This is a genomic window from Paenibacillus glycinis (assembly GCF_009909185.1).
Lineage (GTDB): Bacteria > Bacillota > Bacilli > Paenibacillales > Paenibacillaceae > Paenibacillus_Z > Paenibacillus_Z glycinis.
Genome location: NZ_JAAAMV010000021.1, coordinates 1 through 57,671, shown reverse-complemented (window position 1 = coordinate 57,671; position 57,671 = coordinate 1). Strand labels below are relative to the sequence as shown.

Annotated in this window: 51 protein-coding genes (1 of these 51 running past the window's edge); 40 read left to right on the top strand and 11 right to left on the bottom strand. The window is 59.2% G+C overall.

The window, feature by feature from the left end:
* The 14 genes from GT019_RS21850 to GT019_RS21785 form a co-directional block, all read left to right on the top strand.
* Nucleotides 1–275, top strand: the 3' portion of a protein-coding gene (locus tag GT019_RS21850) for a copper amine oxidase N-terminal domain-containing protein (protein ID WP_161745394.1). The gene continues 652 nt to the left of window position 1, outside the view; the window shows 275 of its 927 coding nt (coding positions 653–927); its start codon lies off the left edge, out of view; its stop codon occupies nucleotides 273–275.
* Nucleotides 276–1,049: 774 nt separating this feature from the next.
* A complete protein-coding gene (locus GT019_RS21845; RefSeq protein WP_161745393.1) occupies nucleotides 1,050–7,181 on the top strand; it encodes a hypothetical protein in 6,132 nt (2,043 codons plus the stop codon).
* 216 nt (nucleotides 7,182–7,397) lie between these two features.
* A complete protein-coding gene (locus GT019_RS21840) occupies nucleotides 7,398–13,079 on the top strand; it encodes a WIAG-tail domain (protein WP_161745390.1) in 5,682 nt (1,893 codons plus the stop codon).
* A 133-nt stretch (nucleotides 13,080–13,212) separates the two neighbouring features.
* Entirely contained in the window at nucleotides 13,213–14,463 is a 1,251-nt protein-coding gene (locus tag GT019_RS21835) for a hypothetical protein (RefSeq protein WP_161745388.1), read from the top strand.
* A gap of 392 nt (nucleotides 14,464–14,855) precedes the next feature.
* Complete coding sequence (locus GT019_RS32520; protein ID WP_328804018.1) at nucleotides 14,856–16,133, top strand: glycosyltransferase family 2 protein; 1,278 nt, start codon at nucleotides 14,856–14,858, stop codon at nucleotides 16,131–16,133.
* Between the two features lie 73 nt (nucleotides 16,134–16,206).
* On the top strand, nucleotides 16,207–17,250 hold the full coding sequence (locus GT019_RS21825) for a glycosyltransferase family 2 protein (RefSeq protein ID WP_161745386.1): 1,044 nt from the start codon (nucleotides 16,207–16,209) through the stop codon (nucleotides 17,248–17,250).
* Entirely contained in the window at nucleotides 17,247–17,996 is a 750-nt protein-coding gene (locus tag GT019_RS21820; RefSeq protein ID WP_161745384.1) for a glycosyltransferase family 2 protein, read from the top strand. Before GT019_RS21825 ends, GT019_RS21820 begins: the two co-directional genes overlap by 4 nt.
* Nucleotides 17,997–18,015: 19 nt before the next feature.
* Nucleotides 18,016–18,738: a sugar phosphate nucleotidyltransferase gene (locus tag GT019_RS21815; RefSeq protein ID WP_161745382.1), complete on the top strand. Its 723-nt coding sequence runs from the start codon at nucleotides 18,016–18,018 to the stop codon at nucleotides 18,736–18,738.
* Entirely contained in the window at nucleotides 18,735–19,916 is a 1,182-nt protein-coding gene (locus tag GT019_RS32050) for a GT-D fold domain-containing protein (protein WP_235948929.1), read from the top strand. The genes GT019_RS21815 and GT019_RS32050 overlap by 4 nt, the downstream gene beginning before the upstream one ends.
* Nucleotides 19,917–19,960: 44 nt before the next feature.
* Nucleotides 19,961–21,283 (top strand): glycosyltransferase family 2 protein, encoded by a 1,323-nt coding sequence (locus GT019_RS21805; protein ID WP_161745380.1) that lies wholly within the window; start codon nucleotides 19,961–19,963, stop codon nucleotides 21,281–21,283.
* A gap of 454 nt (nucleotides 21,284–21,737) precedes the next feature.
* A complete protein-coding gene (locus GT019_RS21800) occupies nucleotides 21,738–22,025 on the top strand; it encodes a nucleoside-diphosphate sugar epimerase (RefSeq protein ID WP_161745378.1) in 288 nt (95 codons plus the stop codon).
* A gap of 25 nt (nucleotides 22,026–22,050) precedes the next feature.
* Nucleotides 22,051–22,386 carry a restriction endonuclease subunit S gene (locus tag GT019_RS21795; RefSeq protein ID WP_161745376.1) on the top strand — a complete coding sequence of 112 codons (336 nt, stop codon included), beginning with the start codon at nucleotides 22,051–22,053 and terminating at the stop codon, nucleotides 22,384–22,386.
* Nucleotides 22,386–22,733: a hypothetical protein gene (locus GT019_RS21790; RefSeq protein ID WP_161745374.1), complete on the top strand. Its 348-nt coding sequence runs from the start codon at nucleotides 22,386–22,388 to the stop codon at nucleotides 22,731–22,733. Before GT019_RS21795 ends, GT019_RS21790 begins: the two co-directional genes overlap by 1 nt.
* On the top strand, nucleotides 22,705–22,962 hold the full coding sequence (locus GT019_RS21785; RefSeq protein WP_161745372.1) for a hypothetical protein: 258 nt from the start codon (nucleotides 22,705–22,707) through the stop codon (nucleotides 22,960–22,962). The genes GT019_RS21790 and GT019_RS21785 overlap by 29 nt, the downstream gene beginning before the upstream one ends.
* Nucleotides 22,963–23,044: 82 nt before the next feature.
* On the opposite strand, the gene GT019_RS21780 is transcribed toward GT019_RS21785, so the two are convergent.
* Together GT019_RS21780 and GT019_RS21775 are read right to left on the bottom strand one after the other, a co-directional pair.
* Nucleotides 23,045–23,632, bottom strand: coding sequence for a permease (locus tag GT019_RS21780; RefSeq protein WP_161745370.1), 588 nt, complete (start codon nucleotides 23,630–23,632; stop codon nucleotides 23,045–23,047).
* Nucleotides 23,633–24,058: 426 nt separating this feature from the next.
* Nucleotides 24,059–24,265, bottom strand: coding sequence for a cold-shock protein (locus tag GT019_RS21775; RefSeq protein WP_161745478.1), 207 nt, complete (start codon nucleotides 24,263–24,265; stop codon nucleotides 24,059–24,061).
* 232 nt (nucleotides 24,266–24,497) lie between these two features.
* Here GT019_RS21775 and GT019_RS21770 point away from each other — a divergent pair, with 232 nt between their 5' ends.
* The 8 genes from GT019_RS21770 to GT019_RS21735 all read left to right on the top strand — a co-directional run bounded on the left by GT019_RS21770 (nucleotide 24,498) and on the right by GT019_RS21735 (nucleotide 33,199).
* On the top strand, nucleotides 24,498–25,589 hold the full coding sequence (locus tag GT019_RS21770; RefSeq protein WP_161745369.1) for a CgeB family protein: 1,092 nt from the start codon (nucleotides 24,498–24,500) through the stop codon (nucleotides 25,587–25,589).
* A 44-nt stretch (nucleotides 25,590–25,633) separates the two neighbouring features.
* Entirely contained in the window at nucleotides 25,634–26,764 is a 1,131-nt protein-coding gene (locus GT019_RS21765) for a CgeB family protein (protein ID WP_161745367.1), read from the top strand.
* A 186-nt stretch (nucleotides 26,765–26,950) separates the two neighbouring features.
* A complete protein-coding gene (locus GT019_RS21760; protein WP_161745365.1) occupies nucleotides 26,951–28,483 on the top strand; it encodes a glycosyltransferase family 4 protein in 1,533 nt (510 codons plus the stop codon).
* Nucleotides 28,484–28,519: 36 nt separating this feature from the next.
* Nucleotides 28,520–29,617 (top strand): non-hydrolyzing UDP-N-acetylglucosamine 2-epimerase, encoded by a 1,098-nt coding sequence (gene wecB, locus GT019_RS21755; RefSeq protein ID WP_161745363.1) that lies wholly within the window; start codon nucleotides 28,520–28,522, stop codon nucleotides 29,615–29,617.
* Nucleotides 29,607–30,590: a polysaccharide biosynthesis protein gene (locus GT019_RS21750; RefSeq protein ID WP_161745361.1), complete on the top strand. Its 984-nt coding sequence runs from the start codon at nucleotides 29,607–29,609 to the stop codon at nucleotides 30,588–30,590. The genes wecB and GT019_RS21750 overlap by 11 nt, the downstream gene beginning before the upstream one ends.
* Nucleotides 30,587–31,420, top strand: a complete 834-nt coding sequence (locus tag GT019_RS21745) for a dTDP-4-dehydrorhamnose reductase family protein (protein WP_161745359.1) — start codon at nucleotides 30,587–30,589, stop codon at nucleotides 31,418–31,420. Before GT019_RS21750 ends, GT019_RS21745 begins: the two co-directional genes overlap by 4 nt.
* Nucleotides 31,417–32,370 (top strand): NAD-dependent epimerase/dehydratase family protein, encoded by a 954-nt coding sequence (locus GT019_RS21740; RefSeq protein WP_161745357.1) that lies wholly within the window; start codon nucleotides 31,417–31,419, stop codon nucleotides 32,368–32,370. Before GT019_RS21745 ends, GT019_RS21740 begins: the two co-directional genes overlap by 4 nt.
* 31 nt (nucleotides 32,371–32,401) lie before the next feature.
* Nucleotides 32,402–33,199, top strand: a complete 798-nt coding sequence (locus GT019_RS21735) for a glycosyltransferase (RefSeq protein ID WP_201755505.1) — start codon at nucleotides 32,402–32,404, stop codon at nucleotides 33,197–33,199.
* 240 nt (nucleotides 33,200–33,439) lie between these two features.
* Here GT019_RS21735 and GT019_RS21730 read toward each other — a convergent pair whose 3' ends face one another.
* On the bottom strand, nucleotides 33,440–33,817 hold the full coding sequence (locus GT019_RS21730) for a VOC family protein (protein ID WP_161745355.1): 378 nt from the start codon (nucleotides 33,815–33,817) through the stop codon (nucleotides 33,440–33,442).
* Between the two features lie 144 nt (nucleotides 33,818–33,961).
* Between GT019_RS21730 and GT019_RS21725 the strand changes: the two genes are divergently transcribed.
* The 7 genes from GT019_RS21725 to GT019_RS21695 all read left to right on the top strand — a co-directional run bounded on the left by GT019_RS21725 (nucleotide 33,962) and on the right by GT019_RS21695 (nucleotide 39,726).
* Entirely contained in the window at nucleotides 33,962–35,152 is a 1,191-nt protein-coding gene (locus GT019_RS21725; RefSeq protein WP_235948925.1) for a GIY-YIG nuclease family protein, read from the top strand.
* A 62-nt stretch (nucleotides 35,153–35,214) separates the two neighbouring features.
* Nucleotides 35,215–36,228, top strand: a complete 1,014-nt coding sequence (locus tag GT019_RS21720; protein WP_235948922.1) for a serine hydrolase domain-containing protein — start codon at nucleotides 35,215–35,217, stop codon at nucleotides 36,226–36,228.
* A gap of 39 nt (nucleotides 36,229–36,267) precedes the next feature.
* On the top strand, nucleotides 36,268–36,828 hold the full coding sequence (locus tag GT019_RS21715; protein ID WP_161745351.1) for a GNAT family N-acetyltransferase: 561 nt from the start codon (nucleotides 36,268–36,270) through the stop codon (nucleotides 36,826–36,828).
* A gap of 22 nt (nucleotides 36,829–36,850) precedes the next feature.
* On the top strand, nucleotides 36,851–37,438 hold the full coding sequence (locus tag GT019_RS21710; RefSeq protein WP_161745349.1) for an HAD family hydrolase: 588 nt from the start codon (nucleotides 36,851–36,853) through the stop codon (nucleotides 37,436–37,438).
* A gap of 6 nt (nucleotides 37,439–37,444) precedes the next feature.
* Complete coding sequence (locus tag GT019_RS21705) at nucleotides 37,445–37,909, top strand: GNAT family N-acetyltransferase (protein WP_161745347.1); 465 nt, start codon at nucleotides 37,445–37,447, stop codon at nucleotides 37,907–37,909.
* 44 nt (nucleotides 37,910–37,953) lie between these two features.
* Complete coding sequence (gene cysK / locus GT019_RS21700) at nucleotides 37,954–38,886, top strand: cysteine synthase A (RefSeq protein ID WP_161745345.1); 933 nt, start codon at nucleotides 37,954–37,956, stop codon at nucleotides 38,884–38,886.
* Between the two features lie 48 nt (nucleotides 38,887–38,934).
* A complete protein-coding gene (locus GT019_RS21695) occupies nucleotides 38,935–39,726 on the top strand; it encodes a lipid II flippase Amj family protein (RefSeq protein ID WP_161745343.1) in 792 nt (263 codons plus the stop codon).
* Nucleotides 39,727–40,194: 468 nt separating this feature from the next.
* On the opposite strand, the gene GT019_RS21690 is transcribed toward GT019_RS21695, so the two are convergent.
* Both GT019_RS21690 and GT019_RS21685 read right to left on the bottom strand, forming a co-directional pair.
* The gene (locus tag GT019_RS21690; RefSeq protein WP_161745341.1) at nucleotides 40,195–40,908 is read right to left on the bottom strand and encodes a glycosyltransferase; all 714 of its coding nucleotides are present in this window, start codon (nucleotides 40,906–40,908) and stop codon (nucleotides 40,195–40,197) included.
* 112 nt (nucleotides 40,909–41,020) lie between these two features.
* Nucleotides 41,021–42,103, bottom strand: a complete 1,083-nt coding sequence (locus GT019_RS21685; RefSeq protein WP_161745339.1) for a glycosyltransferase family 4 protein — start codon at nucleotides 42,101–42,103, stop codon at nucleotides 41,021–41,023.
* 148 nt (nucleotides 42,104–42,251) lie between these two features.
* On the opposite strand from GT019_RS21685, the gene GT019_RS21680 reads away from it, so the two are divergent.
* Entirely contained in the window at nucleotides 42,252–43,388 is a 1,137-nt protein-coding gene (locus GT019_RS21680) for a sn-glycerol-1-phosphate dehydrogenase (RefSeq protein WP_161745337.1), read from the top strand.
* Between the two features lie 231 nt (nucleotides 43,389–43,619).
* Here GT019_RS21680 and GT019_RS21675 read toward each other — a convergent pair whose 3' ends face one another.
* Nucleotides 43,620–44,531, bottom strand: coding sequence for a J domain-containing protein (locus GT019_RS21675; RefSeq protein WP_161745335.1), 912 nt, complete (start codon nucleotides 44,529–44,531; stop codon nucleotides 43,620–43,622).
* A 216-nt stretch (nucleotides 44,532–44,747) separates the two neighbouring features.
* On the opposite strand from GT019_RS21675, the gene GT019_RS21670 reads away from it, so the two are divergent.
* Nucleotides 44,748–45,137: a hypothetical protein gene (locus tag GT019_RS21670; protein ID WP_161745333.1), complete on the top strand. Its 390-nt coding sequence runs from the start codon at nucleotides 44,748–44,750 to the stop codon at nucleotides 45,135–45,137.
* 155 nt (nucleotides 45,138–45,292) lie between these two features.
* Here the strand turns inward: GT019_RS21670 and GT019_RS21665 are convergent, their stop codons facing one another.
* On the bottom strand, nucleotides 45,293–46,285 hold the full coding sequence (locus GT019_RS21665; protein ID WP_161745330.1) for a ketoacyl-ACP synthase III: 993 nt from the start codon (nucleotides 46,283–46,285) through the stop codon (nucleotides 45,293–45,295).
* 353 nt (nucleotides 46,286–46,638) lie between these two features.
* Here GT019_RS21665 and GT019_RS21660 point away from each other — a divergent pair, with 353 nt between their 5' ends.
* A complete protein-coding gene (locus tag GT019_RS21660; protein WP_161745328.1) occupies nucleotides 46,639–47,358 on the top strand; it encodes a hypothetical protein in 720 nt (239 codons plus the stop codon).
* Between the two features lie 192 nt (nucleotides 47,359–47,550).
* Here GT019_RS21660 and GT019_RS21655 read toward each other — a convergent pair whose 3' ends face one another.
* Nucleotides 47,551–48,261, bottom strand: coding sequence for an SDR family NAD(P)-dependent oxidoreductase (locus GT019_RS21655; RefSeq protein WP_161745326.1), 711 nt, complete (start codon nucleotides 48,259–48,261; stop codon nucleotides 47,551–47,553).
* A gap of 103 nt (nucleotides 48,262–48,364) precedes the next feature.
* On the opposite strand from GT019_RS21655, the gene GT019_RS21650 reads away from it, so the two are divergent.
* The 6 genes from GT019_RS21650 (at nucleotide 48,365) to GT019_RS21625 (ending at nucleotide 51,476) form a co-directional block, all read left to right on the top strand.
* Entirely contained in the window at nucleotides 48,365–48,724 is a 360-nt protein-coding gene (locus GT019_RS21650; protein WP_161745323.1) for a MerR family transcriptional regulator, read from the top strand.
* Between the two features lie 179 nt (nucleotides 48,725–48,903).
* Nucleotides 48,904–49,230, top strand: coding sequence for a PadR family transcriptional regulator (locus tag GT019_RS21645; protein WP_201755508.1), 327 nt, complete (start codon nucleotides 48,904–48,906; stop codon nucleotides 49,228–49,230).
* Nucleotides 49,227–49,574 (top strand): DUF1048 domain-containing protein, encoded by a 348-nt coding sequence (locus GT019_RS21640; protein WP_161745319.1) that lies wholly within the window; start codon nucleotides 49,227–49,229, stop codon nucleotides 49,572–49,574. The genes GT019_RS21645 and GT019_RS21640 overlap by 4 nt, the downstream gene beginning before the upstream one ends.
* A gap of 13 nt (nucleotides 49,575–49,587) precedes the next feature.
* Nucleotides 49,588–49,938, top strand: coding sequence for a DUF1048 domain-containing protein (locus GT019_RS21635; RefSeq protein ID WP_161745316.1), 351 nt, complete (start codon nucleotides 49,588–49,590; stop codon nucleotides 49,936–49,938).
* A gap of 15 nt (nucleotides 49,939–49,953) precedes the next feature.
* Complete coding sequence (locus tag GT019_RS21630; protein ID WP_161745314.1) at nucleotides 49,954–50,718, top strand: ABC transporter ATP-binding protein; 765 nt, start codon at nucleotides 49,954–49,956, stop codon at nucleotides 50,716–50,718.
* Nucleotides 50,715–51,476, top strand: a complete 762-nt coding sequence (locus GT019_RS21625) for an ABC transporter permease (protein WP_161745312.1) — start codon at nucleotides 50,715–50,717, stop codon at nucleotides 51,474–51,476. Before GT019_RS21630 ends, GT019_RS21625 begins: the two co-directional genes overlap by 4 nt.
* A gap of 15 nt (nucleotides 51,477–51,491) precedes the next feature.
* On the opposite strand, the gene GT019_RS21620 is transcribed toward GT019_RS21625, so the two are convergent.
* Nucleotides 51,492–52,622, bottom strand: coding sequence for a DUF2515 family protein (locus GT019_RS21620; RefSeq protein WP_328804020.1), 1,131 nt, complete (start codon nucleotides 52,620–52,622; stop codon nucleotides 51,492–51,494).
* Between the two features lie 728 nt (nucleotides 52,623–53,350).
* On the opposite strand from GT019_RS21620, the gene GT019_RS21615 reads away from it, so the two are divergent.
* Both GT019_RS21615 and GT019_RS21610 read left to right on the top strand, forming a co-directional pair.
* The gene (locus tag GT019_RS21615; RefSeq protein ID WP_161745308.1) at nucleotides 53,351–53,827 is read left to right on the top strand and encodes a UPF0158 family protein; all 477 of its coding nucleotides are present in this window, start codon (nucleotides 53,351–53,353) and stop codon (nucleotides 53,825–53,827) included.
* A 448-nt stretch (nucleotides 53,828–54,275) separates the two neighbouring features.
* Entirely contained in the window at nucleotides 54,276–54,779 is a 504-nt protein-coding gene (locus GT019_RS21610) for a hypothetical protein (RefSeq protein ID WP_161745306.1), read from the top strand.
* 401 nt (nucleotides 54,780–55,180) lie between these two features.
* Here GT019_RS21610 and GT019_RS21605 read toward each other — a convergent pair whose 3' ends face one another.
* Both GT019_RS21605 and GT019_RS21600 read right to left on the bottom strand, forming a co-directional pair.
* Entirely contained in the window at nucleotides 55,181–56,461 is a 1,281-nt protein-coding gene (locus GT019_RS21605) for an IS110 family RNA-guided transposase (protein WP_161745304.1), read from the bottom strand.
* A 469-nt stretch (nucleotides 56,462–56,930) separates the two neighbouring features.
* The coding region (locus tag GT019_RS21600; RefSeq protein WP_161745302.1) for an IS110 family RNA-guided transposase at nucleotides 56,931–57,671 on the bottom strand (741 nt) is incomplete at its 5' end.

The window sequence follows — 57,671 nt, the reverse complement described above, 5'->3', positions numbered from 1 at the left end:
ATAATGTCTATTTGCAAACAATTGAGAATACTCCAGCTGTTATGAACGGCGATTTTTATTTTCTGTCCCGTAATTCAAGTCCAATTGGTAGTTTAGCTTTAACATACTTGCGTCAGATTCCGACCAAGGGAATTCATATTTATTATAACAATACTTCAAAATTAGGCGGGAAAATGAGTGATCTTAGTAAAGTCGATTATATCGATTTTTGTAATACAATAAATCTCGGAAATGGAAATAGCACTCAAATATTTATTAAAAATCCATGGAGGTAACTGCTTTTGAAAAAACGCGTCAAACAGATAGTAGCTCTTTTTGGGTTGATAACCCTTTTAGCTGCACTATTTCCGACCGATTTTTTTCAAAAAGTATCGGCGGATAGCATAAATCCAAGTATTACTCCTGTACGTGAAAGAAGTAATTATCCAGACGGTAGCTTTCTAAATTCCAATAAACGTTACGCCGTTGGTTTTATGTACGAAGACATATGGTCTGATTCAACCGGAGGAAACTGGAAACCTGATGCCAAAGACGCAACAGGCGTTTCTATTATAAGTCCTTATTCTTTTTCGTTTCCTGGAAGGACAGTCAAGGATGTTACTGTTTCAAAATTCACTCCAGGATCAACCAGAGATACAGGTTTCTTTACTGAATCGCGTTCAGGAGATAGATGGGACAAATATGTAGCATGGGTGGGAAACAACCCGTCTTTGCCAAAGACCACTTCAGTTTCTGGATTAGGCACAAATAGCGTTTCCTTCACAGTAACATTGACTGGTGATTTAACAACGATCGACCCATATAACATTCGCGATCGTGATCAAGTTTGCGAAAACTGTTCAGAAAACGTCCATGGTTACCGCTATTTCTTCCCAATTCTCTTCACTTTTGAGCTTAACGGTTACTTGGAAGTACATCATTACACAACCAAAGGAACGAATATCGATAGCTCATTTCCGGAACAATCAACGGACCTGGGCGGCAGTCCGAAGGCAATTATCCCAGCTACAAGTGAAGACTACGATTACGTAGGATACAAAAAGAGCACCGTGAGCCAGCCATCGGGCGGCAGCATCGTATCGGGGAGTCCGCCGACAGTAACCTACGACGCTACATATGATATCTATTATCTCAACTTGTATTACGACGAAAAGACGACCGACGGCAAGGTCATTATCCAGCATTTAGACAAGAACAACAACAGCCTCGACGGCATTGCCGGGTTGCATGACAGGGAACAATCCTTGAAAGAACACCAGTCTTACTCGTTCTCGCACAGCATTCCGGATTCGGGCTCCGGCTACACGTATTCCGGCTATCGAAAATCCTTGTCGGGCGTCCCTCCGAGCAGCGGTGCGATCACCGCGGGCGAGTATGATCTTGGTACTTACACCAGCGCCTCGTTCCCCAACCCGGTCTATCTGAATTATTACTACGACGTTGATCCAACGGAAACCGCGGGCGAAATCAACATCCGCCATATGGTACGCGAAGGATCGACGGGGACCTATTCACTGGCCAAGCAGCAGACAATCCCCATCGCCGCGCTGCCGAACAGCTCGTCTTACAGCTACGATAGTTCCTATGGGAACTTCCAAGGAAGCAATTTATCCTACGTGGCGTATTCCAACACCGTCACGACCAAGACTAGTCAATCCGTCAGCTTAACATCAACGCTCAGCAAGGCGTATGTAACCTTTTTCTACGAGAAACCCCTCTCGTTCACAGGCGATTTCGACATCCTGCCTGATACCCTCCCCTATAAAGCTTCCTTTACGCTGCATCCCAAAAACTTTCAGCTGAAAGGCTGTACGTACATCTCCCATCACTTCAAAATCGAACGAAATGGCTCGTGGACCGGCGACCCGGTAAACGGGCAGACGACGGATTCGACGTATACCTTCGGAAACTATCCGTGGGTAATCGGGGTCGGCATTCATAGCGTCTCCATGCAGATCGTGACGAGCTGCGGCACGTCGGACTGGATCGGACCAAAGCCGCTGACGGTAACGGGGCCGACCGTCAATAATCCACCGACATTCCAGATTGGTTTTGTGAATCCGAGCCAGCCGAAAATTCCGCTGCATCAAGTCGTAGAAGGAACGGTATTGGATTTGATTTACATTAACGATCCCACCGTCCCGACGCCGAACGATCCGGACGGCGACGACCTGTATTTCATGGGCTTCGACTATTCGGCCGGTTCGGCCTTCGTGCAGTCGATTCCATCCAAGAGTATTGAGTATGTGAATGGCCAGCATAACTTAACGATGGACTCGCTCGGGTTTCAAAACATCTGCGGGCAGATGCGAGACGAATTCGGGGCGACGGCCACCGCATGTACCTATATCGAGGTCGTGCCGAAGAACCCGGTGCCGGTCATCGACTGCCCGCCGTCCGTCATCGCGAATCACCCGATTTCATCCGGGGCCATCGGCAGCGCGCGCAGCTACAGCCCGATCTCGTATCTGAAGATCGATCATAGCCGCGATGAATGGACCAATAAACAGTCCAGCTACCCGAATCCGGGAACCACGGATATTACCGTGCAGGTGTCGTTATCCGTTTATGACGAAAACGGTCTAAAGTCGCTTGCGCCGGCCACGTGCACGATTATCGTGAAGCCGGACTTGCCGCCGGTCGCGAAGCTGGTCGTTCCGCCGCTGTCGGTTCGCGGCACGCTGCTCGATCTGCTGAACAAGTCGACCAGTCCGGATGCGGATGCGATCGTAACGGCGGAGTACCGGTACAAATACGATGCCAACAACAACGGGTTTGCGGATGATGCATGGAAATCGGCAGCGGGCACGCTGACGAAGCTGCAGTTCACGCCGACCAAAGTCGGCAACTATTTGTTCTATCTAAAGGTTACGGAAGAATACGGACAATGGGATGACACGAACTCCGATTCGCCGTCCGCGTTAACGCTGAATGTCGTGAACAACGCGCCGGAAGTGTCATTCGATCTGGAAGGGAACAACCCGCAGCCGGATCTCGACCCGTACACGCGGATCCAGGCGGAGGAGATGATCAATTGGCCGATCTATGTGCCGGGCACGAACAATCTCGTCTACAACAACACGAATTTGTGGCGGACCAGCGCCGGCAGCTTGATCAGCGGGGAAGGACGGAATTTCGGACAGCAGTATGATGAAGCCTATACCTACAACGTCATGCGCTTCAGCCGAACGCTCGAATCGTACCAAGCGTATCCGTTGACGAACAACGGCTTCGGGTCCAACGAACTGAACCCCTGGAGGTCTACGCTGCAATCCAACGTCGTTGCCAACGTCTTGAATAAGAAAGGCGACGGATTGCTGACCTGGTACTATAACCCGCCAAAAATACGATCGACGAAGAAGCTCTTGTTTTACGATTACCATAATACGACCAGCAGTTACAATTCCACGACGGGACACACGACGTATTATTACGATGACGAGTTCATCGCGCTTGATCCGCAAAAGCTTTCGCCCGTCAAAGACGTGATCGGTGACTGGGGTTCCGTTTCGCAGGCGTACACGAAAGGCGATCCCAATGCTTACGTAGTAACTAATTCCAGTTTCGGACCAAGGAGCGTCGACTTTTTGTACGAAGGCACGATGAAGAAGAACATTCAGGTCATCGTAACCAGTTTGCCGGATTACGAGCTCGCGGATCACTATCTTTACATCAAGCGGTATTGGTCATACGGGAACGGTCAGAACTTATCGGATATCGGCGTCTTCGATGCCCGGACAGGCCAGGAGCTTTCCAGCACGTTCGCCAATCCGACGATCGATCTCGGCCAACAGAACACGAATATTTGGAACATGGATTTCTGCGGCGTCCAAGGCACCAGCGTGATATTATGCAACACGGTCTCGAACGGGAACGAACGGCATTACAAATTAACCCGCGATATGGCGCTTATCGAATTGCCGACCTGGACCGCGCCGGCACCGGTGAATCCGAATATCAAAACGATGGATAATCCGCAGTATACGTCGCTTGCTTCCATGACCGACGCAGCCGGGAACACGTATCGTTATGAAGCTTATTACAACCAGACCTACAATTCGGGCTATTATGACCTGAACGTCGCGAAATACAATGCGGATTACACGTTAGCCTGGCGGCAGTACATCGGGGATTCCATCCGAAATGACGCTGCGGTGCAAGGGCAGCAAATCAGCACCACGCCGCAAAATTCGTTCATGTCGGCTTACGCGTATCCGGAAATCAAGAGCGGATTCTACTTCAACCCCGCGAAGAATGAGCTGTACGCCAGGGTCTATTACGACCATACCCGGCCGGGGGACGTTCTTCCATTGATGTATGAACGCGTATATGTGCTGCATACAGGTACCGGAGCGATCAAACGCAAAGCGGATTCGCTGAATGGCGATGATATGGGCATGTATCATTACGGCGGCAGCGATTTCGGAGCCTATACCCAATTTTCAACCGACTTCTCAGGGAATCTCGCGCCTAAAAGCAGACTCAGCCAAACGGCCGACGGTTATCGCACCAGCTTGGATCGAACTAATGGCGCGACCTGCGATGCGGGGGGCGGTACCATGTACTCCACCTATGGGCACAGCAAAATATTCGATGCCGCAGGCAATACGGCCGGCAGCGTGTTGACCGGATGCAACTATTCCCCGTCGCCGATCTATGGCGCCTATTACATGGATGGCGTATACGTCTCGCTGTCGCAAGGCCGGCCGACTACTAGCTCGGATTCGGGGACGTACTCGAATACCATGAGCTTGACCGTTTCCGTCGGTCCGCCGACGACCAATCCGCTGATCGTGAAGCCGTTCACGAGCGGCCAATTCTACTCGCCGTTCTCCTTGTCCGACGCGGAAGCGAAATTCAACTTCAAGCTGGACGACGCGGATTACGACAACGAATGGCTCGGATATTCGTTCCGGATGAAGGATCGGCAGAACGGTTACGCGCTCGAGACGGATGCGAAGAAGATCGAGCTGGTCAAATACGTCGCCGGCGCGCGCACGGTCATTGCGACGCAGGACTATCCGCTGCTCAGCCAGAAGACGTATGCCGTCAAGCTGCGGGCGAGCGGAAGCCATCTCGCGGTGTTCCTGGACAACACGCCGATCTTCGAGGCGGATGACGGCACGTATGCGTCCGGACGCTTCGGCTACTTCTCGAACAAGGCGTTCGTCACGTTCAGCGGACTTGCCTATAAGCCGATGACGAGTAACGACGCATGGTCGGATCAATATGCGATATGGGACGCCGGGTCCGCGACGGCCGAGGTGAAGTATGACAACATCGTTTTCAGCGACCCGGAGAACGATCCGCCCGCCGGCGGCGTCTATGATTGGACCGTGCAGCACACGGCACGCTTCATTCATAACCAAGGCGTCTCCGCGTTGAACGGGAAGACGTTTCATGACGCGCAGCTGAAGTTCGATAAGGTCGGGGACTACGTCGTTTCGCTGAAGGCGAAGGACGATCCCCATCCGGATTATCTCGCGCCGGACAATACGTTCGACGAGTACCGGAAAGACTCCAATACATTCACGAAAAAGATAACGGTCCACCGACGGCCGATCGCGAAATTCGCGCTGGCCAGCGACGCGGCCCACAAGCTCCAGTGGACCGACTACAGCTACGATCCGGACCGGTATTTCAGCGGCACGGATTATTCGACCGAAGCTACGGGCATCGATTACAAGGCGACGAAAGGGATCCTGCAGAAGAGATTTTATTACGTGACGCCAAGCGGCGCGTACAAGGAAGCGAAGCTCACCGCCCCGCAGGAAGTCGGCACGTACGAGATCGGCTTGGCGGTCAAGGACGAGTACGGCGCGTGGTCGGATTGGTACGTGACGATGCTGCCGGTGACGGATCTGGCGCCGCCGAACAATCCGCCGGTTCCCGGATTCACGTCGAATCGCGTAAACACGTTCCGCGGCGTGCCGGTCACGTTCGATTCGACGGCCCATGACATCGAGGACGGCGATCGCACGAAGCTGCCGCATGAATATTACATCTCGAACGAGACGGCCGGCGGGACGGAGACGTTCGCGAGCGACTCCCGGACGAATTGGACGAAGAGCTTCAGCAGCGTAGGGACGTTCGACGTACGGCAAGTCGTCTCGGACTCCGACGGCGCGACCGCGGAGTTCGGCCTGCAGGTCAATATCTTGAATCAGAAGCCGACCGCGGCGATTACGGTACCGGAGAGCACGGACCAAGCGAACCCGACGAAGACGATCGTGCTGCGGCCGGACTTTAACTGGAACTATTGGGATGCGGACGGCGATAACCAGACGCAGTTCCAGATGAAAATCTATAAGTACGGCGGCGTGCTGCTGCATGATTCGGGCATAAAAACGTCTGGCGCCGTAGATTGGGTGCCCGGCGCGGATCTTCCCGAGCACGTGAACATGTATGTTGTCGTCCGCGTCTTCGACGGCTACGATTGGAGCGATTACAGCGATCCGCATTATTTCTACATCGAGACGAACCGGCCGCCGACTGCGGACTTTGATTGGTCGCCGAAACCGGTCTATGAAGGCGATATAGTGAAAATCGCGCAGACGATCGACGACCCGGATAAGGATCCGTTAAGCGTGCAGTATGTCGTGAAGGATCCGAACGGCGTCGAGACGGCGTTCACTTATACGCTGAATTCGCCGTATGCTCCGTCCGGTCCGAGCTTCAAAGGAACCAGGGTCGGCGCGTACAGCGTGCGGCTGACGGTATCCGACGGCAAAGCGCCGCCGGTCGCGACGACGAAGAACGTCATCGTGCTTCCGCTTGCGGTGAACGGACAAGTGAAGCACACGGATCTATGGAACGAGCGTCGAATCGAGAGCAACCTCAAATCCAGCGGAGATCCCGAGCAGCCGCGCGGCTACAACGTCTTCTGGGCAGGGGAGAGGTTCCTGCTGCGCGCGGCGACGACGGATACGGTCACGACGACCGATGCCGTCGAGGTCACGGCGACGATGAACGGCAAGACGGCGACCTTAACGCCGACGGACGCGTCGCGGACCAGCTGGAGCGGCGAAATGTGGGAGGAGACGTTCGAGAAGCTGCCGGACGGTCCGCTGACGTTCGGGTTCAAGGCGACGTACAGCAACGGCACCGTCAAAACCGCGACGGTCACGGTCGTCATCTCCGGCAACGTCCAGCAAACGGTCGGCGTCCACCGGCGCGATTAAGGCACGGGCATGGACGTCAAATCGTGCCGAACATGCCATTTTTCGATTTCCAACGAACGGCTCCATTGCCTGGAGAGCGCCGAAAAGCCTTGCTTTTCGGCGTTCTTCCCGAGCGGAGCCGTTTTTTTGCGATAAATTGACCCTGCGCCAAGTGACCTGCCCATGGGTGAATGCATATGCTACCTATGACTATTCAGGTGGAAGAAGGAGAGGGCTATGGCGAAGAGCAGCAAGGGAAAGAGCCCGAAAGGGCGAAAGCCGTTATTTTACGTGGATAATCCGAATACCTCGGAGTTGAAGTGGCTCGAGGAATTGAAGATGAAAAAACCGGTAGCTGACAAGAGCGGCGAGAAACGCACCGTTCAGGTGAACGCGGCTTCGCAGGTGCTGGAAACCCCGATTAACATAACAGCCGATTCGGCGCCGATCCGGCAGCCGGAAGCAGATTCGTTCGCTCAGGAAGCGATCGCCGCTGTTCCGACCTCTGACGTTAGAAGCGAGGCAGCAATCATCGAGCAGCCGCAGCCGCCGATTTTTGCGGCGAAAGCCGCGGCATTGCCGGAGACGACGGAGATACCCGAGTCATTACCGCAAGCGATAACCCTAGCAGAAACGAAGGATATCGCGCCGGAACCGCAAGCTAGCCTTTCGCTTGAGCCGCTGGCGCAGGAAGCAGCGGAAGTGGAAGCGGAAGCACCGGCCATTTCGCCGGAAGCTTTCGTGGAAGAACGACGCCTGCCGAACACGGCGCTGCCGTTCGTGCATACCGACGACATCGCGGACGACGCGGTGACTACCGAGAAGCTTGCCTTCGGCGCCGTCGATTCCAGCCGAATCAGGCATGGAGCTGTAAAGTCGCAGTCGATCGCGGATTTTGCCGTCGAAAGCATTCATATCGCGGAAAACGCGGTGAGCGCATCCAAGATCGCGCCGGACTCCATTACGAGCGAGCATTTGGCCAAGAACGCGATTTCCGGCGCCAAGATCCGCGACCGTTCCGTCACCGGCGACAAGCTGCGCGACAACAGCGTTACGTCGGAGAAGCTGGCAGATCGCACGATCAGCGCCGACAAGCTCGCGGAAGGCTCCATCGAAGCCAAGCATTTGAAGGAACTGATCATTACGACGGAGCTGCTCGACGATCAATCCGTGACGACATCAAAGCTGAGGAGCGCGGCCGTTCGCACGGAAAGCATCGCCAATGAAGCGATCAGCACCTCCAAGCTCGCGGAAGGCTCGGTAACCCGTTCCAAGATCCGCGACGGCGCGATAACAGGCGAGAAAATCAGCATGAACTCCATCGAGTCCGAGCATTTGCAGCCGGGACTGCTCCTAGCTGAGCATGTCGCGCCGGGGGTGCTCCTGGGAAAGCATCTCGCGCCGGGCGAAATCGCGTCAAGCCATCTGGCCAAAGGCGCCATAGGCGCTAAGGAGCTGAGGCCCGAGGCCGTCACGTCGGAAGCCATCGCGCCGGAAGCGGTCGGATCCAGAGAGCTGAAAGACGGCGCAGTCAAGGCACAGCATATCGAAGCCGGCGAAGTCGGCACGGATCACCTGCATGACCAGTCGGTCTCCACGTCGAAGATCGCCGATCTGTCGATCTCGACCATCAAGCTCGTCGATCAGGCGGTGACCTCATCCAAAATCGCCGACAAAAGCATTACGTCGAGCAAGCTTTCGGACGACGCGGTACACGGCAAACACTTGAGCCGTCTCAGCATCAGCGGCGACAAGCTGCTGGTCGACAGCATCGAGGAGCGGCATCTGAACGAGAATTCGGTCGGCTCCAAGCAGCTGATCGTCGGCAGCGTGCAGGAGAAGCACTTAAGCTCAGGCATCGTGACCGAAGGGAAAATCGCCGCCAATGCCGTCCGCGAAGCGCATATCAGCAGCGCGTCGGTCGGGCAGGCGCAGCTGCAGGACGAATCGGTGACCGAGCAGAAGCTGGCGGAAGGCAGCGTGAACAGCGCCAAGCTGGCGGAGCAGTCGGTGCAGACGAAGCATCTGTCCGATGAATCGATCACCTTCGATAAAATCGCGCCGGAAGCAATCCGCGCCTTTCACCTTTCGGTGGGAGCGGTGACGGAGGAAGCGATCTCGCCGGAATCCGTATCGATGGAGCATCTGCAGCCGGGGTTGATCGATGCCGTTCATATCCGCAAAGCGGCCATCGAAACGAGCGCGCTCCAAGATGGCGCGGTCAAGTCCGTGAAGCTGGCGAGCGGGGCGGTGACGGAGCGGCATCTAGCCGCAGGGGCGGTCTACTCGCATCACCTGGCGGATCACGTGGTGAATTCGCTCAAGCTCTCTCCGGAGAGCGTCTCGACGGATAAACTGACGGACTGGTCGGTGACGACGGAGAAGCTGGCCGATGCCAGCGTCACGACGGATAAACTGGCAGGCGGCGCCGTAACGGGCGGTCAGCTCGCGGACGGCGCGGTGGGCGCGAATCATTTGGCCCCGCGCGCGGTCGAAGGCCGCCATTTGGCGGAAGGCCTCGTGAACGAGCGGCATCTGGCGAGCGGATCGGTCGTCGGCGGCGCGATCGGGCAAGGAGCCGTAACCGGAGATAAAATCGCCGCGGGCACGGTGAACGGCGCCCACTTGGCGAATGAATCGATCGGCAGCCGGCATCTGGCGGAACAGTCGATCTTCGGGGCGCATTTGTCCGGAGAGAGCATCAAGGACATCCATCTGGGCAAGGCTTCCGTTACCGGGGAAAAGATTGCGGAAGGCAGCATCGCGAGCTATCATCTGCAGAACGAATCGGTAGGCTCGCGTTCCCTCGAACCGTCGGCGGTGCAAGGGCAGCATGTCGCGGCGGCGTCGATCGACGCCAACCATCTGGCGGACGGCTCGGTCGGCAGCACGCATCTGAAGATCGACAGCGTCCTGCAGCTGCATCTGGCCGCGGAATCGGTCGGCACGGAGCAGCTCGGCGACGAGACGGTGACGGGCGCGAAGCTGGCGCAGCTGTCCGTAAGCGGCGAGCACATCCATCTGGAGACGATCGCGGGGAAACATTTGAAAGCCGAGTCCATCCAGGGCTATCACATCCGCAAAGGCTCGATTTCGCAGGCGCACCTGGCCGCGGAATTCTACACCTTCGAGAAAGCGCCGGACGGCATCATCCACGGCAGCAAACTCAAACCCGGAACCGTCGGCGCGGAGCTGCTGTCGGAGGGATCCGTCGGCAGCGCGCAGCTTCAAGCCGGCGCGGTCGGCGCGGATGCGTTGGCAGCCGGCTCCATCGGCGAGAAGCATCTGCATTCCGGCGCGGTGACGCTCAGTAAAATCGCCGCGCGTTCCATTGCGGGGGCTCATATCATCACGGGTGCCGTCGGCAGCGAAGCGATAGCGGAGGGCGCGATCGGCAGCACGAAGCTGGCGCAGGGCGCGGTCGGCACGGAAGCGCTCGGCGACGGCGCGGTCGTAAGCGCGAAGCTGGCGAAAGGAGCAGCCGGCACGGAAGCGATCGGCGATGGCGCGGTCGTAAGCGCGAAGCTGGCGAAAGGCGCGGTCGGCACGGAAGCGCTCGGCGACGGCGCGGTCGTAAGCGCGAAGCTGGCAAGCGGCGCGGTCGGGGCGGGAGCGCTCGCGGACGGCGCGGTCGTAAGCGCGAAGCTGGCCAATGGCGCGGTAGGAACGGCGGCATTGGCCGACGGATCGATCATTGGCGCGAAGCTCGCTAAGGGCGCGGTCGGCGCGGATGCGATCAAAGACGGCTCGATCGTCGGCGCGAAGCTGGCCATCGGCGCGGTCGGCACGCTGGCGCTGGGCGACGGTTCGGTCGTTAGCGGAAAGCTGGCGAACGGCGCGGTCGGCGCGGCGGCGCTTAGCGACGGCGCGATCGTCAGCGCGAAGCTGGCAAACGGCGCGGTCGGGACGGCGGCGCTCGGGGACGGAGCGGTGGCAAGCGCGAAGCTGGCGGTCGGCGCGGTCGGGGAGAGCCATCTGCAGGACGGTGCCGTTACCGCGAATAAAATCGCCTTGCAGGCCATCGGCGCGCAGCATCTGGCGCCCGGTGCCATCAGCGGCAAGTCGATCGTCGCCGGAACGGTCGGCACGACGGCGATCGGCGACGGCGCGGTCACGGCCGCCAAGCTGGCCGGCGGCGCGGTCGGCGAAGGGCAGTTGCAGCATGGAGCCGTGACGATGGGCAAGATTGCCGCGCGTTCCATTACGACGGCGCATCTGATTCCGGGCTCCGTGGAAAGCGCGGCGCTGTGCAACGGTGCCGTCACGTCCGACAAACTCGCTGCCGGCGCGGTCGTCGGAGCCGCGATCGCGGACGGCTCGATCACCGCGGATAAGCTCGCCGCGGGCGTGCTGAAAGAAGCGGAGATCGTCATCCAAGACGGCAGCGTGACGGCAGCCTCCTTGGAGGACGGCGCGGTGCAAACCAGCAAACTGGCAGAAGGCGCGGTGCAGGTCGGCAAATTGGCGGACGGCGCGGTGCAGGCCAACAAGCTGGCGGATGGCGCGGTGGAAACCGGCAAGCTGGCGGAAGGCGCCGTGCAAACCAGCAAACTGGCGGAAGGCGCCGTACAGGTCGGCAAATTGGCGGACGGAGCCGTGCAAACGAGTAAATTGGCGGACGGCGCGGTGCAGGTCGGCAAATTGGCGGACGGCGCGGTGCAAGCCAGCAAGCTGGCCGAGGGTGCGGTGCAAGCCAGCAAGCTGGCGGACGGCGCGGTGCAGGTCGGCAAACTGGCGGACGGCGCGGTGCAAGCCGGCAAGCTGGCGGACGGCGCGGTGCAAGCCAGCAAATTGGCGGACGGCGCGGTGGAAGCCGGCAAGCTGGCGAACGGCGCGGTGGAAACCGTCAAGCTGGTCGACGGCGCGGTAATAGCCAGTAAACTGGCGGACGGCGCGGTGGAAACCGGCAAGCTGGTGGACGGAGCGGTGCAAGCCAGCAAATTGGCGGACGGCGCGGTGGAAACCGTCAAGCTGGCGGATGGAGCCGTACAGTTCAACAAACTGGCGGACGGCGCGGTGCAAACCAGCAAATTGGCGGACGGAACGGTGCAAGCCAGCAAGCTGGCGGACAGCGCGGTGGAAACCGTCAAGCTGGCGGATGGAGCCGTGCAGTTCAACAAACTGGCGGACGGTGCGGTGCAAACAAGCAAACTGGCATACGGCGCGGTACAATCCAGCAAGCTGGCGGATGGCGCGGTGGAAAGCGGCAAACTGGCAGACGGCGCGGTGCAAGCGAGCAAGCTGGCAGATGGAGCCGTAGAAACCGGCAAATTGGCAGAAGGCGCGGTACAAACCGGCAAGCTGGCGGAAGGTGCGGTGCAAGCGAGCAAGCTGGCAGATGGAGCCGTGGAAACCGCCAAATTGGCGGACGGAGCCGTGGAAACCGGCAAGCTGGCAGAAGGTGCAGTGCAAGCGAGCAAGCTGGCGGATCGCGCGGTGGAAGCCGGCAAGCTGGCAAACGGCGCGGTGGAAACCGCCAAGCTGGCGGACGGCGCGGTAACGGGCAGCAAACTGGCCCTGGGCAGCGTGACGGAACTTCATTTCGCGCCAAGCGTGCTGCTGGCTTCCCGGCAAAGCCCGCTCGTGAACGGAGCCTGCCTGACGGACGGAAGCGTTGGCGAGGATAAGCTGAGCTTCACGCCGGTCTCGACCGTGAAGAAGGATACGGCGGCCCTGCAGCAATTCGGACTCGCGCCGTATAACTTTCATGGGCAGGGAGAGCAGCTCGACATCACGATCGGTTTCGAAGAACCGTTCGCGAACAACGCCTACGTGTTCGTGGCCACGACTGACCAGCCTTCCTGCTATGCGGTCATCAAACAGAAGACGGCGGCAGCCGTGCAGTTGACCGTCGTTCGCACGCGCATCAGCCCCGAGCCGATCGGTCTCGTGAACTGGATCGCGATCGGTCAGCGATAACGGCAACGCGCAAAACGAATACCGAGCCTCCCCTCTCGCGGCGCACGCGGCAGGGGAGGTTTTTTTGTGTTGGGAATTTTTGTAACCATCTGCCCGATTCTTGCGTCTAGCATAAAAAAGGAGTTGAACGCAGATGTCCAAGAAGTTCGTCGCAAATGTCCGTAATCCGCTCTCCAGCGCCATATTCCGACTCATAACTGCCGCGGTGTTCATCCTAGGGATCGCCGGGACCGTCCTGCCGGTTGGCGTGCATGCCGCTGCCCGGGCACCGGCTCACGAGGGCTTTGCGGCCCGAAAGACGAATCAGCCGATCGGCTTGATGCGCAAGGACGGCAGCCAAGAATGGAAGGTCGAGCTGCAAACGCCGGTCATTTCATCGAACGGCCGCTTATACGTCTCGGTTCCGGATCTCCGAACGTTGTTTCGCGACGCCAGCCTGATATCGTCCAACGACGGCGCGCTGGTCACGCTTGCTTATCCGGGCGCGTTGGCCGAATATCGCCGCGACGCCAGGCAGGCGACCGTGAACGGCCGATCCGTCCGATTGGACGGCGCGGGACTGATCGTGCGGCAGAAGACCGCTTATCTGGCGATTCGCGAGATCGCCTCCCTGCTTCATGCGGACGCGCGGTACGACGCGGCGCGCCGGCTGCTCGTCGTCGCTTACGCCGAGCGCTACCTGACGGAGTACGGCAACGACGATGCGCCGGCATTGATTTGGCTGGATGGCCGGACGCGTCAACTTTATACGGCGCGGCCGGGAGAACGTCCGGAAGCGGCGGGCACGACGAACGTGAAGCTCAATGGGGCGGGCTATGCGGTAACGGAGCGCCTGGACGCGCAGACCATCGCCGTCACGGTAACGGATACATACGGAGAGCCGAGCCTGGGGACGAACGTCTATAAGCTGATCCTGCACCAGGGCAAGCTGACGCTTCAGAGCAAGGCCGAGTATTACGGCGTCCGGCGCACGGACAGCGTATTCCGTTATGCGGGCGGAATCGCGCTTGTCGACGGCGGACGCGTGCTGTTGGCAAAGCCGGACGGCTCCGTCAAGCAGGCGGCGGACGTGCGGAAGATGCTGGATACGGAGGATGCCATCACGGTCGTGTACGCCGCCGATGACGCGCTGGTCGTTCGTCTCTACCTGGATCAGATGCTGGCGCTCGTGAACTTGAAGACGAAGACGGCCGTGCTGTTGTACAAGCAGCTGCTGCCGGCGGACGAACGGAAGCGGATCGAGGAAGCAAGCCGATACGCCATGGATTTCGATTACAACGGGGACGGGTTCGAATTCGATCGAAGGGAAGGCGACGCGTTTTATTTCACGCATGACGACGAGGAGGGCAACGGCGAGAGCCCGTACAGCCTTAAGTTAAATTAATTTAAATTAGCTTCGCCTATCGTGAATCGCCCTGCCGCCCGCGGCAGGGCGAATTTTGCTATATCGGCTCCGGCGGCCGACGTATCGCGCGTATCCGGGAGCGGGCAAGCGCGGGGCGGCCGCCGATCATGCTCCGTTTCGCGAACCGTTCCGCCGAACAAGCCGCGAGGAAGGTTCGCTTCAGGAAAGCGGCGTTTGCCGGGCTGCGCGGTTCTCTATCATCCTGCAACGCTTCCTTCTTCGAACCGCATTTTCCGGTCGCTAGATTGCGTCGTCGATCCCTGGGGAAACATCAGGCAAGGCGAGCGCCTTGACGTACATCAGCCGTTCCTCTTACTTTCAATCGTCCATACACTAACTGGTAACAAGAAGATTTAGGGCAGGTGAAAGGGATGCAGCAGCCAATCGGCACCAAAACGGCCTCGCGCAAGAACGGCGTCCTGCTGTTCCGCAAGGAGGCGCCTTTCGCGGCGAAGCCGTCCGGCGCATTGCCCGCGCCGGCGCCTGAGGCGGCGAAGGATCCGGCATGGCCGTCGCCGGATTCGGGAAAATCCCCGGACCGGGCGAGCGGCAAGCAGCAGCCCGCTCCGCGAGCCCGCGTTTCCAAATCGGCGGCGAAATCGGCGCCCGCCGCATCCGAAGCGCCGGCCCGCGCAACCCGGGCCGCGTCACCGGCATCGGCCAAGGCGGCGAGAACGGCCGCGATCAAGCGTGTCTACGCAGGAAGGCAGAAGCAGACGCAGCGGAAGCGGAGGCAGCGGGCCGGAGGCGCCGCGGGTGCCCGCGGAACGTCCCGGCAGGCGCTCGGTCCGGCGATCCGCCGCAAGCTGCCGGCGGCGGCCGAGGCGCCGATAGCCAAGCCGCCCATGGCGCCGATAGCGCCGGCAGCCGCCGCATTCCCGCAGCGCGCGCCGCAGCCGCAGCCTGCGGCAGCCGGAGAGCCGCTCGTTTCCGTCATCATCCCGGTCATGAACGAACGCCGGACGATCGGGCGAGTCATCGATGAGGCACGGCGCGTCCATCCGAATACGGAAGTGATCGTCGTCGCGAACGGCTCGACGGACGGGTCGGCGGATATCGCGCGAAGGAAGGGCGTGCGCGTTCTCGCATTCGCGGAACCGCTCGGCCACGACGTCGGCCGAGCGGTAGGGGCGAAAGCGGCGCGAGGCGGCGCGCTCCTGTTCATTGACGGGGATATGATCATCGCGGCCGCGCAGCTGAAGCCGTTCGTGCAGTCCGTCCTGCGGGGCGAGGCGGACGTGGCGTTGAACGATTATTCGGGTCCGACGAACAAAGCGGTCGTGCACAGCGTCGTGTTGGCCAAATACGCGCTCAACGCGCTGCTCGGAAGACCGGACCTGCAGGGCACGTCCATGACGGCGGTGCCGCATGCCGTCAGCCGCCGGGCGCTGGAGGCGATCGGCGCGGACGCGCTCGCCGTTCCGCCGCTTGCCCATGCCAAGGCCGTCCGGCTCGGCTTCGCGGTGAAGGCGGTCAAACATATCAACGTCGGCAAGCTGAATCTGCTTCGCAAGCAGAGAGAGCGCACGAATCCGCTGGAGCGGCTCATCGTCGGCGATCATCTGGAAGCGATCGACTGGCTGGCCCGGCAAACCGACGATCGCGGCGGCTATGGCGACACGGAGCGAAAACGCGAATTTGCGAGGTGATGACATGCAAGCGTCGAGAAGTGGCCGCCCCGGCAAAGCGGGCAGCAAACGCAGCCGCGGAGGCGGGAGCCGAATGTCCATAAGGAGAAATGCCGCGTCCGCGAGAAGGCCGGGCCGAAGCGGATACGGGGGTTCGCTGCAGTTCGAGTACGCGGCAGGCTTCGCCGATGCCTCGGCGCTTCTTCGAAGCGGCCCCGCTCCTGCCGGCCCGGATGCCAAGCTGCGCATGAACGAGCACTGGACGCGGCGCTGCCTGCGGGGCGCGCGAACGCGGCGCGGCGAGCATGCGCAGCTGCGCGGCCGGGCGTACGCGGACGGATTCGCGGCGGGGCTGCATCTGCCGAAGGGCGCATGGCTGCCCGTCGCGTTGACGAAATCCGCGGCGGCCGTCGTCCTCGCGGGCTCCCGCACGCGGCTCGAGGCGGTGCAGCAGCTGCTTCGCCTGCCGCTGCAGGAGATCGTCGTGGTGCTGGAGGACGGGGGCGAGGAAGCTTTCACGCGGTTGCGTTCCTTGCCGGAGATCACGATCGTCCATACGCGGGAGCGGCTTGGTGCGGACGTGGGACGGACGGTCGGGGCCAGGATGACGGACGCGGAGCTGATTCTGTTCGCGGACGGGGAGACGCCGGTGCCGGCAGAGCGGTTGGCCGGGCTGCTGGAGGAGGTTCAGGCGGGCAGCGATTTGGCGTTGGCGGACGTGGGCGGACAGCTCGGCGCGTTCCGGGGCTGGGACGACGCGGCGCGGATCCGGGCGTTCATGAACTGGTCGCTCGGGCGGCCGGAGCTGCATGCCAACTCCGTCGCGGTGCTCCCGCATGCGTGGACGCGGCAAGGCATGGAACGCGTCGGCTTGGCCCAGCTTGCCGTGCCGGCGATGGCGCAGCGGGCGGCGATCGGGCTGCAGCTTCGCATCCGGTGCCTGCCGATGCATGCCGCGCGAAAAGGAGGAGCCTTGAACGGGAACGCCGGCGGAACGGCAACGGCAACGACGGGGGCGAGGCTCTCGGCGGGCGACCATATCGAGGCGCTGCGAGCCGCCATGCGCGAGAACGGGGCGCGGCTGGCTTTGCCTGACCAGGTACGGCGCAGATTCGCGGCGGAAGGAGGCGGGACATGAACGGCCTGACGAGCATCATCATTCCGACGTTCAACGGCCTGGCGCTGCTTCAGTCCGCGGTCGCCTCCATCCGGTTGTACACGGATCCGGTGCAGACGCCTTACGAAATCATCGCCGTCGACAACGGATCGTCCGACGGCACGCCGAACTGGTGCGCCGGAGAGGGCATCGCCTGCGTATCGCTGGCCCGCAACGCCGGTTTTCCCAAAGCGTGCAACAAAGGCATGCGCGCCGCGAACGGGGAATACTTCGTGCTGCTGAACAATGACGTCACGGTGTCCTTCGGCTGGCTGCAGGGCTTGCGGCAGGCGCTCGACAATCACGCGGACGTCGGGATCGTCGGACCGGTCACGAACTATGCGAGCGGCAGGCAGCAGGTCGATTATCCATTCGGCTCGCGGATCGATTTTCATCGCGCGGCCGCGGACGCCGTCGTCCGCGAAGCGGGCGGATATGAACCGATCCTGCGGCTGGTCGGCTTCTGCATGCTGTTCCGGCGTACGTTATACGAACGGATCGGCGAGCTCGACGAACGTTTCTCGCCCGGTCATTACGAGGACGACGATTACTGCTTCCGTGCCCGGATGCACGGGTTCGGCCTGCTGATGTGCAGGGACGTATTCGTCCACCACGAAGGCAGCGCCAGCTTCAAACGCGGCAACGCCGCGGAGCTGCAGCAGCTCGTCGAACGCAACAGAGGGCTCTTCATGGCAAAATGGCAGGTCGATCCTGCGAATTTCATGTAACCGTTGGGAGGTCGTTCATTTGAAAGCTGTTATCTTGGCCGGCGGGACGGGTACGCGGCTTCGGCCCCTGACGAAGCTGCTGAACAAGCACCTGCTGCCGGTAGGCAAGCTGCCGATGATTTGCTACGGCTTGGGCAGCCTGCAGGCCGCGGGAATCTCGGATATCTTGCTCGTCACGGACAGGAAAGCGCTTGGGGACTTCGCGTCGTTTCTCGGCAGTGGCAGAGACTACGGGGTGTCGCTCACCTACCGGGTTCAGGAAGAAGCGGGAGGCATCGCGCAGGCGCTGGAGCTGGCGCGCCCGTTCGTCGGGGAGGACGGGAAGTTCGTCGTGCTGCTGGGGGACAATTTGTTCGAGGAATCGTTGAAGCCGCATCTGGATGCGTTCCGTTCGCAGCCGGCGGGCGCCATGGTGCTGCTCAAGCAGGTGCCGGATCCGGAGCGTTACGGCGTCCCGGTATTCGACGGCGAAGGCCGCATCGTCCATATCGACGAGAAGCCGGCCGCGCCGCTGACGGACAGCTGCGTGACGGGCATTTACATGTACGACGGCACCGTGTTCGACATTATCGCGGCGCAGTCGCCGTCGCAGCGCGGAGAGCTGGAGATCACGGACGTGAATAACGCGTACGCGGCGAAAGGGAAGCTGGAATACCGGCATCTGAGCGGCTGGTGGGCGGACGCCGGAACGTTCCGTTCGCTGCTGGAAGCGACCCGGAAGCTGATGGGGGATCTGCCATGAGCGGAGACCGGGGAGCGGTCGCCAGAACCGCGGCGATCTACGCGGCTCCTGCCGGGGCAGGCCCGACCGGCCGCGGCGTGGGCGGCAAAACGACAGGCGCCGCGGACAGAACCGCGGCAAAATCGGGGCGCAAGCGCGGAATCGGCGGCGGCGGCGGCGGGACCGTACCCGGGGTATCCGCGCCGAGAGCCGCCGAAGGCAAGAAACGATCAAAAACGCGGAAAGGCGCCCTCCGGAAGCGGCGCGGCCGGAAAGGGAAGCTCAGGCCGGCCGTAAAACCGTCCGACAGGCAATCCCTTCCGCAGGAGCCGCAGCATCCGCTGGCCGCCGACGGGCCGCCGCGGGAGAATTACAACGAGAATGCCTACACGGCGGGCTATGAGCTAGGCCGCTACGAGGGCGGCGAGCTGCTGCTGGAGCAGGCGATGCCGATTCATCAGCTGCTGCCCGAGATCAGCCTGCGCGAGATCATCGCGCTGGGCGCCGAACAGGTCCGGCCGCATTGCCATCCGCTCATGGACGTGCACGAGGTGTTCATGGAAATGGAGGCGGCGGTCCACGAACGGCGGCCGTGCGCGGTCGTGCGGCTGGGAGACGGCGAATTGCTGACGCTCGCGCAAGAGGTCGTGTACGATCCGGCGACGATTCAGCGGGAAGGCGCTTTTCTGCCTTACGCCGGCGTGAATCCGCCGGACTTGAGGGCGAGGGACCAGCTGGCGCAGGCGGTCCGCGAGGCGCACATCGTCGGCGTGCCCTTGTCGCGGCGGAAGCATTTTCAGCCGCTGCTTCATCCGGTTCTCCGCGGGCATGGGATCGCGCCGGGGGACTTGCGGATGACCCATTCGGCGGTCAATTACGACCTTCACCAGGCGGGATTGCTCGGCCGGCTGCTGACGGGCAAGCAGCTGCTCGTGATCGGCAACCTGGCGCCCGCGCTCGGGCATCTGCTCTCGGCGCGGGGTTTCGCGGTAACCGGCACGATCAGTCCCGTCAGAGGGGTAGACGACATCGAACGGGTCATGCAGGAGGTCCGCGGCATCGATTTCAATCTGGCGCTCGTATCCGCGGGCATCGCCGCGGTCATGATTTGCACCCGGATCGCCGGCGAGCTCGGCAGGACCGCCCTCGACTTCGGCCATATGGCGGACGGCATCGTCAGAGGCAAATACGCGCTCTAATCCCGCCCGCCTTCGCGCCGGCAATTCGGAAGGAGAAGCATCCCATGAGAAAGCTAACGCAATCGCGGCGCAAACGCAAGACGGTGCCGCGTTCCCGTTCCCGCCGGCGGACGAAGTCCGGCGGCCGCTTCGAGGCCGGCATGGCATCCGGCTACCAGGAGGGCGTGCGGTCGGGAAGAGAAAGCTTCGGCACGCAATTCGAAGGCACCAGCATCATCATTCCGAGCTACAATCAGGTCGAATACTTAAAGAAGTGCATCGCGAGCATCCGCGACTATACGACTTCCGCCTATGAGATCGTCGTCGTGGACAATGCGTCCACGGACGGCACGGCCGAGTACCTGCGTTCCGTCGGCGGCATCGTGCGCTTCCGCGTGCTGGAGCGCAACCGCGGCTTCGCCGGCGCGGTCAACGTCGGCATGATGATGGCCAAGGGCAGCACGCTGCTGCTGCTCAACAACGATACCATCGTCACCGAGCGCTGGCTGGACAATATGCTCGCTTGCCTGAACAGCGACCCCGGCATCGGCATGGTCGGTCCCGTCACCAACTATATCAGCGGCGAGCAGCGGATCGAGGTCCCTTACACGGAAGAGAAAGGAATCGCGCCCTTCGCGCGGCGGTTCAATATCGGCGATCCGGCCAAGTGGCGGCGGACCGACCGGCTGACGGGCTTCTGCCTGCTGTTCCGGCGCGAGTTGTGGGAACGGACGGGGTACTTGGACGAAGGCTTCGAGATCGGCAATTTCGAGGATGACGATTACAATATCCGCGTGCGGCTGCAGGGCTACGCCCTTGTGCTGGCAGGCGATACGTTCATCCATCATTTCGGCAGCGTCAGCATGAAGGCGCTCGGCGAGAAGTTCCAGGAAGTGAATGATCGCAACGAGCATGTCTACACGGACAAATGGGGCAACCCGCACGAGCTGATCCATGCGGTCCGGCAAACGGTCGTGGGCTTGTCGCCGCAGGGCGAGGCGTCGTTCTTCCCCCAGGGTGTCGTCGTGCGCGGCGCGACGGAGACGCGGTACTGGATCGAGGGCGGCGTCCGCAGGACGGTCGTCGGCGACATGCGGCAGCCCGTCATCCGTCTGTCGCAGATCGACATTCGCCGCTGGCCGGCGGGCGAACCCGTCGCGGCGGAAGCCGTGGAAGCGGCCTGGTCGAGTCAGCCCCCGCTCTGGGAAGAGGGCGGCGCTCTCTATATGGCCGAGAACGGAACGCGCCGTATCGTGCCGACCGCGAAAACGGCGGAGGCTTGGGGCCTGCAGCTGCGCCCGGGCGTCGCGTTATCGCCCGAACAGCGCGGCGGGCTTGCCGAAGGACTGCCGATCATCGCGCCGGTCCGGGTTGCGGAGCATTTGTAGCGGAGCGGGCGCGCGCCGATTCGGGTCGCGGAGCAACTGCAGCGTCGGCGCGGTCGACGCTATTGCTTTGTCGGCAGCGCGGGTTAGGCGCCGGTTCGGGTCGCGAAGCAAGCATCGGCGTGGTCGTTCTACGCCTGTCCGTGCAGTTGGGCAAATCCGGCGTCGGCGCGGTCGACGCTTTTTGCTTTGCCGGTCGCGCGGGTTCCGCGCCGGTCCGACCAGCGTAACGCACACATCGCCGCAGCAGCGCTTTCTTTCGCCGCGCCTCGGTTCACGCTTCGGCCCATCCTGTCAAAGCCGCGCCAAGCACGAGCGCCGCGGGAGCAACGAGGAAACGCTATGCTCTTCCGCGCGCCTTCGTTTCGGCAGTACCGCACGGCGGATGCCGCGCATATGCTGATAGTGACCGACGCGGCGAAGAGAGACGGAGGGTCAAGTTAAGGAGGACGGTGTCGTGCAGCAAATTTTGACGGAAATGATCGAGCATATGTCCCATTCGCATGAACAGCTGTCGCGCATATTGGAAGGCAAGCGCCACGTCGCCGTCCGAATGGCGCAGCTCGTGCACGCGCTTCCGGATCAGCACCCCGATTTCGGCGGCTTCGAAGGGGTATTGGACAATTCCAAAGCGGTGACGGGCAGCGTCGTCGCTTATTTGAACAGCATCGCCGAGCTTCAGGAATCGCTCGCGGCGACCTTGTCCGCGGTCATGAAGGAATTCGCGGTCGAGGACGAAGAGTAAGGCGGAGGAAGGGGGGCATGATCTCATGAGTCGGGAAACGGCGTATGTCAGAATGCTGGACGCCTCCGCCAAGCTGCAGTGGAACGTGGCGATGATTTTGGAGGCCAAGGCGCTGGAGGCGGAGAAGGTGCGGTCGTGGATGATCAATCACGTCACGCCGGACGCCTTCGCCGATCAGCAGGAACATTTGAAGTCGGCCCTGCAGGTACACGATCAGCTGGTCGAAGTGATCGACGGGCTGACGAAGCTGAGCATGGGCATGACGAACGTGCTGAAAGCCGCGCTGCGCCACGACGGCGAAGCGGAGGGCGGATTCGAAGGCATGCTCGGCGGCTCCTTCGATATGGGGGAGAAAGACTAGTGGACCGGAACCGGCTGGAGCGCGAGGCCCGCATCGCGCTGATCGGCGCGCTCTCCCGGAGCCAGTCGGCCATAGCAAGCATTTTGGAAAGCGTGGGGGACATGGCGCGGCATGACGCGGCCTTGGCAGTGTCCATCCGGCGCAATATGAAGTCGCTCGCGGTCATGCAGCGGACGCTCTCCGAGATGGTCCAGGCGATGGAACGCCATCCGGCGCAGCGCAGCGCCGGGAAGCCCGCGGCAAAGCCCTGGCTGAACCGCTGCACGGCTTTGCCGGACGGGAGCGGGGAGCCGACGGAGCGCAAAGGAGGAATCCGAAGTGGTCGCAGCAGCCGTCAGAAGGAGTAAACGGCCCAAAACGGCGGGCTCGAAGCGCAAGCGCAGCAGCGCGACGCCGAAGCAGAAGGGCAAGCGAACCAAGTCCCGCAAGGGCAAGCTGGCGCCGCGCAGGAAGCGCTCGCCTCGAAGCGGGTATAACGCGGCCTTCGATGCCGCCTACAATCAGGGCTACAACCTCGGCTTCGCCAAAGGCTTCGAGGACGGGCACCAGATTGCGTACGAGCAGCAGAACGGATAGACGGAGACGAAGGCGCCCGAGCATGGGTTCATGCGCGGGCGCTTCGATCAAGCGCGGACAGGCTGCGCTTCGTTTTCTTCGTTCAGCCGCCCGACAGCGTATCCGTCAGCAGCGAGGCGAGAAGCAGAACGCCCATCGCGGCCGAGGACCAATACGCCCATTTCAGCGTCGAAGCCGCTCCGGTGCCGGCTGCTTTGGAGCGCTTCACGGAGGAGCGGAGATAAAGGAGGAATCCGCCGGCGATCAGGACGGCTTCTAGCGCGGCGCTTGCCGCCGGATGCTCCCAGAGGCCGAAGCCCAGCAGCGGCAGATCGCCGGCGTTGCCGGGAAGAATCGGCAGATCGGGACGGTGGACGATCAGATCGAGCAGCCAGTGGCTGAACACGACCAGACCGATGACGGCGCCGGAGCGCCTGCCCCAGAAGCGCCGGCCGAGCAGGGCAGCCGCGAGCGAGACGACGATCGCCCCGACGAGCGAATGCGTGTAATCCGCATGGATAAGCGCGCCGCCGTAGCCTTCGCGTTCGGCGACGATCGTTTCGTGGCCCGACAGCAGCAGGGGCACGAAGATGACGTCCAGCAGCTGCGTGCCGAGCATAAGCGCCCACACCGGCGTCCTCGCGTCGCTCGCCTTCACGGCGGCGGCCAATCCGAAATGACCCGCGAACATTCAGTTCAACCCCTTTCCATGCGATTCGCTACCGCGCCCGATGCGCGCGTCGAGCAATCCGCAGACAACCGCAAACAACAGCATAAACACGATAAAGCTCATCAGAGCAGCCTCCCGAAACTTATGATAACCATCGGTTACTAACCTACGGTTATAATATAACCAATGGAAACTAGTGTCAATAAAATTCTTTCCGTCTTGCAGCCGGCCTTCCTAAATGGACCCGGAGCAAGGATAAGCTGCGCATAAATGCCGAGACGCAGAGATTTTTAAAATCAAAAAAACCAGGCAGCTCCCGTCAGTGTCCGCGACGGGAATTGCCTGGTTTTTGTGTGTACCTCGTACGAGAATTTCATGAATGTCGGTGAACGAAAGCGACCGCAGGTCATGCCTTTCACCATCATTTCATGAAAATCACAGCCTGTCTTATTGGAAGCCGCGTTTCGTGCCGTTCGTCAGGACCGGCAGGCTTTTGATTTGGCTGGTCATGCTGGAATGGCAAATGGGGCAGCTCGGGAACTCCCCGAACGAAAAATCGTTTCTCATCCAGCAGGAGCAGTTCTCGTTCGTGCATGTCCAAATGGACGTCTCTTCTTCCGGGATCGGTTCGACTTGTTTCTTTGAGAAATGAATGATCAAGCCCTCCTTCGTTCGCATGCCTTCGACCTCTTTTAATATGTGACGGGACTGCCAGATTTATACTACTTTTTTGCGATACCCGAACGAATGCGGCGCCGGGCGTCCGGTATGTTCGCCTTGGGGGTCATCAGCCAATTTTGCGCGGTTCGCGGACAAGTGACCATGAGCCTTGCCTGTCATTCGCATATATATGGAGACAGGAGAATGAAACTCAGGGGTGGCGACTGTGCAGACAAAGGAACGAGTAACGGATCAGGCCGCGACGGCTGGATTCACATGGGGCTACGAGAACGGTTTGCGGGACGGCGCCTGCGAATATTTGGTCCGGCAGTTGCAGCCGGCCGCCCCGGCGAAACGGAATTGCAGCGTCCTCTACGTCCCGCAGGGCTTCGAAGCCATCGATCAAGGCGTCATCGAAGCGCTGCGGCTGACGGTCCGCGAAGTTTACGTGGCGGAACCCGCGCGGATGGCGGAGCAGGCTTCGCTCGTCCGTCCGGACTGGATGCTGGTGCTGAACGGGCTTCACGTCTTTCCGGCCGATCATCTGGAGCAGGTCGATGCCGTTCGTTCGCTCGGGATACGAACGGCTATTTGGTTTGCCGACGATCCGTACGTGACGGCGGACACGATGTACATCGCGCCCCGCTACGACGCCGTGCTGACGCACGAGCTGAGCACGATCCAGATGTACCGGGAACGCGGCTGCGCGAAAGTCGTCTACATGCCGCTGGCCGTCGACCAGATGCGGTTCAAGCCGATGACGGTCGAGGAGAAATACCGCAGCGACATTTGCTTTATCGGCCAGGCGTTCTGGAACCGGGTGGAAATGTTCGACGCGATCGCGCCGTACCTGAAGACGCGCAAGGTATTTATCGCCGGCGGGCTATGGGACCGGATGCGCAGCTTCAAGGAGCTGAAGCGGTTCATTCGGATGGGGTGGCTGCCGGTCGAGGAATCGATCCGCCATTACAACGGCGCCCGGATCGTCATTAACCTGCACCGGACGACCGAGACGGGCAAGGACAACAAGAACGTGCTGGGTCTGCCGGGACGTTCCATCAATCCCCGCACGTACGAGATCGCCGCCTGCGGAACGCTGCAGCTGACGGACCGGCGGGAGGACCTGCCGCACTACTACAGGCCGGGCGCCGAGATCGAGACGTTCGCGGACGCCGAAGAGCTGAGAGCCAAGCTGGAATATTATCTGACACACGAGGACGAACGCCGCGCGCTCGCGCTTCGGGGCTTGCGCCGGACGCTCGTCGACCATACGTATACCCGGCGCCTGCAGCAGATCGCCGAGGTGCTGGGATGGTGAACGGCGCGCCGCGGACAACATCCGTACGAGGGAGGAATGGGAGCATGAAAACGACGCAACGAACGCGCCGCAAAAGGACGCGAACCGGCCGTGCCGCGTCCCCGGGCGCGAAGGCCGGATTCCGGCTGGGCTGGGAGCACGGGCATTGGTTCGGACGCTGCGAGGCCGCGCTCCAAGGCAGCATCCAGCCGCCGCCGCCGCTGAAGCAGGCGCATGTCCTGTTCGTGGCGACCGGCAAAGGGTTTCCGTATTCGCCGCTCGATATCGCGATCGCGGAGGCCTTCCGCGGCCAAGTCACGCAATTGACCATTACCGATACGAAGCAGCCCGTCGCCGATCTCGCCCTGCGGATCAGGCCGGATATCGTACTCGTGCTGGACGGCCTGGAATTCGACGTCGCCCAGGTCGACCGCATGCGCGAAGCCGGCATCCGCACGGCCATCTGGTTCACGGACGATCCCTATTACACCGACATCACGTCTTCGCTTGCTCCGCACTACGATGTCGTCTTCACGCTCGAGCTGGTCTGCGTCGACTATTACCGCAGCCTTGGCTGCGCGGACGTGCATTACCTGCCGCTCGGCGCGGATCCCGTGTCCTTCCGCCCGCGCAATCCCGAACGCTCGCAGCGCCACGAGATCTGCTTCGTCGGCTCGGCGTACTGGAAGCGGGTGGAGTTCTTCGATCAGGTGACCCGTTACCTGGCCACCAAGGATACCCATATCTCGGGCATCTGGTGGGAGCGCTTGAAGGAGTTTCGGCTGCTCGCCGGCAAAATCGAGCTCGGCCGCTGGATGGGACCGATGGAGACGGCCAATATGTACAACGGCGCCAAAATCGTCATCAACATGCATCGCTCCCACAACGACGACACGTTCAACAACAACAGCGCCGGCATCGAGGCCGTCTCGCCGAACCCGCGCACGTTCGAGATCGCGGGCTGCGCGACGCTGCAGCTGACGGACGCGCGGAACGACCTGGTCTCCTTCTATACGCCGGGCTACGATATCGTCACTTATTCGACCCCGCAAGAGATGATAGAGAAGATCGACTATTACCTGACCCACGAGGAGGAACGGCAGACGATCGCGATGCGCGGGATGCTCCGGACGATGCGCGAGCATACGTACGTCAAGCGGATCGAGCGCCTGCTCGGGCTGCTGTATCCGGTATGAACGTGCGTCCGTGATCGGCGCACAGTCGGACGCGGCGCTATTTTGTGCGTTTGCTGGCGGTCCAAATGTCGTGCCGCGTCAACGGCCTTCCAAATACTATATAAGAACTAGGATCGAAGAATAGAGCGATACAGGACGGAGGTGAGCGCCTGCTCGTTGACAGCCGCCGACGAGCGAGGCAGCCGATTGAAGCAAACCAAGCCGAAAATGCTGATCTTCTCGCATATTTGCAGTCCGCAATACGTGACGGGTGCCGAGAAGCTGTTGTTGTTCATGATCCGCGAACTGCTGCCGATCTACGCCTGCACCCTCGTCGTTCCCACGGAAGGCGTCATTGCCGCGCATGCCCGCAAGCTGGGTCTTCCGGTCATCGTGCAGGATATTCCGCTGATCGTTCCGCTCTACCTGGCCCTCCCGCATATGAACGAAGAGATTGCGACCAAGCAGCAGGAGCCGTCTTGGCGCGATCTCGTCCACCTCATGAACAAGGAGCAGCCGAACGTCATCCTGGCCAATACCTGCGTCCACCCGCTACCCGCCATCGCCGGCAAAGCGCTCGGCATCCCCGTCGTCTGGTCGGTGATGGAGGCGATCCGCGAGACGCCGCTGACGCCGGCTTCGGCCGCGCTGATCGAAGCGCACGCCGACTTCGTGCTCGGCATCTCGGAGACGGCGCTCGCGCCGCTGCGCACGCCGGGCATGATCCCGAAGACGACGCTCATTCCGCCCTCGTGGCATCAAGCGGAGCTGCGGCCGGAGGGATGGGGCCAGCATCGCGCCAACCGGCGCAGGCATCTCGGCATCGCGGAGCATGAACGGCTGGTCGGTTATATCTCCTCCTCGATTTTCGAGGGGAAAGGGCTGGAGCACTTCATGGAAATGGCGGTCAAGACCGCGGCGTTTCATCCCAAGGCGCGTTACCTGATCGTCGGCAACCCCGTCGATCCGCCGTATTTCGAACGGTGTCTCGACGTCGCCCGCGCGGCCGGCGTGATCGAGCGGTTCCGCTGGCTCCGGTTCGAGGAGCAGGTGGCGACGGTGTACCCTGCCATGGATATCCTCGTCGTGCCGAGCTTGATGCCGGAGGGCTTCGGCATGACGGCGCTGGAAGGAATGGCCTTCGGCAAGGCGATCGTGGTTTACGGCTCCGGCGGACTGGCCGAGATCGGCCGCGCGACCGGCAACGATGCGTACGTCGTGCCGACGGGCGATATCGAAGGGCTGGCGGCCGGCGTGTCGGCGCTGCTGGACAACGAAGAGCTGCTGCAGGCCGTCGGCGCCCGCAATGCGCGAGAGGCGCATGCCGCGTTCGGCGTCGCGGCTTACCGGGAACGGCTGCGCAGGTTCACCGATGTCCTCAAGCAGCAGGCTCCGCGGCCGCCGACCGTGCTGAAGGGCAGCGGGCCGACGATTTATCTGTTCGATCGCGGCGCGCTGCGGCCGTTCCGGACGATGGAGGCGTTCACGGCCGCCGGTTACCGGGTCGACGAGGTGCGGACCGTGCCGGATGCCTTCATCGCCGTCTGGCCGGTCGGGGAGCCGATCGGCACGGCCGCGGCGCCGGCCCGCAAGCGGCGCCGGCGTCGCGCGGGCAAGGGCAAGCGGCGGCGCCGCGGCCGCCGAGGCGTCCTGAAGCCGCGGCGCGGCCTCAGGGGCGGCAAGGCGCGCCGCGGGAAAGCCGCCCCGGGGGGAAGGAAACGGCGCCGCCGCGCGTCGTAGCGGCAGTCAAGAGAGCGAACGAAGGAGGAACGTTTCATGCGCGTTGTAACGATTTTGGGCACGCGCCCGGAGATTATTCGCCTTAGCCTCATCATTCAAAAGCTGGATGCGCTGGCCGAAAAGCATGTGCTCGTGCATACCGGGCAAAACTTCTCTCCTTCCCTGTCGGACGTGTTTTTCCGGGAGCTCGGCCTGCGTAAGCCGGATGTGCTGCTCACGGACGCGAAGCAGACGCTGGGCGGCCAACTGTCCGTCATGTTCGCGGAGACGGAGCGCGTGCTGACGGCGCACAAGCCGGACGCGGTCCTGCTGCTCGGCGACACGAACAGCGCGCTGTGCGCCATCGTCGCCGAACGCATGGGCATTCCGGTCGTGCATATGGAAGCCGGCAACCGCTGCTATGATCTGTCGGTTCCGGAAGAGAAGAACCGCCGGATCATCGACGCGGTATCGAGCATCAACATGCCTTACACCTCCTACAGCAAAGGCAATTTGCTGCGCGAGGGCTTTCCGAGCAACCGGATCGTGCAGACGGGCAATCCCATCCATGAGGTCATCGCGCACTACGCGCCGCAGATCGAAGCGAGCGACGTGCTGGAGCGGCTCGAGCTCGAACCCGGCGGGTACGTGCTCGTCACGGCGCACCGCGCGGAGAACGTGGATGCGCCGGAACGCTTGGCCGGCATCCTGGAAGGGTTGAACCGGGTGGCGCGGCGATTCGGCAAGCGCATCGTCTGCAGCGTGCATCCGCGCACGCGGTCGCGGATCGACGCCGGCACGGTGCGGGTCGACATGGACGCGCGGGTGGAATTTTACGAACCGATGGGATTTTTCGACTTTGTCCGGCTGGAGCGGCACGCGCTGCTGGCGATCACGGACAGCGGCACGGTGCAGGAGGAATGCTGCCTCTTCGGCGTACCGACGGTGACGATCCGGGAGACGACGGAGCGTCCGGAGACGATCGATTGCGGCAGCAACGTCGTCTGCGGCCTGCATCCGCAGCGGATCGAGGAAGCGGCGGCGGTCATGACCGCGCTGCCCGCGAAGTGGGATTGTCCGGAAGGGTACCTGGCCGGCGACGTATCGGATAAAGTGGTTAAATTTATGCTTGGAGGGAAATGGAATGTTTACTAATCAGCGCATACTGGTCACCGGGGGAACAGGGTCCTGGGGCTATGAATTGATTCGCCAGCTGCTGCCCCAGCAGCCCAAACAAATCATCGTGTTCTCCCGCAACGAGTCCAGCCAGGTGGCGATGAGCCGTTCGTTCGAGGACTCGCGCCTGAGCTTCTGCATCGGGGACATCCGCGATAAAGAAGCGCTCATGCGGGCGTGCGAACGCGTGGATTACGTGTTTCATTTGGCGGCGCTGAAGCATGTTCCGGTCTGCGAGGATCAGCCTTACGAAGCGCTCAAGACGAACGTGATCGGCACGCAGAACGTCATCGAAGCGGCCATCGCGAACAACGTGAAGCGCGTCATCTACATCTCGACGGATAAGGCGGCGAACCCGTCCAATTTCTACGGCATGACCAAGGCGATCGGCGAGAAGCTGATCGTGTACGCGAACTTGCTCCATTCCGAGACGACGTTCGTCTGCGTGCGCGGCGGCAACGTGCTCGGCACGAACGGCAGCGTCGTGCATCTGTTCATGAACCAGATCAAGAACAAGAACCAGGTCCGCATCACGGACATGAATATGACCCGCTTCTTCCTGACGCTGCAGGATGCGATCACGCTGCTGTTCAAGGCGTCCGAGGAGAGCGTGGGCGGGGAAATCTTCGTCATGACGATGCCGACCTGCCGGATCGTCGACCTGGCCGCGGTCCTGATGGAGGACATGGGCATCGACGCGGAAGTGGTGGAGACCGGCATCCGTCCGGGCGAGAAAATCCACGAGATCCTGCTCACGGAGCACGAAAGCACGACGACGGTCGCATACGACGACGAGTACCTCGTGATATTGCCGACGCTCGACATTCCGGGACTTCGCCAGCACTACAGCGCGCACACGAAGGTCGCGTTCGACAGCTATTGCTCCAGCGAGTCGCTGATGTCCAAGGAAGAGATCCGCTCCATGCTCGTGAGAGGCGGGTTTCTCTCATGAAGCTCCTCGTCATCGCAGGGAACGGGATGGCGGGTCATATGCTGATCCGCTACTTCCGGGAGGTTCATCCCGAGGTCGAGGTCGCCTATACGACGCGGCGCGCGGACGGAACGGGCAGCCTCGCCCTCGACGCGACGGATGCGGAAGCGGTGGCCGACGCGGTATGGACGGTGCGGCCGGATATTATCGTCAACGCGGCGGGCGTCTTGAACCAGGATGCCGAGACGCATCCGCTGGAAGCGTATCTGGTCAACGGCCTGCTGCCGCATTGGCTCCGCTACGCGGCGGACGCGATCGGCGCGCGCGTCGTCCATATCAGCTCGGACTGCGTGTTCAGCGGCGAGCGGGGTTCCTACGCGGAGAGCGACCATCCGGACGGCACGTCGGTCTACGCGCGTTCGAAGGCGCTCGGCGAGATGGTCTACGGCCGGCATCTGACGATTCGCACCTCGATCATCGGGCCGGAGATCCGGCCGCAGGGCATCGGCCTGCTCAAGTGGTTCCTGGCGCAGAGCGGCACGGTGAAGGGTTACGCGAACGTCTTCTGGAACGGGGTGACGACGCTGGAGCTCGCGAAGGCGGTCGCGTACGCGATCGAGCATCCGGAGATCGGCGGCCTCGTGCATCTGACGGCGAGCGAATCGGTCAGCAAACATACGCTGCTGCTGCTGTTCCAAGCGGCCTTCGAAGCGGAAGGGGTAAGGGTCGTGTCGGACGACGCGGTCAAGATCGACCGGACGCTCGTATCGACGCGGCACGATTGGCGCTTCCGGACGACGGGGTACATTCCGATGCTGGATGAACTGGCGCAGTGGATGAAGCGCGGATGAGCGGGCAGCGCCTGCTCGTCACGGGCGCCGGCGGGTTCTGCGGCGAGCATGCCTGCCGAAGCTTCGCCTCCCTCGGCTGGCGCGTAACCGCGGCGGTCCGCCGGCTGCCGGAAGCGGGTTCGCCGGAATGGGCATGGCTCGGCGAAGCCGATGACGTGCTGGCCTGCGACTTGGCCTCGCGCAGCGAGACCGAGGCGCTCGTGCGGCGCGCGGCGCCGGACTGCGTCCTGCATCTGGCGGGCGCCAACGCGGTCGGCGCGTCGTGGAGCGACCCGGCATCCGTGCTGCAAAGCAACGTCATGGGCACCGTGCATTTGCTGGAGGGCGTGCGGCGGCTCGGAACGCCGTGCCGGGTGCTGGTCGCGGGCTCGATGCTGCGCTTTCCCCTGGCCGTCGCCGGCGACGCTGGCGACGCGGGGCCGAAGCCGCAGCATCCGTACAGCTTGAGCAAGACGATGCAGGTGCTCGTCGCGCAGAGCTGGGCATCGCTCTTCGGCATGGAGATTATCGTCGCGGAGCCGTCGAATTTGATCGGCCCCGGCCGGTCCGGGGGGCTGTGCGGCCTGCTCGCGCGATACGCGGCGGGCGCGGAGCGCGCGGCGGCGGCGGGGGAAGAAGCGCCGGCGCCGTTCCGGTTCTCCTCTCGCGGCGAACGGCGCGACCTGCTCGACGTGCGCGACGCGATCGCCGCGTACGGCGCGCTGCTCCGCGCAGGCGAGAGCGGCCGCGTCTATGCCGTGGCGTCCGGCGTCATGCGGACGCTCGAGGAGATCGCCGAGGCGTTCGGCGATCTGGCGCTGCATCCGCTGCGCTGGGAATTCGGCGACTCGGACGCGGCATCGCCGGCGCCGTCGGATCCCGGCGCGATCGCGGCCCTCGGCTGGGCGCCGCGCTATTCGCTGCGGCAATCGCTGCAGGATGCGCTGGCATCCGCCCGGCAGAACGTTTGAACAGCATGCTGCATGCGGGAGGGGAAGCAAGATGGGGTTGAAAACCAACCGGCCGCTCGTCACGATCGTCATTCCGTTCTATAACGATCCGTACGTCGCGGAAGCGGTCGAAAGCGCGCTGACCCAGACGTATCGGGAGATCGAGGTCATCGTCGTCGATGACGGATCGACGAAGCATCAGGACCAGCTGCGCCGGTACGAAGGGCGCATTCATTACATCGGCAAAGCCAACGGGGGAACGGCGAGCGCGCTGAACAGCGGCTTTCGGCTGGCGAACGGGAAGTACGTGGCCTGGCTCAGCTCCGACGATCGGTTCTATCCGGACAAAATCAGGCGACAGGTCGAGGCGATGGAGCGGGCGGGCTCGCCGATCAGCCATACCGGGTTCGACGTCATCGACGGCCGCGGCAAAATGACAGACTTCGATATTATCCCGCCCGGCATCGCATCTGGCGACTTCTACCGGGCGTTCCAGCACGGCAATCCCGTGAACGGCTGCACGGTCGTCATGACCAAGGAACTGTACCGGATCACCGGACCGTTCAACGAAACGCTGCGCTACACGCAGGATCTGGATTATTGGTTCCGGGTGCTGCTCTCCGGCACGCCGTTCCTGCTGGTCCCGGAGCCGCTCTGCGCCTACCGGAGGCACGAAGCGATGGGCACGCTCAAGCATGCCGACGCGGTCGCGCTCGAAACCAAGGGCACCTTCGCGAGGTACGAGGCGCGCTGGCAGTCGTATTTGAAGCAGCTCGGCCTTCTCCCGCGGGGGCGGGAGCTGCCGCGCAAGAAGCCGGAAAGCGGCAAGCAGCGCGGCACGTCGCGCTGAACGAACAGCCGGGGATCGCGTCCCGCGATCCCCGGCTGTCGACGGCGTACATATGAATGTTCAAAGGGTGCGGCGGAGGCCGGTCGGACAGGCGTTCGCGGCCCGGCGGCATTGATGGCTTTGAATGATTGCGCCTGTTACCGTCGAACCGGCCATAGCGGCCCGTCATTCGTGCACATTCGGCCGTAGCCGATTCGAGAGGGCGCTTGCGTCCAGAGGTTCGAACGGCTTGTCCGCGCGTCAGGCGAACAAGCTGATCAAGTTGCCGTCCGGGTCGGCGACGATCGCGTAGCGCTGGCCCCAGAAGGCGTCCCACGGCTCGCGGCGGCCTTCGTATCCACGTTCGACGATTCGCCCGTACAGCGCGTTCAAGGCTTCGGCATCGTCGCAGCGGAATGCCAGCTCGATCCGGTGTCCGGCCGGCTGCTCCCAGCCGCCGTATACGTCTCTCGCGACATCGATCGTGTCGAACGCGATGCGGACGCCTTCCTGCGCGATTTCCACGTGCGGCCGTCCGTCCGCCTCTTCGGGAATATCGAATCCGAGCGCGCGGTAAAACGCCAACGCCCGGCTCATATCCGCGACGACGATGCCGACCATGTCGAGTTTGATTGCCATGCTTATCGACTCCTTTCCGGTTTTATCCAGTATAGCATAATCGGCTGCCGCTTCTTCCGGATCAAGGCGGCGGCTGCGCTTTTCAAATCATGCGGGCGGCAGTACAATGGAAGGCAGGGAACAAACGTTTGGCGATGACCGGCAATGCCAGCCGGCCGATCGGAAGAGGTGTTCGAAGAGATGGAGCATACGGAGCCGTTTGCGTTCAAGGCGGGCGATTACCCGGATAAGCCGGGCTGCTATCTGATGCGGGACGCGTCGGGACGCCTGCTGTACGTCGGCAAATCCAAGAAGCTCAGAAGCCGCCTGCGGTCGTACTTCACGACACGGCATGCGCGCAAGCGGCTGGGGGAGCTCGTGGCGCAGATCGCGAGCATTGAAATCATTCTCGTCAATAATGAAACGGAAAGCCTGCTGCTGGAAAACAACCTGATCAAAATCCATAAGCCGCCGTACAACCGCGCGCTCAAACGGGACAACAGCGGCTATGCCTACCTGGAGCTCACCGCGGAGCGCATCCCGCGCCTGGCGGTGCATTACCGGGATCGCCGGGAACAGGAGGCGCCTGCAGCGGACAAGCCCCCCGGATCCGCATCGCGGCCCGCTTCCGCCGGGCCGAGGCGCTTCGGTCCGTTCGCGAGCGCGAGATTCCGCAACGAGCTGCTGGAATTTCTGGCCGACCATTACAAGCTGCGTTCCTGCGCGACGCTGCCGAAGCGCGCCTGCCTGCTGTACCACATCGGCAAATGCAGCGGGATCTGCGAGGGCCATGTATCCGAGGCGGACTACGCCAAGGACGTCAAGCAGGTGTCGGAGCTGCTGTTCGGCGGCAGCAAGGACGCCCTGATCGCGCGAATGTACCGACAGATGGGCGAATACGCGGAGCAGCTCAAATTCGAGAAGGCGCAGAACATGCTGTCGCATATCCGCAACCTGGAGAAGACGCCGGAAGCCCAGATCGTCGACCGGGAAACGAACGTCAATCAGGAAGTGCTGTATTTCGGCGGCGACGGCGTCATGATCGCGAAGGTGCAGCAGGGCATGCTGCGGGATTTTCAGCTACATGAGCTGGAGCGGGGCTTCGCGGAAACCGCTTGCGACCGGTTTCTTATTCAGCGCTACAGAGCGGTGACGAAGCCGGACGAGCTGATCGTCAACCGGGTGGCCGACCCGGGAGCGGTGCGCAGGGCGCTGCGACGTCCGGGAGAGGGACAAGTCCCGGCGCTGCGCATCACCCAGCCCAAGCGCGGGCTGAAGCGCGCGCTGCTCGAACTATGCCGGGAGAATTACGAATACCGCAAGGGCGGCACAGAAGAACCGCACCCGGAGGATTGATAGTCATAGCATGGTCGCCGCAAGCCGGCGCAATAGTTTTCCATAGGGAAGGGAGAATGACCATGCCGCCGAGAAGCGACGCAAGCCAAGCGTCGGCATACCGCCGACTGGACGATTACATGCGCGGCGTCAAAGAAGAGCTCGCAACCGGAGCGGCCTTGTGCGTCGTCAGGGGAGATGCCGTCGTTCATGAATGGTATGACGGCCGCGCCGATTCGAACCCGGGCAGCCGGCCGATCGACGCGGATTCGCAATTTCATCTGGCCTCCATCCGCAAGACGTATCTCGGATTCGCCGTCAGCCTCGCCATCGAGGAAGGGTTAATCGCGAGCGTGGACGACCTCGCGGCGGATTATCTCGAGGACGCCGACCGGACGCTGCTGAAAGGCACCACGATCCGTCATTTGCTCACGCATACGCATGGCCTCCGGCCGGGAAGCGCGATAATCCGCGTCTTCCCGGCCGGTACGGGATGGAGCTACAATAATGCCGGCGTGAACCTGCTCATCCGCATCGTTCGGCGCGTCTTCGGCCGTCCGCTCGCCGAGGTGCTGCGCGAACGCGTCTTCCGGCCGCTCGGCTTCTCGCGGACGGACTGGCGCGCGGAGCCGGCGGAGCGCCTTGTCTGGATGAACGAGGCTTATCGCGGCGACCGCGGGGACGAAGCGAATCTGTTCGCCAGCGCGAGGGAGCTCGCTTATTGGGGATATCTCCATGTGCGCAAGGGCCGTATCGGCGGCAAGCAGATCGCTCCGGCGAGCGTATTCGAACGGGCGGCATCGATCGCCGCTCCGGAGGAGCTGCCGGCCGATTGCCCGCGCAACGGCTTCTTCTGGTGGGTGCAGGACCGCGCTTCGGCCGTCTCCGAGTTAGGGCCAAGGCTGCCGCGGGGCGCGTTCCAATCGCTTGGCGTATATGGATGCGCGGTGCTCGCGATCCCGTCGCACGACGCGGTGGCGGTCCGGATGCTGAACGCGTTCAAGCCGAATCCGCCCGGCTACGAATATTTGGCGGACATCCGCGGCTTCGGCGATTTGGTGATCGAGACGTTGGAATATGCTAGTATGAAAGAATAGTTCGGCCCCGAGGGCCGCATGGCGGGAAGGAGAATGGCGATGGATCCGTTGTTGCTTGACATTCCGGCGCAATTCGAGACGGAGCGGCTGCTGATTCGCGTGCCGCGTCCGGGTGACGGGCGCGCCGTATTCGAGGCGATGCAGGCATCATTGCCCGAGCTGCGGGCATGGCTGCCGTTCGCCCGGCAGGAACCGACCGAAGAAGAGACGGAGGCGAATCTCCGCATAGCCTGCGCCAAGTTCATCTTGCGCGAAGACATGCGCCTGCTGCTGTTCGACAAGGCGAGCGGCCGCTTCGTCGGCTCCTCGGGTCTGCATCGTCCGGATTGGGACGTTCGGAAATTCGAGATCGGCTATTGGCTGGACAGCCGGCTCTGCGGCCAAGGCTACATGACGGAAGCGGTGCAGGGCATCACGGCATTCGCGTTCACGGAGCTGCTGGCGCGCAGGGTCGAGATCCGCTGCGACGCGCTGAACGAGAAGAGCCAGGCGATTCCGATGCGTCTCGGCTATTGGCATGAAGGCACGCTGCGCAACGACGGACTGTCGACGGACGGGACGCGCGCGCGGGATACGTATATTTTCGCGATGATACCGTAATCGACAAGCCGGAGGCGCATGAATGAACAAGAAACAGTTGATCCTGGATGCCGGCGGCGTGATCGTCACGAACCTGACCCCGGGCTTCTGGGAAACGATCGCGGCGGCCGCTTCCGGAAGCTATGAAGAGATCAGGGCGGCGTACGCGGCCGATATCCGCGATGGCCTATGGACCGGCGCGCTCGCGGAGGCCGAGTTCTGGAGCTGGCTGAGCGCGCATTGTCCGGGCTTGGCGGAGCAGGAAGCGCGGGCGCTGCTTCACCGCAATATCCGGCTGCTGCCCGCATTCCATTGCATACCGGCATGGAGCCTGCTGGCGGACGTGCACATCCTGAGCAATCACCGCGCGGAATGGCTGGGGCCGCATCTGGAAAGGCTGGGGCCGCATCTGGGGCATGTCGTCATATCGAGCGAGGCAGGGGCAAGCAAGCCTTCCGGGGAGATTTACGCGGCCCTGCACGCGAAGCTGAATCCGTCGGCATCCGTGCTGTACGTGGATGATCACCGCAAGAATCTGACCCCCGCGGAAGCGCTCGGCTGGCAAGGCTTGCTGGCGGACGAAGAAGGTTCATGGATCGAACAAGCGAATCGATGGCTGCACAAGGAGTAGACAACCATGCATGAATTGACATTGAAGGACGTAGGGATTACAGATCCCGATTTGCTCGGCCTGATCGACCGGCTGGATGCTTATTTGTATGGCCTGTATCCGCCGGAAGAGGTGTTCGGCGTCGATTTGGACGATCCCGAATTGACGGACATCCATTTCGTCGTGGCGTATCTGGACGGGAAGCCGGTCGGCTGCGGCGCGATCAAGGAGATCGACAAGACCGCGACGGAGCTGAAGCGTTTTTACGTGGAACCGGAAGCGCGCAACCGGGGCATCGCGGGTCGGATGCTCCGTTATCTGGAGGACAAGGCCGGCGCGCAGGGCTATGCGCGCATTCGGCTGGAGACGGGCGTTCCGCAGCTTGAAGCCGTGGCCTTCTATAAAAAGAACGGTTATTGCGCCATCGAGCCGTACGGCGAATATATCGGCTGTCCGTCCAGCCTATGTTTCGAGAAGCTGCTGCAAGGCTAGGCTAGTGAACGTAAGCGTAATCGAAGGAAAGAGGAGGTTATCGGATGGCGGGCATCGCGAAAAATATAACGGATTTGATCGGCAATACCCCGATGCTGGAGCTTTCGAAGTTCGGGGGCAGCGGGCGGCTCGAGGCGAGAATCATCGCCAAGCTGGAGTATTTCAACCCTGCGGGCAGCGTCAAGGACCGCATCGGCTATGCGATGATCAAGGATGCGGAGGAACGCGGGCTGCTGAAGCCGGATTCCGTCATCATCGAGCCGACGAGCGGCAACACGGGCGTCGGGCTCGCGTTCGCGGCGGCGGCTATGGGCTACCGCCTCGTCATCGTGCTGCCGGAGAGCTTCAGCCTGGAGCGGCGGAAGCTGTTGACCGCGCTTGGCGCGGAGCTGGTGCTGACGCCGGCGATGGAAGGCATGGCGGGAGCGATCGCGAAGGCCGAGCAATTGGCGGCCGAAATTCCGCATTCGTTCATTCCGCAGCAGTTCGAGAATCCGGCCAATCCGGCGATCCACAAACGGACGACGGCCGAAGAGATTTGGCGGGACACCGAGGGCGCCGTCGATATTTTCGTCGCGGGCGTCGGCACGGGCGGGACGGTATCGGGCGTCGGAGAGGCGCTGAAGCAGAAGAAGCCGTCCGTCCGGATCGTGGCGGTCGAGCCGTACGATTCGCAGGTGCTGGCAGGCGGAAAGAAGGGCGGCCATGCCATTCAGGGCATCGGCGCCGGCTTCGTGCCCGGCAATTTCAACCGCGCGGTCGTCGACGAGATCGTGCCGGTCCATAACGAGGAAGCGATCGAGACGGCGCGCGCGCTGGCCAAGCAGGAAGGCCTGCTCGTCGGGATCTCGTCGGGCGCCGCGGCATTCGCCGCGCTCGCGCTGGCCAAACGGCCGGAGAACCAAGGCAAGAACATCGTCGTGCTGCTGCCGGACACCGGCGAGCGGTACCTGTCCACGGCACTGTTCGACGCGTAGTGCCGATCGACTAAAGCGCTCGGGCTTCCGGGAGAGGAGACAAGCCGCTTGCTGACCAATCTCTTCGTCGTCTTCGCCATGACGACGATCATCCATACGGCGGAGACGCTCTCGTATGCCGTCCGGCTTGCGGGCGTTCGCCTGAACAAAATCGCCGTCGCGCTGTCCTTGACGGGCATGATCGTGCTCGTATCGCGGACGGCGAACATGGTGCAGGGGCCGATCGCGGCCAAGTTCGTCGATTACGGACGAACGCATGCCGGGTTTCCCATGCTGCAGTACTTGCGGTTCACGCTGCTCGCGTCGTCGGTCGGCACGCTGCTCGCGATCGTTCTGTTTCCGACCTGCGTCAATCTGTTCGGCCGCATGATCGCGAAGCTGGAGGTGGCCGGTTCCGTGCCGAAGCTCGTGTCCAGCGTGACGATCGGCCAGCTCAAAAACACGCGGCATTATATCCGGGCGCCCCGCTTCAATCTCAGCCGGTTCCGGTACTTGGACATCTCGAAGACGTTCATGCTGCTCAGCATCGTCGTTACGTCCTTCTACACCGTCGGCGTGCTGGCGGCGCTCTACGCGGCCCACTTGTTCCCCGAGCTAAGCTCGACGGCGGGGCAATCCTCCGGCATCATCAACGGCGTCGCGACGATTCTGCTGACCATCTTCATCGATCCGCAGCTCGGGCTCATCACGGACAAAGCGCTCGGCAGCGCGGAGTACCGGACGAAGCTCGGCAGAATCTACGTCGTGCTCATGACGACGCGGTTTCTGGGCACGATGGCCGCGCAGCTGGTGTTGGTTCCGGCGGCCTACATGATCGGGTATTTCGTGAAGCTGATCTGAGCGGTACGTTCGAGATGGGAATATTACAAGGGAGTTCAAAAAGCCCGGCCCGCCATAAAAGAAAGTTCTACTACAATGATTCACTGCGCGCCCGTACTCCGTATCCGGACAGGAGCGATCGCAGTGGATCTTTTTGTTTATCGCGAAGGTGGACGCCAGGGAACGGTTCGCGTGCCGTACTCGTATACTGCATTCGCGTGCCGCAGACGCGTACAGCATTCGTTTGCCGCATTTCGCTTACCGCATTCGCTTCTGGTGTATGTAAGGCATCCATTCGTGTCCGCATCGACAGGCCGCTTCCCAAGGCAGCTTGTCCGCTTTATCTTCGGAGCTGGGCGGTTCTATGCGCGATCGGCCGAGGCCCGGCGCTGGCCTCCTTCGCTCCCGATGCCGGCGAAGGCGGCAAGCCGCGCCTTCCGGCCGCGCGAGACCGAAAGGCATCGACAGCCATGACGGGTCTGCCGTTCGCTACGGGAGCTGGGCGATCAGCTGATCCAGCTGGGCAGCATAGCGGGCAGTGGTCATGCCGGCTTCGCCCATGATCGTGTCGAAATGGCGCACGGTGCCCATCTGGGAGTGGCGCCGGTAGATCGTAAGGGCTTCGTTCAAGTAATGAAAGTCCACGCGCTGCAGCAGTGCGCGGATCCAGAAGTCGTAGTCGTGGGTATACGGCAGCCCCGGGTTGAACCCGCCGAGCTCCTCGAACAGCTCCTTGGTCATCATGATCGTGCACCCGTTGATGGGGCAGCCGGTCCGGATGCCCTGGATGAAGGCTTTGGCCGACGGATATTTGGTGCCGGCCGCGTAATGCGTGATCGCGCCGTGCTCGTTCATGATATGGAAATCGGTGTGGCAGATCCGGGCGTTCGCCCGCTCCATGTAGGCGACCTGCTTGGCGACTTTGTCGGAGAGGAACCGGTCGTCGGAGCTGAGCCAGGCGATGTATTTGCCGGTGGCCATGGAAAAGCCGTGGTTCAGCGCGCTGCCCGTTCCGCCGTTGGCTTTGCCGATGTAATGGATGCGCGAGCGATACGGCGCGATGACGTCCTGATGCCGGGTCGAGCCGTCGTCGACGACGATCACCTCAAGGTTCGGATACGTCTGGTAGAGCGCGCTCACGATCGCTTGATCGACGTAGTGATCGTTATAGAAAGGAATGATGATCGATACTTTTGGCAGCATGATCGTGCACCTCTTCGAACAGAATGAGATTCCTCTTCCTACTTACTATACGGGGCCAGGGCGAATGCGATACGGTCAGCTGTTCCGGGGCGTCTGGCCATCTTTGGCCGGCTTAGGCCCGGAGTCCGAGCGCGCCGAGCACGTTGACGATGTCTGCGGCATACCGTTCAAGGGAGAACCGGGTCCGGATATGCTGCTGCGCCTGCAGCCGGAGCTGCTCGGTTAACGGCCGATTGTCGAACAGCTCCTTCGCTTCCCGGACGGCTTCTTCCACGCTGCGCGATAAGAAAAATTTGCCGGTCCGATTATGGTCGATAAAGCAGCGGACGCCGTCGGAGTCCGTGGACAGCACGGGGCAGCGGCAGCTCATGGCTTCCGCGACGGCATAGCCGAAACCTTCGGTATACGAGGTCGAGAGCAGCATGCCGCCGGAATCGCCGATGGCCGATAAGTAATGGGGCATATGGCCGTGCGGGATATTGGAGCGGACGAGCAGGCGGGCTTCCAGGTCGAGCTCGCGCACCAGATGGTGGAATTTCTCCCGTTCGCCGGGCTCGGAGATCGTCGCATCCTCGAACATCCAGAGCTGCAGGTCCGGCTTCTCCTTCGCGAGCGCGGCGGCGATGCGCAGATACAGCGGCCAGTTCTTGTTGTTCTCGAGCCGCCCGATCCAGCCGAGGATCGGCGCGCCGGACGGGTTGAGCCAAGGGGACGGACGATGGCTGAACTGGTCGGTGTCGATCATGTTCTGCACGTAGAACCTCGGAAAATCGCCGAGGTACCGCTGGAACAGCACCATCATGTGCGAGGTCGGAGGACTGATGGCGCCTCGGGCGTACATGCGGATGAACGTGGAGGCGAAGGCGAGCGTGGATTCGGCTTGTTCCGTCGTCCCGAGCCCTTGCGCCTCGTAGATGATCGTGCCGCGGTACCCGAGTCCGTGAAGCCGCTGCAGCATCAGGTGGTCGCAGGTGACGACGATGGCGTCGTACCCGCCGGTTTGCAGCACGTGGATGATTTCGAAGTCGTTGTTGGTCACGAAATGAGGAATGCCGGTCATGTTTTGCGTCCCGGCGCCGTTCCACAGATAGAGGGCATGGGCCTCGATGCCGACGGCACGCAGCGCATGGTAGCGCAGCCGGTTGAGCGTCTCGATTCCGCCGCTTGGGATAAAGTACGTAAACAATAGCTTCATGGCATTCCTACCTCCCGGGTTACGCGCATTTACCCTAGTGTATGCCCGACTGCATTGGCCCGTATGGGTACTTGTCAGCCATTCTGCAAGACTATCAATTCTTCCTTATGGTAAAATGAGGCTATTGAAGAAAGGGGACTCGATCGCCATGGACATCAAAGCAGCGCTGGAAGAAATCAACGAAGCCGCGGCCAAGCAGCCGGAAGGCGTCGTATACGCTCCGATCGCGATGGAAGGCGCGTTGGCCGCCGGCGCGCTCGCGCAGGTCGCGCCGTATCTCAAGCAGCAGAATTACGCATCCGTCGTGATCGTGGCCGACGACAACACATGGGAGGCGGCCGGAGAACGGCTCGCCGAGTTATTGCGAGCGGCTGCCGTTCCGTTCGGCGTGTGCCGGCTCAAGCCGAACGGACAGGGCGACGTGATCGCGGACGAACGGACCATCGTGCAGGCGATGCTGGAGACGCCGAAGGAAGCGCAGGCGATGCTGGCCGTCGGCTCCGGCACGATTCACGACGTGGTCCGGTTCGTATGCTCGCAGACGAACCGCGTCTTCGTGTCCGTGCCGACGGCGGCTTCCGTGGACGGCTTCACGTCCGTCGGCGCGCCGATTATCGTGGACGGCTTCAAGCAGACGGTCCCGGCGATCGCGCCGACCGCGATCTTCGCCGACCTGGACGTGCTGTCGGCCGCGCCGCAGCGCATGACGGCAGCGGGCTTCGGGGATATGCTGGGCAAATTCACGTCGCTGGCGGACTGGCGCTTCTCCGCCGAGATGGCGGGCGAGCCCTTCTGTCCGCTCGCGTTCGAGCTGACCGAACGGGCGCTGCTGGCATGCATAGGTGCGGTCGACGAGATCGCGTCCGGCACGCCGCGCGGCGTGGAAACGCTGATGGAGGCGCTGCTGCTTTCCGGCTGGTCGATGCTGCTCGTCGGCCATTCGCGGCCGGCTTCCGGAGGCGAGCATCATCTGTCGCATCATTGGGAGATGGCGTATCTGAAGGAAGGCCGCAGGCAGCTCCTGCACGGCGCCAAGGTCGGCGTCGCTTGCGCGCTGCTGGCGAAGCTTTACCGCGACCGGCTCGGCGAGGCGTACCCGTCGATATTCGGCGGGCTGCCGGAGGGAGAGCAGCTGCAGGCTTGGCTCCGGCGGGCCGGGGGACCGGCCGTTCCCGAAGAGATCGGTCTGACCCGGGAGCTGCTGGACGAATCGCTGCGGGAAGCGCACCTGCTGCGCGACCGCTATACGGGCTTGAAGCATTTGGTGCTGCGCGGCGGAGCATAGGCGACAGTTCGGCGGGTTAAACCGAAGCAAGGCGCAGGCGCGCGTACATGACGTACGGCGGCTGCGCCTATTTGTCGTTGCGCGGCTTATCGCGATGCCGCTCGAATCAAGACTTCCGAATACAGCGCAGGATACAGCGCAAGATACAGTGCAGGATACTGCGCAGGCACGAAAAAACCGCAGCCCGAATCGCCTTCGATTCGGGCTGCGGCAAGCGTTGGCACGGCAAGCTTACTCCAGGTATTTCGAGATGAATTTGAAGGCGTTGTCCGGCCGTTCCGAATTGACCCGGATGCCCGCGATGTACTCTTTGCCGATGACCGGAAGTTCCTTCAGCAAGGGGCTGCCGGAGATATCGACGCCGTACACATGCTCCTCGGGCACGTCCTCCGTCTTGGCCTTGACGCCGAGCTCCGGCTTGACGGCCGCGCCGAGCTTGGCGGCGTTGTCGCCGTCGAGCGGCAGGAGCGAGCCGTCCTGCGCCAGCTTCAAGAAGTTTACTTTATCCAAAATGTAGACGTCCGCCTTGTTCATCATGAGATCGATCATGCTCTTCTGGATGAGCGCGGAATCCTGCTCGCTCTTGATGTCCGCCGGCACGTACGTGAAGAAGCCTTGGACGCGCTTCCAATCCGGGAACTGCGCCAGGAACTTGTCCTCCATCGGCTTCAGGTCGCTGACGGGATAGCTGCCGTCCGGGCTATAGTACTCGCCGAAGAAGGAGACGCTTACATCGATCGGCGGCAGCTTGGCGAGCTCGGCCATTTTGTGGCGGTGGTCGACGTACGCCTTGGTGCCGAAAATGACGATCAGGATGAGCGCGATGACGCCGAGCACGTGGAATTTATAGTAGCTGAAGAAATGGTCGACCTTCTGGGCGGAGCCGGCCATTCCTTTGTATTTGCCGTAAGCGGCGGCGTTGAACTGCTCCATCGTCTTCTTCTCGTCGTATTCCAAAATCAATTTATAGGCTTTGTTGATCTCCTCCAGGCTCAGCGCCTGTTCGTCCGGTTGGCCCGTCTCTTCGCGCTGCCGGCTGGCGCGTTCCCTGCGGATCAATAGAAAATAGCGTTTCTCGACGTCATCCTTGGATGCGCCTTCGGGCAGGCCGAGCAGCTCGTAAGCTTTCTTCAGTTCATCCATAACGGGGCTACCTTCGCTTTCTATAGGTTCGTATACGTTCTAGTATACCGCCTTTGCCCCTTTCGGGCAAAATGAGAATAACGGCAATCGCCGCGCTCCGCCAGCCAGGCCCGTCATCCGCGCCGCATCGGGAAAATCGGCCATCCCGCGCGATGCACAAGATCTATCGGAAATTCATATCTTACATCAAAACCGATAGATAATAAGGTGATAGCGTTGCCTACGGTCATCAACTATAATAGCGCCAGATTGAACAATGTCTCGGACGGAGCCGTTCTGACGGTGACGTCGGCCGAGCCGCAGCTGCTGCTGACGATGGGAATTTACGTATCCGCTCCCGGATCGGTCCTGGAAATCATGTCCACGATCGGCACCCAGACGCCGCTTGACCCCACGCTGTTAGTCGCGACGGTCCTGGTGGATTCCGTCGTACAAGGATCGGCTGACATCTTCATCGATCCGCCGAACTCTGCGCTGCTGTCGTTCCATACGATTCTTGAAAACCTGGCGGTCGGCCACCATGCGATTCAGTTGTTTTTAACGACGATCGATGCGGATGTGGGCATCGACGGCCCGGTATCGATGTCGGCATGGGTGCTCGCTTAATCGGGGATCGATGTTCCAAAAAAGCCCTTCGACTGTCCGGTTTCGGGCAGTCGAAGGGCTTTTCGCTTGATCGGGACAACAATGCATCGTAAACGGAGCCGTTATCAAGGTCAAGCCGGGACGCTACGGAATAGACTGCCCTAGTTCGGTTCGCTTTATAACGTCCAGCGCAGCAGGAGCGCAGACTCCGTCAGGCCGCCGCCGAAGCCGTACAGAAGCAGGGCGTCGCCGTTCTTGATCCGCTCTTCCTTGAGCGCCAAATCGATCGCGAGCGGGATGGAAGCCGCCGAGGTGTTCCCGTATTCCCGCATGCTCGTAAGCGTGCGCTCGAGCGGGATGCCGGTGCGCTCGCAGACGGATTCGACGATGCGCATGTTGGCGCTGTGCGGCACGAACCAATCGATGTCCGCGACCGACAAGCCGTTGCGTTCCATGAGGGCGTTGATGCCTTTGGGCACGGTGGTCACGGCCCAGCGGTAAACCTCGCGGCCGTTCTGCACGATCAAGCCGTTCGTCTGGATCGGCACGCCGTCGATCGACGGCGCGAGGGAGGAGCGGTACAGATGATGGCCGTCGTTGCCTTTGGTGCTGTTATAAGACGCGAGGAACGCGCCGTCCTCGCTTCGTTCCACGAGCATGGCGCCTGCGCCGTCGCCGAACAGGATGCAAGTGGAGCGGTCCGCGTAATCCGTCGCCTTGGACAGCGTCTCCGCGCCGATGACGAGGATTTTATGATAAGCGCCGGAGAGGATCAGGCCGTTCGCCATCTGCAGCGCGGAGACGAAGCCGGCGCACGCGGCCTGGATGTCGGCGGCGCCGCAGGAGGCGATGCCGAACTCCGCTTGCACGCGCGCGGCCATGCTCGGGAAGTACGTTTCCGGCGTCGTCGTCGCGACGAGTACGTAATCGACGTCCTCGAGCACGACGCCGTATCGCAGCTGCAGGTCCCGGACCGCGCCGAAGCACATGTCGCTGCAGAATTCGCCTTCCGCGGCGATCCGCCGTTCTTTGATCCCCGTCCGTTGGAAGATCCATTCGTCCGTCGTTTCCACCATCTGCTCCAAATCGGCATTCGTGAGGATTCGTTCCGGAACATAAGCGCCAAAAGCCGTAATTGCCGCATGGGAATGCAAAGGTTGCTGAAGCATGGAACTCAACTCCTTAGTATCTAGTCCTAAGTTCTGGTACTAATGAGTCTAGCCTACACCTATATTCGATCTTTGTCTATAGTCCGATTTAGTTTTTTGAATGATTTTCTAAGGATCTATTTTGCCCAAGAAATCGTGTTTTTATTCAAGAATAATAAAAATTTGTTCCATAGCTCCGCAGCGTTCGATATGAAAAGAAAGCGCCCCAATAGACTCTCGGAACGAAGATCGGCAGCCGTCCTTGCACGAACGGGCAGTGGAGTCGCAATATATGTTATCGTATGTATTGCCGAATGTTGGATAAAATGAAAATGAAAAAAGTATATATTCGTCATTGCAAACGGAGGCTTCCTATGTTCGAGCTACCTGTCTATGTATGGATAATCACCTTAGCAGGCGCTATCGGCATCGCGACAATGACCTGCGTCGTGCTGTATCGAGGAGCCATCGGAGCCGGTCTCAGCCGTAGGCGAATTACCGTTTTCATCTCGATCAAAGCGCTCGCGCTCGGCGGTTGGTTCATCATCAGCGCAATCTTTGCTGCCAATGGCGGTTACCGCGTCCAGCCTGGTGAGCTAGGATTTCCCTGGCTGCCCACGGCAGTCGTGGTCTTCTTAGGCAGTCTATTTGCCCTCACGTTTGTCCCGACGGCAAGGAAAATCCTGAATGAACCGTCGATGACAGGCACCTTTATGCAGCCTCATGGATTCCGGGTTGTCGGAGTCGTATTTCTAATCGCGATGGGTATGGGGTACTTACCTGCCGCTTTTGCCATCCCCGCAGGCGTGGGCGATATCGCCGTAAGCATCGCTACGCCGTTCGTCGTGCGGAAACTCGCGCGTGGCACAGGTCGCCGTGCAGCGTTATGGTTCAACGCACTCGGTATCGCCGATCTGATGCTCGCGCTAGTCCTCGGTGCATTGGTTGCATACGGGTTCTTCCCTGGCAGTACATTTGCTCGGGCGATTTCGGAGCTGCCTCTCGTGCTGATCCCGACCGCGGCCGTGCCGATACTGTTCGTCCTGCACATCAGATCGCTGTTCTCCCTTGCCAGGTTACCGAAAGCGCAGTGAAAACTTCGGATTGATTGTGACTTTTTTCGGTTGTTGCCAAGACAAAAACACCTTCAAGTTGTTCTCCATATCTTACGACATGGAAGCTTCGTCTTGAAGGTGTCTTGTATTTGTCTCGCTTTATGAAGCCGGCAGCCGAAAGGCTGCCGGCTTCATAAAGCGATGTTCACGGGGTGGCGTAACGCAGAGAGATTACCACGCCACAACGCCTTGCTCATTCAGGAATTCGCCGTTATGGCGCTTGCCGTCCGTGGCGTAACCTACGATGATGGCTGCTCCCTCGGCTTTGGATTTGCCGCCTTTCGAATTGCCGTTCAGATCGGTCGTGGTGAAACCGGGCGTGATCGCAAATACTTGCGCATTGCTGTTTCTAACTTCATAGGCCATGGAAATGGTCATGGCATTGTTGGCCGTTTTGGAAGAATTATAATCGAATGCGTTTAAAGTGACTGCTGCGTTTTGCATATGGTCAAGGGAGGCCATATCGGTCGATACGTTTACGACAGTGCCTTCGTTTTCCTTGATTAACGGGAACAAAAGCTGATTCAAGCGGTAGGTTCCGAAGAAGCTCACTTCAAACGCGTTCCGCAGGTCCGCTTCTTTCGTTTCCGTGAACGAACGGGAAAACGCGCCCGGCATGCCGGCGTTATTGACCAGCAGCTTTAATTCCGGATATTTCGTTTTGATCGCGTGCGCGCCTTGCTCGATTTTTTGCGAATCGGTCATGTCGATTTGCACGAACGCTACGTCCAACCCTTGGGCGGCCAGTTCGGAAACGGCTGCTTCGCCCCGTTCGGGATCGCGGGCGCCTAGGATCACCTTCCAGCCCTTTTCGCCCAGCTGCTTTGCGATCTCGAATCCGATTCCTTTGTTGGCTCCCGTTACGAAGGCGGTATGTTTCAAAATAAATCCCTCTTTCCTAAATGATTTTCGTTGCATGATGTATAACTTACTATGCTACACTAAGTGTAGGTCAACGATAATTTTTAATATACGCGAGGACACTATGTTTACAATCGGACAAGCAGCGAAGGAAGCCGGGTTGAACATCGGAGCGATTCGTTTCTACGAGAGAAAGGGATTGCTGGAACCGGCTGCGCGAAGCGCGCAAAATAATCGTCTCTATACAGAGAACGAGCTCAATTGGCTGGTATTCATCAAATGTTTGCGCGAAACCGGAATGGGCGTGGAAGACATCAAGCAGTACTATGACATGGTCAAAGCCGGAACCGCGACGCTCCCCGAGCGAATCAAGCTCATTCAAGAACAAAAGGAAAAGCTTCTGGTCGATATCGAAGCGAAGAAGTCGCAGCTTGCCCACTTGGAGCAGAAGCTTGACCGATATTATCGCGGAGAAAATTATTAGCGCGCTGGATTCGCGCAACGACAATAGCGGCAGTCTGAGGCATCGTTTGTTATGTCTTGGCCTGTCGCTGTTTCGTGTTGAGCAAGAAGCTATTGACACCTCGACTACTGCGTGTTACTTTATAGTAGTAGTAAGTAACACTTGATACCAGTGATACAGAATAGCAAGGAGTGAGCGAGCTGGAAAATCTAACGGAAATGCTCAAAGGGGCGCTCGAGGGCTGCGTCCTTGAAATTATAAGCCGCAACGAAACCTACGGCTACGAGATCACGCGCCGGCTGAACGCCCTCGGCTTTGCGGATGTCGTGGAGGGAACGGTGTACACCATCCTGATCCGGCTTGAAAAAAACAAGCTGGTGGAGATCTCCAAGAAGCCATCCGACATGGGCCCGCCGCGAAAGTTTTTCGCGATCAACGAAGCGGGACGCGAGGAGCTGCGGAGGTTCTGGGAAAAATGGGCGTTCGTATCATCCAAAATAAACGAGTTAAAGGAGAACCGACCATGAATTTTTGGGAAAAAATCACCGGCAGCGACATGACGAAAGCATTGAAAGACTTCGAATCGCGAGTCAAGCAGCTGCCGGCCGACTATCAAGCGGCATGGGCGCAAATCAATGCCTATCTTTGGCCGCACGGCGACTTCACCGGTCGGAATCTCATGCCGATTCTTGACGGCGTGCTCGGCCTGCTCGAAGAAACGGCGGCGGACGGTCAGCGCGTCCAAGACGTATTGGGCGACGATATCCAAGGCTTCTGTTCGGCGCTGGCCGGCGAAGAAGGGGCAACATCTTATCGCGACAAGTGGCGCCGGCAGCTCAACCAGACGATCGCCAAAAAATTGCGCAAATAGGAGGAAGGATACCATGAGCATACAAGATATGATCAAAGGCAAAAAAGAGTGGCGGGCGCATATGGCGCGCGTCAAAGCACTGCCGCAAGATTATCAGATCGTCTATAAAGAGCTTCAAAGATATCTTTTTAAGGTCGGCCCTGTCGAGTTGACCGAAGGGACGGGTTTGCTCTCGGGAATTATCGATCTTTTCGAAGAAGGCGCGGCCTCGGGGAAAGGCGTGCTCGAAGTGACGGGCAGCGACGTGGCGGCGTTCTGCGACGATCTCATCAAAGATTCGAAAACGTACGCCGACATCTTCCAAGAATCGGTTGTCCGAGAAAGCAGGAAGGCCTTGAAGCGGGATACGGATCGAACAAAGTAAAGGGGGGAGAGCGGGATGCAAAAGGCCATTGAAGTGAAGGGTCTGCGGAAGTCTTTCAAGGACACGGAAGTCCTGAGGGGCGTCGATTTCGAAGTAAAGCGAGGCGAGATTTTCGCCCTGCTCGGCTCCAACGGCGCGGGCAAGACGACGATTGTCCGAATCCTCGCCACGCTGCTCGAACAGGACGGAGGCACCGCCATCGTAAACGGATTCGACGTCGCGTCAAAACCGGAACAAGTGCGTCATGCGATCAGCCTGACCGGCCAATTCGCCGCGGTTGACGAGATTTTGACCGGGCGGGAGAATCTGATCCTAATCGCCAAGCTGCGGCACCTTGAGCATCCGCGTCTGGTCGCGGACGAGATGCTGATACGCTTCGGCCTGACAGATGCCGCGGACCGTAAAGCCGCTACGTATTCGGGCGGCATGCGCCGCAGGCTCGACATTGCCTTGAGCCTTGTCGGACAAACGCAGATCATTTTCCTCGACGAGCCGACTACCGGTCTTGATCCAGAGGCCCGCATCGAGGTCTGGAAGATCGCCAAGGAACTTGCAGACGGCGGTACGACGATATTTCTGACTACGCAGTACTTGGACGAAGCCGAGCACCTTGCCGATCGAATCGCCATTTTGCACGAGGGCAGGATCATTGCCCATGGCACGCTTGAGGAATTGAAGAGACTGTTCCCGCCGGCAAAGGTGGAGTATGTGGAAAAACAACCTTCATTGGAAGAGATTTTTCTCGCGATCATCGGTAAAAGGGAGGGTAGGCAACCATGAACAAAACCTTTCTCGGCGAAATGAGCGTGATGCTTGGACGCTCCATGCGTCATATTTTCCGCAGCATGGACACTATCGTCACCGTTTGCATCACTCCGATTGCGATGATGCTGCTGTTCGTCTACGTGTTTGGCGGCGCGATCGAGACCGGCACGGATAACTATGTGAACTACTTGCTGCCCGGTATCCTGCTGATCGCGATTGCAAGCGGGATATCCTATACGGCTTATCGTCTCTTTATGGATAAGCAGCGGGGCATCATCGAGCGGTTCCGCTCCATGCCGATCGCGCGTTCCGCCGTGCTGTGGGGGCATGTGCTGACCTCGCTGGTATCCAACGTCATATCGCTCGTCGTCATCATTCTCGTAGCGCTCTTGATGGGCTTTCGCTCGTCGGCGGGCGTCCTGCCATGGCTCGCCGTAACCGGCATACTCGTGCTATTTACGCTGGCGTTGACTTGGGTCGCGGCGATTGCCGGATTGTCCGGAAAAACGGTGGAAGGCGCAAGCGCCTTTTCCTATCCGCTAATCTTCCTGCCGTTTATCAGCTCGGCCTTCGTGCCGACCGATTCGATGCCGAAGGTCGTGCGCGCTTTCGCCGACAACCAGCCGGTGACTTCAATCGTGGAAACGATCCGTGCGCTGCTGTCCGGTCAGCCTGCGGGCAATGAGATTTGGATCGCGCTCGCGTGGTGCGTCGGGATTATGATCGTCGCTTATATTTTCGCGATGCGCGCGTATGCACGAAAAGCAGCTTAATCAGCGCGTGCCAAGCTATCTTTTTTCCAAAAAGCGAATCGCTTTTTTGGCAAGCGCGGCAATTTCGAGTCGCTCCAATGTTTTACAATATTCCTTCCGAATCTCTCCGTCCAACATTGGTATGTCATCTTCTAAATAATCCACGACACGTAGATCTTGAAACCAATCCCCCGGTTCGGCTTCCGGCTGGCTTGCATTTTTCCAAGCGACCTCCAAGTTGGGGCTGTAAAATCTTTTTGCATCGTGGTGAATTTGACATGCTTTTAACCTTAATGGGGAGGTAATTCCCGGGACGCCTTCATTTACACTGTTGAATAGATGCGGCCAGTAATCCTTCCTGGAGCCCGTATGCGGATTGCGCTTTGCCCATTCTAAAGCCTGCAGGTTAAATTCCGGATTCTTAAACAAAACGGCATAGAGCTTTTTGCCAAATAAAATTCGCTCATGGAGGGACTGGAATTGGTATAGCGTCTGCCCCTTTAAACGATTGCCTTCAGCAGGAAATAGAATTTGATTGAAGGACAGCAAATCCTGAAGGTGGAATTTCATTTTATTAAGTACTTCTTGTTGATAATAAGGGTTCTGAATGACCCTTTGTTCCAAGTAACTTTGTTCATTGATTACTAACCCGATACAATGGATATACGCATCTCGGGTTCTCCAAAAATAGTCCCAAATCGCTTCCATGAAAATAGAAACCTTCAGTCGAGGCAGTAAATAAAACAGGGGTCTATTTGTCTTTACGCTCTCTTCGTATAGCAGAAGTTGCGGGTATACATCTTGGAAAATGAGCCAGTTGCCGCGTTCTAAAAATCGGAAAAACAAGTCCCGTTCCTCGTCCGAGAGCAGTTGGGTTAGAAACTCTCCCTTCAGATCGGTCATGTTCCAGCCGCCATTCCGCGATACCATATGTCCTAAGAAGGCCCAATGCATCTCAGGATGACGGAGATAAAAGGCAAGATAGGCTTTGGTTCTCGTCACGTTATTAAGGTTATGCTCCCGGGTCATCGAACTAATGTTGTCCAGGAGCTTTCTATCTGAAGACGTTAACGCATCCGAGATATCCGGGGAGTGTTTTAATCTTTTCTTTAATTCCCCCCGGATCGTTTCAAGCGGCGTTTTTTGGCGGTTTCTTGTAAATAAGATAGGCGCTTCCCTCCCGATTGAATTCTCTATTGAAGAGACGAATAGGTATATCCGAAAGAGGGGTAACGGGAGGATGGAGTGCCGGGTACGAGGAAGGGGATAAAGCGGAGCATGGAAACAATACGAAAAGAGCCGTCTCCCGATGCTTATATGCTTACTTTACGACGGGCTATAGCGATTAATGATGAATTAATTGGCGGGCTTGCCGTAGGAGCCTAAGCAAACAGCGGCGAAGGACGGAGTAAAGTCGACAGCAATTGGGAGCTGCCTAACGTGTGAACGTAAAACGAAGGATAAAGCGAATTGAGCAAAAGCAGTCCATCCTCGGTTGAGGGTGAACTGCTTTTTCGTTGCTGGGATGCACTTTCCAGTTCAGAGTCCTTGTCGCGACAAAACGCGAGAAGCCGTTTTTTGCGGTTAAGCGGCGGCGGGGATGAATTCGGGAAGCGGCACACTCGCTGCCGGTCGGATGACCGGCTTACGATGGTATTTTTAGACCATGAGCAAGTAAAGGCGGTTATAAGCGTGTTGATGACTGTAACAGGGATGTAAGTTCAAAGTGCTCTAGCTATCCGATTACGCGAACCGGATTTCTTTCTTGAAATGAGCAAATTTAGAGATTTTGCTAGTATGATAGATATAAGGTGAAAAATAATGGAGTGAAGATAGCGAAACAACGGTTGATGCTTTTTGATTTGAAGAAATAATGATAAGGGGAGAAATTGCATATGAATGCTAAGAAACCAGTTAAGCTAATGGATTTAGTTGATGAAATTGAGATGAAAATGGATGATACGTATACATATATAAATTCAATAACAGGAGAAGTGATTACGCTATCAAGAGAAGAAATTGGAGCGGCTGAAGATGAAATGTCACTCGAAAGATTTCCTGAATGGCAAAGAGAGAACATCGAGAGAGCTATGCAAATTCTTGAAGATGAAGATGGGATCTACGTCGACTTTACATTAAGAAACGACTTTAATGAATATAAACTCATGGAAGATTTTATTGGGGCTTTAGAGGATGAAGAAATTCGAGAAAAACTGTCTGAAGAAATTCAAGGTCGAGGAGCTTTCCGCAGATTTAAAGATTACATTACGGAACATGATGTTGATAAACAATGGTATGCCTACAAAGAAAGAAAGTTAAAGGAATTCGTAATTGAATGGTGTAAGGAACACGATATTGAAATTCGGACTTAAGCTAGGGGAGTTCAATCGTCTCACGAATAATTTATTGGCATGCTAATGTTGAAATGTGAAGGTGATTTCTTTGAATATTATGACGATGGAATGTGAGGGCTTAGACCCGTCGAGCCATGGGATGGTAAACACCAGGGCACTTGTGGAGTTTGCGTGCAGTAGAGTTAGGCAGAAAGGAATGGCTGAAGCAATTCCTTTGTTCCCGCATACCCAGTTACTGGGCTAACGGCATCCGCCCATAGCTTTCTCCACCTCCATATCTATTTCAAGGTGATGAAATCCTGCGAATGAGTGAGTATATGTGAGATAAACCCTTAAAACCGAGGGACGGGCAGTTTAGCGCAACAATTACTATCCAATTACGTCATATATTGGGTGAGTGAATAGGCAGCGAACTCCTCAGCTACAAGAACGAACGGTGGAGATTTGAATGTCAAGGAGGCTTGGGATGCGTCGTAAAAGAACACTAATAATTTCTTTTACTGGATTTTTAGGTTTACTGGTAGTGTTCCTTTATTTCACTCCTTTTGCAGGAAACATTGTAGAGCATACAAGATTTCAAGGGTACGCTAGAAACATTGGTATTAAAATCATTAAAAAATCTCCACCTCTTCCCAATGTTACTTCGGGACAAACACAAATTCCAGTTATCCAAAGTACATATTGTTGGGGTAATTTAGGATGTGCAGATTATGCAGATGTAGAAACAATGTTAAGAGGGGTTACTCCTACTACTATAAGTCCTAAAGAAGACATTGAAATTTCGTTCGAATATAAAACAGCACCTAGTAGCTTAATCATTCAGCAATATGTTGATGGAAAACCAACACAAATTCCATTGCAAGGTGGATCTTTCAAGGCTCCAAAAGAAAAAGGAATATATAAATACGGCATATCTGCAGATTTTTCAAAAGGTGATACATCATCCGTTTTTGTTATAGAAGTCAGATGATTATGCTCCCTCAGAGAATAAAGGTTTTCTCGCGAATGCTCGCTCATTCGCAGAATTTCATATGCATGAATCAATAGGAGTTTCAAGAATTACATGAGAGGGGCTAAGCTGCTCCGTTTGAGGGCATGCGGGAATAGAAGGTGTTGGTTTGTTTACAACATCTCCCATGAAAGGTTTTACTGCACGCCTCTCTCCACAAGGTCCTTGGGATTCACTCTCCCAAATCTCGACGGGTCTATGCCCTCACATTCCTTCGTCCTATCTATCCAAGGTGTGGAGTCCGATCAACGTTAACGGAACGGGTCTATGCCCTAAAGCGTAAAAATCTCGGTACTCCGTGCTTTCTTTATGAAATCTTGCAAATGAGACGATCCATCGGGCTAGGTTGCGCGTTTAGTTGTTTAAGCTGCTGCTAATAGCGGTTGAGCTTTGTTCGCGGAGAAAGTTTGTCCTTCTCGCGCCATGGCTACAAGCATGCGAGCCAATTTCCCAATCAGCTTCATCATGGATTGCATTTTCGTCATTCGTTTTACTTCAATATTGTGTGCATGTAAGGCTTGAAATGCACGGTTGTGAGATAAAAGGTGAAACACCGAGAAGTACAAATGCTTACGCAGCAATGAGTTTCCTCGTTTGGTCAGCTTAATGTGCCCTTTATACTTGCCGGAGCTACGTTCCGCTAAGTTCAAGCCAGCCTTTCGCAATAACTGGTTCCCATGAGACAACTTACGTAGGTCCCCTCCAAATGCAAATAGGGCAGCCGTTGCAGGCACGGAAACACCAACGGATCGAACGAGATCCGAACAGGGGATTTCAGGCAATAGCTTTTCAATCATCTCGTCCGCTTCATCAATGATGTGGCAGATTCGTTCAAATTCTTCAATGAGGTGCCGCAGCTCCCATTTGTCTTCTTCAAGGGCAGTGGCGTCACCAACGCTATGTCTTGCGAGTGCTTGGAGCTCAAGCGCCTTGTTTCTGCCTCGCATACCGCCAGGTCTATCCATGTACTCTCCCCAGATCTGTACCATTTGTTCCGGAGCCAATTGCACGATGTCAGATGGGGCTGGAAAACGACGCAAAGTGGCTAGTGAACGAGGAGTAAAAATGTCTTCGAACGCTTGCCTATACTCAGGAAAACGGATGTCCAGCCAGCGGTGGATTCTGTTCTTAATGCGACCGGATTTAACAACCCAATGCTCTCTGTTTGTAACCATAACTCGCATACGGCGAAAGGCTTCATCCTTTGGAGAGAAGGGCGTGTAGAACCCGCGACTCACCGCATCGGCAATGACCAAAGCATCCTTTGGGTCATTCTTGGAAGGGGAGTTGTCTCTGTTTTCCTTATTACGTTTGGTCGTCATTGGATTGACAAGGACAACAGAAACGCCTTGTTTCACCAACCAATTCGCGATGTTGAACCAGTAGTGGCCGGTACTTTCCATTCCCACAACGACGTCATTCAACTGGTGAATGTTCTGCAATTTACGAATACTGCTGATTAAATGCTCAAAGCCCGCATGTTCGTTTGAGAACGAGAGTGGGCGATTGGTGAGGACGATACCTCGAAAGTTAATTGCTTGAGCAGCATGTTTCTCCTTGGCAATGTCGATGCCAATGACAAGAGTCGAAGTGGAAATGCGTTCTACACGTTGATTTTGAGCTTTAACTAGTCTAGACTTCATTTATAACGCCTCCTAAGGTGAGTTCTGAGGGCTGCAACCCAGTACATACTCATCCTAGCGAGGCGTTCGTTTTTCTGCAAATCGCATCTACTAACACCTACAGGAATGTTAACGGGTAACTGATAGTTGAACACATATTGAAGCAGCTTGCCCGGCGACAGCTGCTCCATTTTTCATTAAGCTGATATGAACGAGGCGGTCAATACCTCTCTTCAAAAATCATTTTCTAAGGGGAATTGCTTTAAAATCTTGGCACGAAGGCAAAGCGATGACGGTGGTTAACAGTCTGATATGCGCGGGTTGGGTACCGCATTTCATCCATCCGTCTTTGGAGCTGCCTCGGACTAACGGCGCACGTTCGGCTTTTAATCAGTTTCCTAGTGCATAGCTTAACATGAGGGTTCTCCTTACCGGTGTTTGCCTCCGAGCCAAGATTTCAAATCCTCGTCGTGGCCATCCAGTTACAAAACTAAGCGATTAATACGGTTGCCGACTGCTTCTTCTCAATTGTACAACCAATAGCCCATACAAACCCGATGAGTTCCCTGGCAACGGCAACAGCAGCTTGCTTCCCGCCTTTCCCTCTAGTAGTGATGCCATCATATTTCTGGTGCAGTCGATGCTGCGCTTTCCAGGCAATGCGCTTGGCTTCTGGATCTTGACCTTCCTGGCGAGAGCGGAGTTGTCCTTTTAGAGCAGGAGCATGGCGATAGGACCAAGCAGATTCTACGATGACATGACGAATATGAGCATTCCCAACCTTCGTGATGGATCCTTGCCAACGGCTAGCGCCGCTTGAATACTCTTTAGGAACGAGTCCTGCATACGACATCAATTGCCTGGGACTTGAAAAGCGAGAGAACTGTCCGATTTCTGCTACTAATGTTGTTGCGGTTACCTCTGCTACGCCACGCATGGTTTGAAGAGCCTGGATAACAGGGGCATGAATACTGGTTGTTGCTTGTTCATGAATTTCAAGTTCAATGCGTTTCATTCGATCCGTCACTTCATCAATAGCATGAAGGTATTCTTGGAACACGATGCGCTGTGATGATTTTTCAAAGCGAAGTCCAGCTAGCCATTCTCGATGCGTGCCGGACCAGTTTCGTGTACCCTTTGGTGGACGCAGGTCGTGACGAAGTAAGAACTGGACAAGGCGAAGGCGAGCACGTTGCAAGTCTTCCTTAGCGTCATGACGAGCGCGAACCAA

Coding starts and splice junctions, on each gene's coding strand:
- GT019_RS21710 (WP_161745349.1), top strand. CDS start 36,851: ATGAACAAGAAACAGTTGATCCTGGATGCCGGCGGCGTGATCGTCACG.
- wecB (WP_161745363.1), top strand. CDS start 28,520: ATGCGCGTTGTAACGATTTTGGGCACGCGCCCGGAGATTATTCGCCTT.
- GT019_RS21630 (WP_161745314.1), top strand. CDS start 49,954: ATGCAAAAGGCCATTGAAGTGAAGGGTCTGCGGAAGTCTTTCAAGGAC.
- GT019_RS21745 (WP_161745359.1), top strand. CDS start 30,587: ATGAAGCTCCTCGTCATCGCAGGGAACGGGATGGCGGGTCATATGCTG.
- GT019_RS21740 (WP_161745357.1), top strand. CDS start 31,417: ATGAGCGGGCAGCGCCTGCTCGTCACGGGCGCCGGCGGGTTCTGCGGC.
- cysK (WP_161745345.1), top strand. CDS start 37,954: ATGGCGGGCATCGCGAAAAATATAACGGATTTGATCGGCAATACCCCG.
- GT019_RS21820 (WP_161745384.1), top strand. CDS start 17,247: ATGAACGGCCTGACGAGCATCATCATTCCGACGTTCAACGGCCTGGCG.
- GT019_RS21685 (WP_161745339.1), bottom strand. CDS start 42,103: ATGAAGCTATTGTTTACGTACTTTATCCCAAGCGGCGGAATCGAGACG.
- GT019_RS21715 (WP_161745351.1), top strand. CDS start 36,268: ATGGATCCGTTGTTGCTTGACATTCCGGCGCAATTCGAGACGGAGCGG.
- GT019_RS21780 (WP_161745370.1), bottom strand. CDS start 23,632: ATGTTCGCGGGTCATTTCGGATTGGCCGCCGCCGTGAAGGCGAGCGAC.
- GT019_RS21690 (WP_161745341.1), bottom strand. CDS start 40,908: ATGCTGCCAAAAGTATCGATCATCATTCCTTTCTATAACGATCACTAC.
- GT019_RS21735 (WP_201755505.1), top strand. CDS start 32,402: ATGGGGTTGAAAACCAACCGGCCGCTCGTCACGATCGTCATTCCGTTC.
- GT019_RS21765 (WP_161745367.1), top strand. CDS start 25,634: ATGAAAACGACGCAACGAACGCGCCGCAAAAGGACGCGAACCGGCCGT.
- GT019_RS21720 (WP_235948922.1), top strand. CDS start 35,215: ATGCCGCCGAGAAGCGACGCAAGCCAAGCGTCGGCATACCGCCGACTG.
- GT019_RS32050 (WP_235948929.1), top strand. CDS start 18,735: ATGAGCGGAGACCGGGGAGCGGTCGCCAGAACCGCGGCGATCTACGCG.
- GT019_RS21635 (WP_161745316.1), top strand. CDS start 49,588: ATGAGCATACAAGATATGATCAAAGGCAAAAAAGAGTGGCGGGCGCAT.
- GT019_RS21805 (WP_161745380.1), top strand. CDS start 19,961: ATGAGAAAGCTAACGCAATCGCGGCGCAAACGCAAGACGGTGCCGCGT.
- GT019_RS21675 (WP_161745335.1), bottom strand. CDS start 44,531: ATGGATGAACTGAAGAAAGCTTACGAGCTGCTCGGCCTGCCCGAAGGC.
- GT019_RS21795 (WP_161745376.1), top strand. CDS start 22,051: ATGAGTCGGGAAACGGCGTATGTCAGAATGCTGGACGCCTCCGCCAAG.
- GT019_RS21825 (WP_161745386.1), top strand. CDS start 16,207: ATGTCCATAAGGAGAAATGCCGCGTCCGCGAGAAGGCCGGGCCGAAGC.
- GT019_RS21660 (WP_161745328.1), top strand. CDS start 46,639: ATGTTCGAGCTACCTGTCTATGTATGGATAATCACCTTAGCAGGCGCT.
- GT019_RS21640 (WP_161745319.1), top strand. CDS start 49,227: ATGAATTTTTGGGAAAAAATCACCGGCAGCGACATGACGAAAGCATTG.
- GT019_RS21730 (WP_161745355.1), bottom strand. CDS start 33,817: ATGGCAATCAAACTCGACATGGTCGGCATCGTCGTCGCGGATATGAGC.
- GT019_RS21625 (WP_161745312.1), top strand. CDS start 50,715: ATGAACAAAACCTTTCTCGGCGAAATGAGCGTGATGCTTGGACGCTCC.
- GT019_RS21665 (WP_161745330.1), bottom strand. CDS start 46,285: ATGCTTCAGCAACCTTTGCATTCCCATGCGGCAATTACGGCTTTTGGC.
- GT019_RS21650 (WP_161745323.1), top strand. CDS start 48,365: ATGTTTACAATCGGACAAGCAGCGAAGGAAGCCGGGTTGAACATCGGA.
- GT019_RS21750 (WP_161745361.1), top strand. CDS start 29,607: ATGTTTACTAATCAGCGCATACTGGTCACCGGGGGAACAGGGTCCTGG.
- GT019_RS21680 (WP_161745337.1), top strand. CDS start 42,252: ATGGACATCAAAGCAGCGCTGGAAGAAATCAACGAAGCCGCGGCCAAG.
- GT019_RS21725 (WP_235948925.1), top strand. CDS start 33,962: ATGCCAGCCGGCCGATCGGAAGAGGTGTTCGAAGAGATGGAGCATACG.
- GT019_RS21615 (WP_161745308.1), top strand. CDS start 53,351: ATGAATGCTAAGAAACCAGTTAAGCTAATGGATTTAGTTGATGAAATT.
- GT019_RS21840 (WP_161745390.1), top strand. CDS start 7,398: ATGGCGAAGAGCAGCAAGGGAAAGAGCCCGAAAGGGCGAAAGCCGTTA.
- GT019_RS21605 (WP_161745304.1), bottom strand. CDS start 56,461: ATGAAGTCTAGACTAGTTAAAGCTCAAAATCAACGTGTAGAACGCATT.
- GT019_RS21705 (WP_161745347.1), top strand. CDS start 37,445: ATGCATGAATTGACATTGAAGGACGTAGGGATTACAGATCCCGATTTG.
- GT019_RS21610 (WP_161745306.1), top strand. CDS start 54,276: ATGCGTCGTAAAAGAACACTAATAATTTCTTTTACTGGATTTTTAGGT.
- GT019_RS21835 (WP_161745388.1), top strand. CDS start 13,213: ATGTCCAAGAAGTTCGTCGCAAATGTCCGTAATCCGCTCTCCAGCGCC.
- GT019_RS32520 (WP_328804018.1), top strand. CDS start 14,856: ATGCAGCAGCCAATCGGCACCAAAACGGCCTCGCGCAAGAACGGCGTC.